This window comes from Streptomyces djakartensis (assembly GCF_014651075.1).
GTDB classification, from domain to species: Bacteria; Actinomycetota; Actinomycetes; order Streptomycetales; family Streptomycetaceae; genus Streptomyces; species Streptomyces djakartensis.
The window spans coordinates 230,687-288,357 of the sequence record NZ_BMWE01000004.1 but is presented as its reverse complement, the minus strand read 5'-3'; the positions used below and the strand labels follow the sequence as shown (position 1 = coordinate 288,357).

Annotated in this window: 56 protein-coding genes and 1 pseudogene (2 of these 57 running past the window's edge); 20 read left to right on the top strand and 37 right to left on the bottom strand. The window is 68.2% G+C overall.

Features of this window, described 5'->3' with window-relative positions:
* A protein-coding gene (locus IE212_RS09210) for an acetoacetate--CoA ligase (protein WP_190197236.1) crosses the window boundary here: on the top strand, positions 1–879 show its 3' end. It extends 1,122 nt beyond the left edge of the window; 879 of the gene's 2,001 nt are visible here — the last part of the coding sequence; its start codon lies beyond the left edge, outside the window; its stop codon occupies positions 877–879.
* 347 nt (positions 880–1,226) lie between these two features.
* The gene (locus tag IE212_RS09205) at positions 1,227–3,377 is read left to right on the top strand and encodes an MMPL family transporter (protein ID WP_190197235.1); all 2,151 of its coding nucleotides are present in this window, start codon (positions 1,227–1,229) and stop codon (positions 3,375–3,377) included.
* A 202-nt stretch (positions 3,378–3,579) separates the two neighbouring features.
* Here the strand turns inward: IE212_RS09205 and IE212_RS09200 are convergent, their stop codons facing one another.
* The 3 genes from IE212_RS09200 to IE212_RS09190 all read right to left on the bottom strand — a co-directional run bounded on the left by IE212_RS09200 (position 3,580) and on the right by IE212_RS09190 (position 6,876).
* A complete protein-coding gene (locus tag IE212_RS09200) occupies positions 3,580–5,031 on the bottom strand; it encodes a HAMP domain-containing sensor histidine kinase (protein WP_190197234.1) in 1,452 nt (483 codons plus the stop codon).
* Positions 5,028–5,720, bottom strand: a complete 693-nt coding sequence (locus IE212_RS09195) for a response regulator transcription factor (protein WP_190197233.1) — start codon at positions 5,718–5,720, stop codon at positions 5,028–5,030. The genes IE212_RS09200 and IE212_RS09195 overlap by 4 nt, the downstream gene beginning before the upstream one ends.
* Before the next feature lie 157 nt (positions 5,721–5,877).
* Entirely contained in the window at positions 5,878–6,876 is a 999-nt protein-coding gene (locus IE212_RS09190) for an STM4015 family protein (protein WP_190197232.1), read from the bottom strand.
* 680 nt (positions 6,877–7,556) lie between these two features.
* Here IE212_RS09190 and IE212_RS09185 point away from each other — a divergent pair.
* From IE212_RS09185 to IE212_RS09125, 13 genes are all read left to right on the top strand, one after another.
* A complete protein-coding gene (locus IE212_RS09185) occupies positions 7,557–8,393 on the top strand; it encodes a 2-amino-3,7-dideoxy-D-threo-hept-6-ulosonate synthase (RefSeq protein WP_190197231.1) in 837 nt (278 codons plus the stop codon).
* Positions 8,390–9,565: a 3-dehydroquinate synthase II family protein gene (locus tag IE212_RS09180; RefSeq protein WP_190197230.1), complete on the top strand. Its 1,176-nt coding sequence runs from the start codon at positions 8,390–8,392 to the stop codon at positions 9,563–9,565. The genes IE212_RS09185 and IE212_RS09180 overlap by 4 nt, the downstream gene beginning before the upstream one ends.
* A 5-nt stretch (positions 9,566–9,570) precedes the next feature.
* Entirely contained in the window at positions 9,571–10,992 is a 1,422-nt protein-coding gene (locus tag IE212_RS09175; protein WP_229864159.1) for a class I adenylate-forming enzyme family protein, read from the top strand.
* A gap of 75 nt (positions 10,993–11,067) precedes the next feature.
* Positions 11,068–11,343 carry an acyl carrier protein gene (locus IE212_RS09170; protein ID WP_190197229.1) on the top strand — a complete coding sequence of 92 codons (276 nt, stop codon included), beginning with the start codon at positions 11,068–11,070 and terminating at the stop codon, positions 11,341–11,343.
* A gap of 8 nt (positions 11,344–11,351) precedes the next feature.
* Positions 11,352–11,615 carry an acyl carrier protein gene (locus tag IE212_RS09165; RefSeq protein WP_190197228.1) on the top strand — a complete coding sequence of 88 codons (264 nt, stop codon included), beginning with the start codon at positions 11,352–11,354 and terminating at the stop codon, positions 11,613–11,615.
* Complete coding sequence (locus IE212_RS09160) at positions 11,605–12,810, top strand: beta-ketoacyl-[acyl-carrier-protein] synthase family protein (protein WP_190197227.1); 1,206 nt, start codon at positions 11,605–11,607, stop codon at positions 12,808–12,810. Before IE212_RS09165 ends, IE212_RS09160 begins: the two co-directional genes overlap by 11 nt.
* A complete protein-coding gene (locus tag IE212_RS09155) occupies positions 12,807–13,643 on the top strand; it encodes a hypothetical protein (protein WP_190197226.1) in 837 nt (278 codons plus the stop codon). Before IE212_RS09160 ends, IE212_RS09155 begins: the two co-directional genes overlap by 4 nt.
* Positions 13,630–15,291 (top strand): 3-aminoavenalumate diazotase, encoded by a 1,662-nt coding sequence (gene avaA6 / locus IE212_RS09150; protein WP_190197225.1) that lies wholly within the window; start codon positions 13,630–13,632, stop codon positions 15,289–15,291. Before IE212_RS09155 ends, avaA6 begins: the two co-directional genes overlap by 14 nt.
* Positions 15,288–15,845, top strand: a complete 558-nt coding sequence (locus IE212_RS09145; RefSeq protein ID WP_190197224.1) for a hypothetical protein — start codon at positions 15,288–15,290, stop codon at positions 15,843–15,845. Before avaA6 ends, IE212_RS09145 begins: the two co-directional genes overlap by 4 nt.
* A gap of 3 nt (positions 15,846–15,848) precedes the next feature.
* Complete coding sequence (gene avaA7, locus IE212_RS09140; protein ID WP_190197223.1) at positions 15,849–16,769, top strand: 3-diazoavenalumate denitrifying reductase; 921 nt, start codon at positions 15,849–15,851, stop codon at positions 16,767–16,769.
* Entirely contained in the window at positions 16,766–17,500 is a 735-nt protein-coding gene (locus IE212_RS35400; RefSeq protein WP_190197222.1) for an FAD/NAD(P)-binding protein, read from the top strand. The genes avaA7 and IE212_RS35400 overlap by 4 nt, the downstream gene beginning before the upstream one ends.
* Positions 17,501–17,614: 114 nt before the next feature.
* Positions 17,615–18,343 carry a 3-oxoacyl-ACP reductase FabG gene (gene fabG / locus IE212_RS09130; protein ID WP_190197221.1) on the top strand — a complete coding sequence of 243 codons (729 nt, stop codon included), beginning with the start codon at positions 17,615–17,617 and terminating at the stop codon, positions 18,341–18,343.
* A 63-nt stretch (positions 18,344–18,406) separates the two neighbouring features.
* Positions 18,407–20,047: an AMP-binding protein gene (locus tag IE212_RS09125; protein ID WP_190197220.1), complete on the top strand. Its 1,641-nt coding sequence runs from the start codon at positions 18,407–18,409 to the stop codon at positions 20,045–20,047.
* Between the two features lie 23 nt (positions 20,048–20,070).
* Here the strand turns inward: IE212_RS09125 and IE212_RS35735 are convergent.
* From IE212_RS35735 to IE212_RS09115, 3 genes and pseudogenes are all read right to left on the bottom strand, one after another.
* A pseudogene (locus tag IE212_RS35735) lies at positions 20,071–20,235 on the bottom strand (IS701 family transposase); the annotation flags it as partial.
* A gap of 393 nt (positions 20,236–20,628) precedes the next feature.
* The gene (locus tag IE212_RS09120) at positions 20,629–21,441 is read right to left on the bottom strand and encodes a methyltransferase domain-containing protein (protein ID WP_190197219.1); all 813 of its coding nucleotides are present in this window, start codon (positions 21,439–21,441) and stop codon (positions 20,629–20,631) included.
* Between the two features lie 278 nt (positions 21,442–21,719).
* Entirely contained in the window at positions 21,720–21,986 is a 267-nt protein-coding gene (locus IE212_RS09115) for a transposase (RefSeq protein ID WP_229864157.1), read from the bottom strand.
* A gap of 1,174 nt (positions 21,987–23,160) precedes the next feature.
* On the opposite strand from IE212_RS09115, the gene IE212_RS09110 reads away from it, so the two are divergent.
* Positions 23,161–23,664 carry a hypothetical protein gene (locus IE212_RS09110; RefSeq protein WP_190197217.1) on the top strand — a complete coding sequence of 168 codons (504 nt, stop codon included), beginning with the start codon at positions 23,161–23,163 and terminating at the stop codon, positions 23,662–23,664.
* A 110-nt stretch (positions 23,665–23,774) separates the two neighbouring features.
* Here the strand turns inward: IE212_RS09110 and IE212_RS09105 are convergent, their stop codons facing one another.
* A complete protein-coding gene (locus IE212_RS09105; protein ID WP_190197216.1) occupies positions 23,775–23,972 on the bottom strand; it encodes a helix-turn-helix domain-containing protein in 198 nt (65 codons plus the stop codon).
* Positions 23,973–24,093: 121 nt separating this feature from the next.
* Here IE212_RS09105 and IE212_RS09100 point away from each other — a divergent pair, with 121 nt between their 5' ends.
* From IE212_RS09100 to IE212_RS35595, 4 genes are all read left to right on the top strand, one after another.
* Positions 24,094–24,774 (top strand): site-specific integrase, encoded by a 681-nt coding sequence (locus IE212_RS09100; RefSeq protein ID WP_229864155.1) that lies wholly within the window; start codon positions 24,094–24,096, stop codon positions 24,772–24,774.
* Between the two features lie 577 nt (positions 24,775–25,351).
* Positions 25,352–28,786, top strand: a complete 3,435-nt coding sequence (locus tag IE212_RS09095; protein WP_229864154.1) for a serine/threonine-protein kinase — start codon at positions 25,352–25,354, stop codon at positions 28,784–28,786.
* Entirely contained in the window at positions 28,773–30,170 is a 1,398-nt protein-coding gene (locus IE212_RS09090; RefSeq protein ID WP_190197214.1) for a phospholipase D-like domain-containing protein, read from the top strand. The genes IE212_RS09095 and IE212_RS09090 overlap by 14 nt, the downstream gene beginning before the upstream one ends.
* A gap of 66 nt (positions 30,171–30,236) precedes the next feature.
* Entirely contained in the window at positions 30,237–31,454 is a 1,218-nt protein-coding gene (locus IE212_RS35595; RefSeq protein ID WP_190197213.1) for a competence protein CoiA family protein, read from the top strand.
* A 228-nt stretch (positions 31,455–31,682) separates the two neighbouring features.
* Here the strand turns inward: IE212_RS35595 and IE212_RS09080 are convergent, their stop codons facing one another.
* The 30 genes from IE212_RS09080 to IE212_RS08935 form a co-directional block, all read right to left on the bottom strand.
* Positions 31,683–31,871 (bottom strand): hypothetical protein, encoded by a 189-nt coding sequence (locus IE212_RS09080; RefSeq protein ID WP_190197212.1) that lies wholly within the window; start codon positions 31,869–31,871, stop codon positions 31,683–31,685.
* A 137-nt stretch (positions 31,872–32,008) separates the two neighbouring features.
* A complete protein-coding gene (locus IE212_RS09075) occupies positions 32,009–32,689 on the bottom strand; it encodes a hypothetical protein (protein ID WP_190197211.1) in 681 nt (226 codons plus the stop codon).
* 69 nt (positions 32,690–32,758) lie between these two features.
* Positions 32,759–32,947 carry a DUF4314 domain-containing protein gene (locus tag IE212_RS09070; protein WP_055717851.1) on the bottom strand — a complete coding sequence of 63 codons (189 nt, stop codon included), beginning with the start codon at positions 32,945–32,947 and terminating at the stop codon, positions 32,759–32,761.
* 63 nt (positions 32,948–33,010) lie between these two features.
* Positions 33,011–33,169, bottom strand: a complete 159-nt coding sequence (locus tag IE212_RS09065) for a hypothetical protein (RefSeq protein WP_190197210.1) — start codon at positions 33,167–33,169, stop codon at positions 33,011–33,013.
* Positions 33,170–33,239: 70 nt separating this feature from the next.
* A complete protein-coding gene (locus IE212_RS09060; protein ID WP_190197209.1) occupies positions 33,240–34,298 on the bottom strand; it encodes an N-6 DNA methylase in 1,059 nt (352 codons plus the stop codon).
* A 79-nt stretch (positions 34,299–34,377) separates the two neighbouring features.
* The gene (locus tag IE212_RS09055; protein WP_190197208.1) at positions 34,378–34,974 is read right to left on the bottom strand and encodes a hypothetical protein; all 597 of its coding nucleotides are present in this window, start codon (positions 34,972–34,974) and stop codon (positions 34,378–34,380) included.
* 37 nt (positions 34,975–35,011) lie between these two features.
* Entirely contained in the window at positions 35,012–35,371 is a 360-nt protein-coding gene (locus IE212_RS09050) for a hypothetical protein (protein WP_190197207.1), read from the bottom strand.
* A gap of 165 nt (positions 35,372–35,536) precedes the next feature.
* Positions 35,537–35,839, bottom strand: coding sequence for a hypothetical protein (locus IE212_RS09045; protein ID WP_190197206.1), 303 nt, complete (start codon positions 35,837–35,839; stop codon positions 35,537–35,539).
* Positions 35,840–35,951: 112 nt separating this feature from the next.
* Positions 35,952–36,191 (bottom strand): hypothetical protein, encoded by a 240-nt coding sequence (locus IE212_RS09040; protein WP_190197205.1) that lies wholly within the window; start codon positions 36,189–36,191, stop codon positions 35,952–35,954.
* Between the two features lie 529 nt (positions 36,192–36,720).
* Positions 36,721–37,425 (bottom strand): hypothetical protein, encoded by a 705-nt coding sequence (locus IE212_RS09035; RefSeq protein ID WP_190197204.1) that lies wholly within the window; start codon positions 37,423–37,425, stop codon positions 36,721–36,723.
* A gap of 20 nt (positions 37,426–37,445) precedes the next feature.
* Positions 37,446–37,904, bottom strand: a complete 459-nt coding sequence (locus IE212_RS09030; RefSeq protein ID WP_190197203.1) for a hypothetical protein — start codon at positions 37,902–37,904, stop codon at positions 37,446–37,448.
* Entirely contained in the window at positions 37,901–39,403 is a 1,503-nt protein-coding gene (locus IE212_RS09025) for a DNA cytosine methyltransferase (protein WP_190197202.1), read from the bottom strand. The genes IE212_RS09030 and IE212_RS09025 overlap by 4 nt, the downstream gene beginning before the upstream one ends.
* Before the next feature lie 71 nt (positions 39,404–39,474).
* Entirely contained in the window at positions 39,475–39,957 is a 483-nt protein-coding gene (locus tag IE212_RS09020) for a hypothetical protein (protein ID WP_190197201.1), read from the bottom strand.
* A gap of 58 nt (positions 39,958–40,015) precedes the next feature.
* Positions 40,016–40,180: a hypothetical protein gene (locus IE212_RS09015; protein ID WP_190197200.1), complete on the bottom strand. Its 165-nt coding sequence runs from the start codon at positions 40,178–40,180 to the stop codon at positions 40,016–40,018.
* The gene (locus IE212_RS09010) at positions 40,177–40,389 is read right to left on the bottom strand and encodes a hypothetical protein (protein WP_190197199.1); all 213 of its coding nucleotides are present in this window, start codon (positions 40,387–40,389) and stop codon (positions 40,177–40,179) included. The genes IE212_RS09015 and IE212_RS09010 overlap by 4 nt, the downstream gene beginning before the upstream one ends.
* Positions 40,389–41,042, bottom strand: a complete 654-nt coding sequence (locus tag IE212_RS09005) for a hypothetical protein (protein WP_190197198.1) — start codon at positions 41,040–41,042, stop codon at positions 40,389–40,391. The genes IE212_RS09010 and IE212_RS09005 overlap by 1 nt, the downstream gene beginning before the upstream one ends.
* 50 nt (positions 41,043–41,092) lie before the next feature.
* Positions 41,093–41,560: a hypothetical protein gene (locus IE212_RS09000; protein ID WP_190197197.1), complete on the bottom strand. Its 468-nt coding sequence runs from the start codon at positions 41,558–41,560 to the stop codon at positions 41,093–41,095.
* Positions 41,561–41,665: 105 nt separating this feature from the next.
* On the bottom strand, positions 41,666–42,649 hold the full coding sequence (locus tag IE212_RS08995) for a helix-turn-helix domain-containing protein (RefSeq protein ID WP_190197196.1): 984 nt from the start codon (positions 42,647–42,649) through the stop codon (positions 41,666–41,668).
* Positions 42,650–42,737: 88 nt separating this feature from the next.
* Positions 42,738–43,868, bottom strand: coding sequence for a PD-(D/E)XK nuclease family protein (locus IE212_RS08990; protein ID WP_190197195.1), 1,131 nt, complete (start codon positions 43,866–43,868; stop codon positions 42,738–42,740).
* A gap of 30 nt (positions 43,869–43,898) precedes the next feature.
* Positions 43,899–44,990, bottom strand: coding sequence for an AAA family ATPase (locus IE212_RS08985; RefSeq protein WP_190197194.1), 1,092 nt, complete (start codon positions 44,988–44,990; stop codon positions 43,899–43,901).
* A 23-nt stretch (positions 44,991–45,013) separates the two neighbouring features.
* The gene (locus IE212_RS08980) at positions 45,014–45,358 is read right to left on the bottom strand and encodes a hypothetical protein (RefSeq protein WP_190197193.1); all 345 of its coding nucleotides are present in this window, start codon (positions 45,356–45,358) and stop codon (positions 45,014–45,016) included.
* Positions 45,359–45,576: 218 nt separating this feature from the next.
* Positions 45,577–46,164: a hypothetical protein gene (locus IE212_RS08975; protein WP_190197192.1), complete on the bottom strand. Its 588-nt coding sequence runs from the start codon at positions 46,162–46,164 to the stop codon at positions 45,577–45,579.
* A 565-nt stretch (positions 46,165–46,729) separates the two neighbouring features.
* On the bottom strand, positions 46,730–46,984 hold the full coding sequence (locus IE212_RS08970) for a hypothetical protein (RefSeq protein ID WP_229864152.1): 255 nt from the start codon (positions 46,982–46,984) through the stop codon (positions 46,730–46,732).
* 37 nt (positions 46,985–47,021) lie between these two features.
* Positions 47,022–47,867 carry a peptidoglycan-binding protein gene (locus IE212_RS08965; RefSeq protein WP_190197191.1) on the bottom strand — a complete coding sequence of 282 codons (846 nt, stop codon included), beginning with the start codon at positions 47,865–47,867 and terminating at the stop codon, positions 47,022–47,024.
* Between the two features lie 40 nt (positions 47,868–47,907).
* Entirely contained in the window at positions 47,908–48,231 is a 324-nt protein-coding gene (locus IE212_RS08960) for a hypothetical protein (protein WP_190197190.1), read from the bottom strand.
* Between the two features lie 82 nt (positions 48,232–48,313).
* Positions 48,314–51,472 (bottom strand): hypothetical protein, encoded by a 3,159-nt coding sequence (locus IE212_RS08955; RefSeq protein ID WP_190197189.1) that lies wholly within the window; start codon positions 51,470–51,472, stop codon positions 48,314–48,316.
* Complete coding sequence (locus IE212_RS08950; protein ID WP_190197188.1) at positions 51,469–52,572, bottom strand: hypothetical protein; 1,104 nt, start codon at positions 52,570–52,572, stop codon at positions 51,469–51,471. Before IE212_RS08950 ends, IE212_RS08955 begins: the two co-directional genes overlap by 4 nt.
* 58 nt (positions 52,573–52,630) lie before the next feature.
* Positions 52,631–53,560 carry a hypothetical protein gene (locus tag IE212_RS08945; protein WP_190197187.1) on the bottom strand — a complete coding sequence of 310 codons (930 nt, stop codon included), beginning with the start codon at positions 53,558–53,560 and terminating at the stop codon, positions 52,631–52,633.
* Between the two features lie 15 nt (positions 53,561–53,575).
* On the bottom strand, positions 53,576–54,475 hold the full coding sequence (locus IE212_RS08940; protein WP_190197186.1) for a phage distal tail protein: 900 nt from the start codon (positions 54,473–54,475) through the stop codon (positions 53,576–53,578).
* Positions 54,475–57,671, bottom strand: partial view of a phage tail tape measure protein gene (locus IE212_RS08935; RefSeq protein ID WP_190197185.1) — the 3' portion only. It continues 1,627 nt past the right edge of the window; only the last 3,197 of its 4,824 coding nucleotides appear in the window; its start codon lies beyond the right edge, outside the window; the stop codon is at positions 54,475–54,477. The genes IE212_RS08940 and IE212_RS08935 overlap by 1 nt, the downstream gene beginning before the upstream one ends.

The following is a 57,671-nucleotide window of genomic DNA, read 5'->3' as shown; positions in this document are numbered from 1 at the left end:
TCGGCGCACGACCTGTCCTCGATCCGCGTGGTCGGCTGCACCGGCTCCGCCCTGCCGGCCTCCGCGTACCCCTGGGTCCGCGACCACGTCGGCGACCACGTCCTGCTCGCGTCCATCAGCGGCGGCACGGACGTCGTCTCCGGCTTCGCCGGCAGCGCTCCCAACACCCCCGTCTGGGCAGGAGAGTTGTCGGCACCCCACCTGGGCGTGGCGCTGGCCGCGTACGACGCTGAGGGCTTCCCGGTCGTGGACCAGGTCGGCGAACTGGTCGTCACCCGCCCGATGCCGTCCATGCCGCTGTACTTCTGGAACGACCCGGACGGCACCCGCTACCGCGACGCCTACTTCTCCCCCTACCCGGGCGTGTGGCGGCACGGCGACTGGATCACGGTGACGGGCCACGGCTCGGTGATCGTCCACGGCCGCTCCGACAGCACCTTGAACCGCAACGGCGTACGCCTGGGCAGCGCCGACATCCACGACGTCGTCGAACGCCTCCCCGAGATCACCGAGGCCCTCGTCATCGGCGCGGAGGAACCCGACGGCGGCTACTGGATGCCGCTGTTCGTCGTCCTCGCCGCCGGGGAGACCCTGGACGACCCGCTGCGCGAGAAGATCAACGAGACGATCCGGACCGGGGCCTCACCACGCCACGTCCCCGACGAGATCGTCGAAGTGCCGGGCATCCCGCACACCCGCACCGGCAAGAAACTCGAAGTCCCCGTCAAACGCCTCCTCCAGGGCGCCCCGGTCGAGCAGGTCGTCAACCCCGCAGCCGTGGACGCCCCCGACCTCATCGATCACTTCACCCGCCTGGGCGCCGAACGCCGAGACCGGCCGACGGGAGCACCGCACAGATCACCCTCGCGGTCGTCCTGACCCTGGTATTCCTGCCACTGGGAGCGGCGAAGATCGCCGCGTTGCCGTTCATGGGGCAGGCGGCAGGGCGGCAGCGCACACCGGCATGTCGCCGGGACTCTACTGCGTCGTCGGCACCCTGGATGTGGCCGGAGCCTCCGCGCTGCCGCTCGGACTGGCTGCCGCCCCGCTCGGAGTGGCCGCCGCGATCGGTTCGGCACCGCTGATGACCGCGGCCGGCTGGTGCGTGCGCTGGGCACATGGTTCGGCCAACCGGCCTGAGCACCGCTTTAACAGTCGTCCAAGGTTCGCTCGGTACGAAGTGGGCGTCCAGACAAGCGATGCAACCCGTATGTAGGAGGCTAGTGATGGCAGTCAACGCAGCGCCGTCCGGGGAAGCGCCGGCCGGCCGGTTGGCAGGCCGGTGGGTGCCGTGGTTGGTGATTGGCTTATGGCTGGTGCTGGCGGCGGGCATGGTGCCGCTGAGCGGAAAGTTGAGCTCGGTCACCACCGACAGCGCCGTGGACACCCTGCCGGCCGGTGCCGAGTCCACCAAGGTGGCGGTGCTGGAGGACCGTCTCCCCGATGGTGACAGCAACACGTTCGTCTTCGTGTACCACCGTGCCGGAGGCATGACCGACGCCGACCGCGCGACGGTCGAGCGCCACTACAACACCCTTGCCAAGCGGTACCCGCCGAAGGGGACCGGGGCGGCCGGCGAGGACGACGAGGGCTCACCGACGAGCCCCTCCACCGACCGCGAGGCGATGATGTTCACCCTCGAGGTGAGCACGGCCTACGGCGCACCGGAGGACATCGTCGGCCCGTTGCGTGACGCCGCGAAGGACCGCCCCTCCGGCCTGGAACTCGACGTGACCGGCCCGGGCGCGATCGACGGCGACATGGACGCCGTCTTCGACGGCATCGACGTGCAGGTCCTCCTCACCACCATCGTCGTCGTCACGCTCCTGCTCATCCTCACCTACCGCAGCCCGGTGTTGTGGATCATCCCGCTGGTGGCCGTCGGCGCGGCCGCGCTGACCGCGATGGGGACCGTCTACCTGCTCGTCAAGGGCTTCGGCATCGTGGTCAACGACCAGAACTCGGCGCTGCTGACGATCCTGGTATTCGGTGTCGGCACGGACTACGCGCTGTTGCTCATCGCTCGATATCGGGAGGCACTGCACCACCATGAGAACGTCCGGGTCGCGATGGTCCACGCGCTACGCGGCGCGGCGCCGGCCATCGTCGCGTCCGCGGCCACCGTGGTCGCCGGCCTGCTCTGCCTGCTCGTCGCGGACCTGAACAGCACCAGCGGGTTGGGCCCGATCGGTGCGGCCGGCATCCTGTGCGCGCTGGTGGCCATGCTGACACTGTTCCCGGCGGTGCTCGTGGTGCTCGGCAGGCGGATCTTCTGGCCGGCCGTCCCGCGGTTCAGCACGGCCGTGGAGGAGAAGCCGGGACTGTGGGGACGGCTCGGCACCGCCATCAGCCGCCGCCGGTGGGTGGCGACGCTCGGCTCGCTCGGAGTCCTCGGCGTGCTCGCCCTCGGGCTGGCGGGCAACACCGGCGCCCTGCGGGAGCAGGACCAGTTCCTGTCGGCGCCGGAGTCGGTCACCGGCTTCACCGTTCTCCGCCGGCACTTCCCGGAGCTCGGCGGCCAGCCGATGACGGTCTTCACGCGGCCGGCGCACCAGGAGCGGGTGCTCGACATCGTCAAGGACACGCGCGGTGTGGCCCTGGCCATCCCGGAGCAGACCAGCGGTGGCTGGGCCAACATCTCGGTGTTCCCGAAGGACGCGCCGGACACCGTCGCGGAGTACGACACGATTGTGCGGGTGCGCACCGCCGTGCACGCGGTGAGCGGGGCGGAGGCGATCGTCGGCGGGCCGAGTGCGGAGAACCTCGACACCGAGGTGACCACCAGCCGCGACGAGAAGCTGGTGATCCCGCTGGTGCTCGCCGTCGTCCTGATCGTCCTCGGGCTGCTGCTGCGCGCGATCCTGGCCCCGCTGGTCCTGATGGCCACCGTGATCGTCTCGTTCGCCGCAGCCTTCGGCGGCAGCGTGTTCGTCTTCGACACGATCCTCGGGTTCGAGGGCGTCGACTATTCGGTGCCGCTGCTGGCATTCCTGTTCCTGGTGGCGCTCGGCGTCGACTACAACATCTTCCTGGCCAGCCGGGCCCGGGAGGAGACCGTGCGTCTGGGCACCAGAGAGGGCATGCTCAAAGCCCTCTCGGCCACCGGCGGCGTCATCACCTCGGCAGGCCTGGTCCTGGCGGCCACCTTCGCGGTCCTCGCCACACTTCCGCTGGTGATGCTGATCGAGGTCGGGTTCCTGGTGGCCTTCGGCGTGCTGCTCGACGCCCTGCTGGTGCGGTCGGTCCTGGTGCCCGCCCTCACCTTGCTGATCGGCCGGCGGATGTGGTGGCCGAGCCGGCTGTCCCGTCCGGCGGCGGAGCTGCCGGACGGTCGACAGCCGCTCGCCGACGACGAGGAGCCCGCGCTGCAACGGTGAGCGCGGCGGCACAGACGAGATCCGGGACGGGCCCCAGGCCCGTCCCGGATTTCTTCATGGGTCCGACGGTCGCCGCCCAGTGGTCCTGCGCCACACGCCGGGCTGGGGTCGGCGCATCGCGGTGTCCTGCCCCGACGGTGAGCCGCGCGGGGCCATGCCCGAGGGCCGCCGTCCCTTGTCCTGCGCCGCGCCGCAGCGCGGGTCAGCACGCCGCGGTGTCCTCCCCGGCGGTGAGCCGCGGGATCGGGTCGGGCGGGGCCGCGGCCGGAAGGTCGACCCGAAGCAGCGCGCCACCGCGTGCGGAGCGGGTGACGGTGGCCCGGCCGCCGTGGGCGTCGACGACCCGCTGCACGATCGACAGCCCCAGACCGGATCCCGGCAACGCCCGGGCGCTGTCGGCACGGTAGAACCGGTCGAACACCCGCGGTACGTCGGCGACGTCGATGCCCGGCCCGGCGTCGTCGACCTCGAGCACCGCCGACGCGCTCTCGGCACGGAGCCGGACCTGGACCGGCTGATCCTCGGGGGACCACTTGCCGGCGTTGTCGATGAGGTTGAGCACCGCCCGCTGGAGCGCAGCGGGACGCCCGCTCACCCACACGGAGGTCACGTCGAGCGCGACCTCGATGTCGGGCACGCGGGAACGCGCGCGGGTCGCGGCGGCCACCACCACGTCGGCGAGGTCGAGCACCTCGGTGGTCTCGTCGCTGACGTCACCACGCGCCAGGTCGGTCAGCTCGGCGGCAAGGGTGCTCAACTCGGCCACCTGGGCGCCGAGATCGTTGAGCAGCCGGGTCCGGCTCTCCGCCGGCAGTGCGCTGTCCAGGGTGCCGCGCCGATCGAGCCGAATCAGCAGCTCGACGTTGAGGCGCAGGCTGGTGAGCGGGGTCTTGAGCTCGTGGGCGGCGTCCTCGGCGAGCAGCCGCTGGGCCCGCCGGGAGTCCCGGAGTGCGGCGAGCATGTCGTTGATCGACTGGATCAGCCGCCGGATCTCCCCACCGCCCTCATCCGGGATGTCAGCGTCGAGATCCCGAGTGTGCGCGACACGTACCGCGGCGGCGGTCAGCCGGTCGATCGGTGCCAGCCCGGTCCGCGCCACGGTCCGCCCGACAAGGGCGCCGCCGACCACGCAGAGCAGCCCGATCAGCAGCATGCCGAACCCGAACTGGTTGATCGGGCTGTCGTCGGCGACCTGGGCCACCTGGACCGCGCCGTCGCCTGCCCGCAGCGTGTAGATGAGGTAGCCGTCCTCGTCACTGTCGTTCGACTCCATCAGGTCGTCCGACGCGCCCCGCGCCACGCGCCCGGCGTGCTCGCTGACGGGGGGCAGCGCGGGTTGGCCGGCCGGCGTCCGGATCGAGCCGTCGGGCAGGATGACCCGCACCAGCCGACCGGATCCGGGATACGGCGGTAGCTGGACCTGCGCCAGACCGGCGCGCTGCGCGTTCGTCGCCAGGACCCGGGAGTCGGCGCGCAGCTGATTCTCGGCGGTGTCCCGCAGCTCCCGGTCCAGTAGTTCGCTGGCCACCTGGAAGGCCACGAACACGCTGACCGCGATGGCCGTCGCCGCGATCACCGTCAGCCTGGCCCGCAGGGACCGCCGGCGCCACCATCGGGTCAGCCGGCGCGGCTCCCGGCCGGCGGTCCTGCTCACGGAGGAGTCTCCCGCAGCACGTAACCCAGGCCGCGCAGCGTGTAGATCAATCGCGGCTCACCCTCGGCCTCCATCTTGCGGCGCAGGTAGCTCACGTATACCTGGAGGTTGTTGGCGGTGGCGCTCATGTCGAAGCCCCAGATCGCCTCGAACAGCGCGTCGCGGGTCAGGACCCGGGTCGCGTTGCTCATGAGGACCTGCAGGAGGGAGAACTCGGTCCGGGTCAGGCGCAGCGGCCGCTCGCCCCGCCAGGCCTCGAACCTGTCGGGATCGAGCCGGACGTCGGCGAACGACAGGATCTGCGACTCCCCGTCGGTCGGCGTGCGCCGGCGTAGCAGGGCCCGCACCCGGGCCAGTAACTCCTCGGTGGCGAAGGGCTTGGGCAGGTAGTCGTCGGCGCCCGCGTCCAGCCCCGTGACCCGGTCGGAGACCTGGTCACGGGCGGTCAGCATCAGCACCGGCAGATCCCGGCCCGCGGCCCGCAACCGCCGGCAGGTCTCCAACCCGCCGAGGCGGGGCATCATCACGTCGAGGATCAGCAGATCCAGCGTGTCGCCGTCGGCCCCACCGAACCCGTCGAGCACGGCGAGACCGTTGGCGACGGTGCTGGTGTCGTAACCCTCGACCTGGAGTACCCGCTCCAGCGACTCACGGATGGCCGCTTCATCATCCGCGATCATGATCCGCACGCGGGCCCGCCCCCTTCCGGTCGATGTTTTTTGCCGCTCATTGTCCCCGGCCAACCTGAGGCCAGGATTAGAGCGTCGTTGGGGACCGCGCTCTTACGGATACCTGAGAGGGGCGGTACTGGACGGATCCGGGCCGGTAGCGCGCCCGGCAGGATGGTCAGTAAGTGAGCGGGCCCACACTGATGCTGGGCACCGGCACGCCGTTCTCGTCCTCGTCCGCATCGGCGTCGGACGGGTCGAGGTCGACTTCGACGCCGGCCGGTTCGAGCGCGTCCCGGACACGCCGTCTCATCGGCTCGCTCAGGTAGTTGTGGTGCAGGTCGAGCTTCCTGAGATGGGTCAGCGGCTGCCCGCCGAGCAGCGCCTCGGCGCCGGTATCGGTCAGTGTGCCGAGCGACAGGTCGAGCACGTCGAGGCCGGCGACGATGGGCGCGGCCCCCACGGCCGCCGCGACCTCGTCTTGCATCTCGCTGTTACGCAGGGCGAGGCTCCGCAGCCGCGGCAGCCGGTTTCCGGACAGGATCCCCGCGAGGTCGGCGATCTCGCCGTCGCCCCCGTCCTCGCGCGCCCCCAGCCACAGTTCGAGATGCTCCAGCGCGGGCAGCTCGCTCTCGCCCACCCCGCGCAGGACGTGGCCGCGCAGCCCCGCGCTCTCGACGACGAGCCTGCGTAGCGCGTCGTGGCGTATGCGGGGGAACCTCAGCGGGTGCAGCCCTTCCATGTCGTAGGACTCGCCGGCCCGGACCGAGAAGTCCTCCAGGGCCGGATAGCTCGCGAGCAGCGGCGTGACGTCGGTCTGGCCGATCCGGGAGATCCGGCACTCCTCGTCGGTGATGTCTCCGAAATAGAGGGATCGCAGCCCGGTCAGCCGGTCCCGCGCGCCCAGGAACGCCTCCATGACCTCGTCGGGTTCGGTGTCCTCCGGGTCTCCCCAGATGCCGACGATCAGCGCGCGGACGCGCGCGCTGTCCACGGCGGCGCACAGCCGCTCGAAGGTGTCCTTCCACCCCTCGCCGGAAGTCACTCGCTCGTATCCGATCCGCCAGGCCACGGCGTCGGCCTCGGGCAGCACGACGCCGGCCGCGTCCCGCTCCTCGGGGAACGTGAAGGCGGGGAGCCCGTAGAGCTCGGTGAGGTGGTCGTCCTTGGTTCGCATGTGCCTGCCCGCGAGTAGCGATGCCTCTGCAGTGCGGCCTTGAGGAGTCCAGCGTGCTGTCGGAAGGATGACGCACTGCAGGAGGCAGCACGAAGGGCGGTGATGTTCCCCTCTGGTACCGCTCGAACCCGGATCTTGCCGCACCCACCCCGCAGCTGTCACATCGTCAGGAGACGGACGCACCACCGACCTTCTGAACGCTTACTGAACAATCGAGGCAGGGACGGCAATTCGGGCATGGGGAATCCATTCCGATACGCCCGGCCCGTGTGGTCCGGGTTCTGGTGGGGAGCGGGAAGCACCCTAAGCCCAGGAATTCGATTTCGACAAGGAATTCGACAGGCGAGCCACGCTGTCCGAAAAGCCGGACGACGGGATCATCTATTTACACGCGTTACCAGCCACGAAACACCTAATGTGGTCATGAGTTCGGGCAGATCGATCCAATGCATAGAAGTGCCCCGAACATGCATCCTCCAGGGCGTCAACCCCTGCTACCCGTCAACCCGCCGTCAATGATCTATGCATTTCCTGGCATGAATATTCACCCTTCGCTACACCTTGCCAACGGCTGATCGCGCGCGGAATGCTGAGATCGAAGGATGTTGAAAGTTCTACGACCATCGACTTTCGGACACCGGACATTGGAAGGATCCACGGAGGGGGGAGGCGTATTACCCATGCTGAAAAACGGCAAGCTATTTCGCTTGAGGAGACTTTCGCTGGCCGGAGACGGCCGGCATCTCCTCGTGCCGCTCGACCACAGCGTTTCGGACGGCCCGATCGTTCCCGCCGACCGGTGGGACGACCTGGTGCGCGCGCTGGTGGACGGCGGTGCCGACGGGATCATCGTCCACAAGGGGCGTGCCCGCGGCTTCGCCCCTGACATCCTCAAGAGCTGCGCCTTGGTGGTGCACCTGAGCGCCAGCACCGCCCACTCCGCCGACGTGCACGCGAAGGTGCTGGTCGCCGACGTCGAGGAGGCGCTGCGGCTCGGTGCGGACGCGGTGAGCGTCCACGTCAACATCGGCTCGGACACCGAGGCCCAGCAGCTGGCCGATCTTGGGGCGGTGGCACGTTCCTGCGACGCGTGGGGCATGCCGCTGATCGCGATGGTCTACCCCCGCGGCCCTCGGATCGCGGACCCGCACGACCCGGCCCTTCTCGCGCATCTGGCCAATGTGGCCGCGGACCTGGGCGCGGACATGGTGAAGACCTCCGTCGCGCTGCCGCTGGAGCGGATGGCCGAGGTGGTGGCGGGCAGCCCCATCCCGATCCTCGCGGCCGGCGGTCCGCCGGACGGCTCCGACCTCGTGGCGTACGGCGCCGCGGTGATGGGCGCCGGCTGCCGGGGGCTGGCCATCGGCCGCCGGATCTTCTCGGCCCCCTCCCCCTGTGCGCTGGTGTCCCGGCTCGCCGCCGTCGTGCACGGCCGGTCCCAGGACGCGGGCAGCGCCACGGACATGAGCACGAACTCCCCCACCGACTACTCGACGATCGTGGCAGGTGTCGCATGAGGTTCGCTTGGATCGATCTCCGTGAAGTCCCCCGACAGCAGGTCCAAGCCGTCGTGGACGCGGCCGTGCACGCCAGGATGACCGGCGTGGTTTCCGCCGACGCGGAGCTGCTCGGAACCCTGCCACCGACGGTCACGCGGGTGCTGGTGCCCGCAAACCCCGCGGCGAAGAAGACCGCCCCCGGCAAGGACAAGGACACGGGGGACAAGGCAGCCGAGGAGCCCTCGAAGGAGACCAAGCCCGCCACCGGACACGACGTCCTCCTGCGGAAGTTCACCACCCAGGACGAGCTGGACGCCCTCGCCGCCGACCATCGCACCGGCACCCCCGTGGCCGGCTTCGTCGACGTACGGGACGACCGCACCCTGCAGCTGTCCTGCTCGGGGGCCATGGTGCTGCCGTACACCGTCATCCACTTCGCCGACCCGACCAAGATCCCGCTGGAGATCGTGCTCGCCGCGGCCGAGTCGGCCGAGGGCAAACTGGTGACCGTCGTGGACGGCCTGGAGGAGGCGGCGATCGTCTTCGACGTGCTCGAACGCGGCTCCGACGGCATTCTCTTCACGCCCCGCAGTGCGGACGAGGTGTTCGCGCTGGCGCGGCTGCTGGAGGCCACCACCCCCCAGCTGGAGCTGTCCACGCTGACCGTGGAGAGCATCCGGCACGTGGGGCTCGGCGACCGGGTCTGCGTGGACACCTGCTCGCACTTCGAGGAGGACGAGGGCATCCTCGTCGGCTCCTACTCCTCCGGGTTCGTGCTGTGCTGCAGCGAGACCCACCCGCTGCCGTACATGCCGACCAGGCCGTTCCGGGTCAACGCCGGTGCCCTGCACTCGTACACGCTCGGACCCGACAACCGCACCAACTACCTCAGCGAGGTCGGCTCCGGCACCACCCTGCTGGCCGTCGGAGCCAACGGGCGCACCCGGCGGGTGGTGGTCGGCCGCGCCAAGCTGGAGTCCCGGCCGCTGCTGGAGATCCGCACCCACGCCGAGGACGGCCGTCTGGTCAGCCTGACCGTGCAGGACGACTGGCACGTACGGGTGCTCGGCCCGGGCGGCAAGGTCCTCAACGTCACCGAACTCCAGCCGGGTGACGAGCTGCTCGGCTATCTGGCCACCGACAAGCGCCATGTCGGCCTGCCCATCGGCGAGTTCTGCAAGGAGGTCTGAGCCCCATGCGCGAACTCGCGGCGCAGCTCACGGCGGACGGGCCCGACGACGGCATGACCGGCCTCGTCCGACGACTCTTCGACGCGCACGACCACGCACTCCCCTACCTGGCCCACCGCCAGGAGCTTCTCACCCGGGGCGAGTTGCGGGAACGGGTGGCCAAGCAGGCCGCGGTCTTCGCCGGGTACGGCATCGGCGCGGGCAGCACCGTGGGACTGCGGACACCGCCGAGCTTCACCCAGGTCGAGGTGCTGCTCGCGCTGTGGCAGCTCGGCGCCCAGGTGCTGCTCTTCGACTTCCGGCTCAAACCGGCCGAGGTGAAGGCGCTCTGTGCCACCTGCCGACCGCAGTTCATGGTCAGCGCGGGCGTCAACGTCCAGGCGACATTCGGTTTCCGGTCCGAGTACGAGGTCGTCACCGAGTGCCTCGGCGGTGGCCGCCCGGCCGGCACCGGCCACCGGCTGGTCCAGTTCAGCTCGGGCTCCACCGGGCGGCCGAAAGTGATCGGCAGAACCGCCCGCTCCCTCGCCGCCGAGGTGGACCGGTTCACCCGCGTTCCGGGCATGCCCGCGGCGGGCGACCGGCTGCTGCTGCTCAGCTCGACGGCGCACAGCTTCGGTCTGATCGCCGGGCTGCTGCACTCGCTCGCGGCCGGTGTCCAGATCGTCTTCGCCCCGCGGATCTCCGCCCGCGACATCCTGCGGACCGCCGTGGAGCACCGCGTCACCACCCTGTTCGGGGTGCCCATGCACTACGAACTGCTCGCCGCCGCCTCCGATCCCCCCGCGCTGCCCGAGCTTCGCGTCGCGGTGTCGGGCGGCGAGCTGATGCCCCCGCAGGTCGCGGCGCGGTTCGCGCAGCGGTACGGGATCGCGGTCGGCGAGTCCTACGGCACCACGGAGACCGGCGTCGTCGCCATGGACGCCGGCGGCACCCTGCGGCCGGCGGTCGGCCCGGCCGCACCGGGTGTGGTGGTACGGGAGCACCGGGGCGAACTGGACGTCGCCCTCGACGAGTCGCCGTACCTCTTCGACTCCGGCGGCACCCAGTACGAGGACGGCTGGCTGCACACCCGGGACCGGGCCACGGTCGACGCCTCGGGGACGGTGCTGGTGCACGGCCGCGCCGACTCCCTCGTCGTGATCGGCGGCCTCAAGGTGGACCTGTCCGAGGTCGAGAACGTGCTCCGCGAGCATCCGGCGGTCCAGCAGGCGGTCCTGGTCCACGAGGGCGTGACCGAGGCGTACGTCGCGGTGGCCGACGAGGCCGAGCAGCCGTCCGAGGCCGAACTGCTGCGGTGGTGCCGGGAACGGCTGGCCGACTACAAGCTGCCACGGCTGATCCGGGTGCTGGAGACCCTGCCCCGCACGTCCAACGGGAAGTTGCTGCGCCAGGCGGCGGTGCTGCGTACGCACTCCGCTGTGTGAGCCGGGTACCGCGCGGTTCCCCCACCCCTGGTCGCTCGACCCCCTCACCGAAATCATTCTCTGGAGACACCGATCATGAGCACGTCGACCCTGGAAGACGAGATCCGCGAGTTCGTCCTGACCGCGGTCATCGACGAGATGAACGTCCTGCTGAGCCGCGACGGCATCACGGACGACAGCCCGATGACCGTCGGCGGGCTGGAAGTGGACTCACTGAGCCTGATCGAGCTGACGATGCGGCTGGAGTCGCGGTTCGGCGTGGAGATACCGGACACCGACATCGAGCCGCTGGCCTCCCTGACCCTCGGCGGACTCGTCGCCGAGGTGATCCGTCGCGGTGCGAAGGCGTGAGTGAAGGCATGAGCACGGCCACCTTCACCACCGACTCCGTCCGCGAACTGCTGTCGGACCGCAACATCTTCCCCGGCCTGCCCGACGACCTCGACGAGGACGCCGAACTGGTCCTGGACTCGCTCGGGCTGGTGTGGCTCCTGCATGTGATCGAGGAGCGCCACGGCCTGGTCGTGGAGCCCAGCGACGAGGAGATCTCCGGGCTCACCTCACTGCGGCGGCTCACCGCGTACCTGCGTTCCGTCGAGGAGGGCGGCCGCGATGAGCGGTAGCGGTGAGGTCACGGTGACCGGATTCGGGGTACGCACCGCGTTCGGCAGCGGCGCCGACGCGGTGCGGCGCGGGGTCTTCGAGGGAGTCCCCGCGTTCGCGCCCACCTCCCGGTTCGACACCGGTCCGTACCGTACGCCGATGGCGGCCGCCGCCCCCGAGGGCCCCGACGCGGTCGAGGACTGGGCACTGCGCCACGCGCTCGCCGAGTGCGGTACGCAGGCCCTCGACATGGCGGGGCTCGGCCCGGGCACCCGGGCAGCCGTCCTGCTGGGCGTCGCGGGCGACCACACGAGCGTCACGCGGTACTGGCGCGGTGACGGCGAGGCCGGCACGGACGCGGGCGGTACCGGCGCGGGCGCCGCGGCCGACCGGGCCGCCGATGCCGTACCCGCCCAGCTCGCCGAACTGCTCGCCGCATGGCTCGGGTTGACCGGGCCGCGGCTGACCTTCACCAACGCCTGCGTCGCCTCCGCCGCCGCGATCATCCACGGCTGCCGGCTGATCTCCTCCGGGCGGGCCGACGTGGCGGTCTGCGGCGGCGGCTACCTGGTGGAGGAGGAGACCTTCGGGAAGTTCGACTCCGGGCGGGCGCTGTCCAAGGACGGCATGGTGCGCCCGTTCAGCGCCGACCGCAGCGGGCTGCTGCTGGGCGACGGGGTGGCGGTCGTCGTGCTGGAGTCCGCCGAGCACAGCCGGCGCCGGGGTGCCCGGCCGCTGGCGTCGGTGGTGGGCTGGGGCGCGGCCACGGACGCCCACCACATCGCCCAGCCGCACCCCGAGGGGGCGGGGCTGGCGCGGGCGGCGCGGCAGGCGATGCGGCTGGCCGGCGATCCGCACGGGGCGGCCCTCGACTACGTCAACGCCCATGGCACCGGCACCAAGTACAACGACGGCGCCGAGACCCGCGGACTGCGCGCCGCCTTCCCGGACCGGGCGGAGTCGATACCGGTCAGCTCCACCAAGAGCACCACCGGCCACCTCCTGGAGGCGGCCGGCGTCGTGGAGTTCGTGATCACACTGCTGGCCCTGACGGACGGCGTCCTGCCGCCGACCGCCGGGTTCACCGCGCCGGACCCGGAGTGCGACCTCGACTACGTGCCGAACCGGCCACGCCGGGCCGACCTGCGCCGGGCACTCACCCTCAACGCCGCGTTCGGCGGCGCCAACACCGCACTCGTCCTGGAGCGGCCATGACGACCAGCGACAAGTCCCCGCTCCGGGCCCCTCTCGGCATCCTCGCCACGGCGACGGCCACCCATGGCACCGGCCGGGACGACGACATCCCGCTGCCGAGGCTGCCCGGCTTCGTGGAGTCCGCGTTCAGCCCGCTGGCGTACGAGGTGAGCAGCCGGTGCCTGACCGAACGGCCCGGTGACTGCTCACGCACCGCCGTGGCACTGGCCAGTCTGCTGGGCGACACCACCACCGCCGACCTGGCCAGCCGGCGGATGGTCTCCGGCAAGGTCCACAACCCGCTGTTGTTCATGCAGGCCACGCCCAACTCCGTACTGGGCCACACCAGCCGGGAGTTCGGCATCACCGGGCAGATGTTCAGCATCTCCACCTTCGACGACCCGGTGACCGAGCTGCTGGCCATGGCGGATCTCCTGCTGGAGGATCCGGAGCTGGACCGCGTCCTGGTGCTGGGCGTGGAGTTGGGCGGCAGCGAACGGCTGGCCGCCATCCACCGGGAACTGACCGCCGACGACGGCAGCCCGGTACCTGACCTCCCCGCGTCCGCCGGTCTGGCGGCCGCGGCGCTGCTGTGCCGCCCGGGCGCCGGGGCACCGGCGACGATCCGGTCAGCCGAAACTCCCGGCACCGACAGCGACACCGGCACCGACGTAGAGGCCGTCGACCGCCCCGGCGGCATCCAGGGCCTGTTCGACCTGGCCGCCGCCCACCGACGGCTGCTGCGGGACGGCGGGAGCCTGCTCCTGCCGGGCCCCGCCGCGTATCTCCTCACCACTGATACCGCTGACACCGCCGACACCGCCGACGAGACGGAGACCCATGCTCATCAGTAAGCAGGAGCGGGCGCGGATCTGCTCCGACACCGAACTGGGCGCCGGCAACATCCTGGCGCGCCTGAGGGCGTACGGCCGCCCGCTCGACGAACCCGCACTGCGCACGGACGGCACCTGGCGGGCTCCCGACGGCAGCCACCCCGAGGTGCTGACCTTCGGCGAGCTGTGCGAGGCGGTCGAGACGTACGTGGGCTGGTACGCCGCCCACGGTGTACGGCCCCGCGACCCGGTCGCCCTCCACTCGTACTCCAGCGCCGAGTTCGCGGTGAACTTCCTGGCGCTGACGTCCCTCGGCGCGATCCCGTCGTTCGTGAACGGCAATCTGGCCCCCGAGACCGCCCGGGAGTACGTACGCCGTCAGGGCGCGGTCGGCGCGTTCACGGACGAGGCTCATCGCGAGGTGCTCGCGGACGCCGGGCTCGGCTTCCACGTCACCGCGGCCGACATCCGGCCGGAGCACCGCGCGTCGCTACCGCCGTCGTACCCGTACCGGCACGACCCGACCGACCCGGTGCTCATCTCGCACTCCTCCGGCACCACCGGCATGCCCAAGGGTGTACCGCACACCCACCGGACCCTGATGTACGCCCAGTTGCACCGGCTGCGCTACTCCACCGGGACCGACATGGAGCGCACCCTGGTGGGGTTGCCGGGCGCGCACAACGCCATGGTGGCGACGCTGCTGTACTGCCTGCTGTTGCGCACCGACATCAAGCTCCTGTCCAGCCAGCGCGGCACCGATGTGCTGGACGCCATCGAGGAGTTCCGGCCGACCACGGTGCTGGCCTTCGCCGGGACGTTCGGCGAGATGGCCGCCGAGGACCTGACGAGACGTGATCTGTCGAGCGTGCAGGTGTGGTTCAACACCGGGGACGCGGCGCACGAGGCGCACATCCGCGCCCTGGTGGCGCACGGCAGCCACCAGAAGATCGGCCCCGACCTGCGCCGCGTACGGGTCGACGGCTCGGTCTTCGTGGACGGGCTCGGCTCGTCGGAGGCCGGCTACTCCGTCTTCCACAACCGGCACACCAAGGACACCGACGCCTACTCGCGCTGCATCGGCAGACCGATCAGCTTCGCCGAGGCCGCCGTACTCTCGGAGGACGGCATCCCGCTGCCGCCCGGGCAGATCGGCCGCCTCGGTCTGAAGTCCCCGACGCTCACGCCCGGTTATTGGAACGACTCGCTGACCTGGAACCGGATGCGGCTCGGCGGCTACTGGCTCACCGGGGACCTCGCCCACCAGGACGAGGACGGCTACTTCTACCACCTCGACCGCGCGCCGGACGCCGTCCGCACCCGGGCCGGCATCGTCTTCAGTACCCGCACCGAGGAACTCCTGCTCGCCGAGCTGCCCGAGCTGGCCGACTGCACGGTCGTCGGCATCGCCCCGGACGGCGTACGGGCGGACTGGGACGGCGACGGAGAGGGCGAGGCGTACGCGCTGCTCCAGGTCACCGACGAAGAGGGTGCCGGCGACGACGAGGCGTGGACCGAACGCGTCAACTCCGTGCTGACGGCAGCCGGACACCCCCCGGTGCACCGGGCCCTGCGCATGAAGCCCGACGACGTGGCCAAGGGCGCCACCGGCAAGGTTCTCAAACGAGTGATGCGCGACAGGTTCGCCGCCGAGGAGCAGCACGCATGAGCACGAGTACAGCGGATGGCGACGGCGTGAACCACCGCGCCCGGGCGAGTGAGGCGTACCGGCTGTGGTGGCAGCACGACGCCAACTGGTACCAGGGAGTGGTCGCGCGGTTCGGGCAGGATGCCGCCAACGAGATCAACGCCGAGGCACTGCGCAAGATCGCCCTGCACGTCGCGCAGCGCGTCGGCCGCCTGGCCGGTCCGCTCCCCGACACCGGTGACACCCGCAAGGACCTGGAGGAACTGCGCCGCCGCTACGACGACTGCGGCGACCGGATGTTCCCGCCGGAGCTGCGCAACGCCTCCACCGAGGTCGAGGACGACGACCTGATCGTGCTCACCCTGAAGCGCAGCTTCGCCGTCACGATGGTGCGGATGGCCGGCTCGCTGGAGGGCTACCGCTGCCCCTGCACGGACATCCACGAGGGCTGGTCGGAGGGGCTCGGCGTGACCCTCACGGAGAACAGGGCCGAGAGCTGCCTGCGGGACGGCGACAAGGCGTGCCGTCTGCTGATGCGGGTCGCCACGCCGCTGACCGCCGGTGGGGAGGGCTGACGTATGCGTGTGCTGGTCGCCGGGGCAACCGGCGTGATCGGACATCCGCTGGTGGGCGCGCTGCGGGCGCGGGGCCACGAGGTGAGCGCGCTGGTACGCCAGGAGTCGCGGCAGCGGGTCCCGGAGGCGGTCGAGGTCGTGGTCGCCGACGCCCTCGACCGTGAGGCAGTGCTGGCGGCGGTGTCGGCCGCCCGGCCCGAGGTGGTCGTCCACCAGATGACGGCGCTGCGGCTGCTGGGCGAGGACCCTGTGGCGGCCTTCGCCCTGACCGCGCGGCTGCGTACCGAGGGCACCGCCCACCTCATCGAGGCGGCCCGCGCGGCCGGCGCGCGGCGGCTGGTCGCGCAGTCCATCGCCTTCGCCGCCGCCCCGGCCGGGCAGCCGGTCCTCGACGAGGACGCCCCGCTGTACGTGGACGCCCCCGACCCCGGCTGGGCGGCCACCGTGGGGGCCGTCGCCGAGCTGGAGCGGCTGGTGTCGGACAGCGGCCTGGCGGGGGCGGTCCTGCGGTACGGCACGCTGTACGGCCCCGGCACCTCGTACGCCCGGGACGGCGGGGGCGCCCAGGCGGTGCTGGCCGGACAGCTCCCGCTGCCCGGGGACGGCGCCGGGATCACGTCGTTCCTGCACGTGGACGACGCGGTGCAGGCGGCCGTAGCGGCCGTGGAGTCCGAGGCGACCGGCGTCTTCCACGTGACGGACGACGACCCGGCCCCGGCCGCCCAGTGGCTGCCGCACTACGCCCACACGCTCGGCGCCCCGCCCCCGCGCACGATCCCGGCGGACCTCGCACCCCGGCTGCTCGGCTGGTTCATGGCCCATCAGCTCACCGCGGCGCACGGCGCGGCCAACGACCGGGCCCGCACGGCACTGGGCTGGAAGCCGCTGCACCCGAGCTGGCGCGACGGGCTGGGCGAGGAATGACCGCACCCGGCGACACCCTCGCCGTCTGTGTGATCGGCGTCGGTCCGCGCGGGCTGTCCGTCCTGGAGCGGATCTGCGCCAACGCCGCGGGCACCGCCCGGCCGGTCGCGGTCCACCTCGTCGACCCGTACCCGCCCGGTCCGGGCGCGGTGTGGCGCACCGGCCAGCCGGGCGAGCTGCTGATGAACACGGTCGCCTCCCAGGTGACCCTGTTCACCGATGACAGCGTGGACTGCGCGGGGCCGTCGGTGCCGGGGCCCAGCCTGTACCCATGGGCGCGCATGATCGAGCGGGACAACACCGGCCGCTACCCGCTCCAGGTCCTGGACGAGGCACGCCGGCTCGGCCCGGACTCCTACCCGACCCGTGCGTTACACGGCCACTACCTGGAGTGGGTGTTCCGGCATCTGCTGCGCACCGCGCCCGAGGAGGTGACGGTCCACCAGCACCGGTCGACCGAACGGCTGACGGTGGCGCTCGCCCCGGCGCTCGGCAAGGCACGGGCGAAGACGCTGCTGACCGCCGCCACGGCCGAGGCGTCCGCCACCGGACGCCCGCTCGCCGAGGTGCTCCGCGAACACCCCGAACTCTCGGCCCGGTTCACCCCCGTCCGGTTGGCGCAGCTCCTCGACCCGGCCGGCTACACGGGCGCGGCCGACGCACTCGTCGACCGGGCCCTGCGCGCATACGGCGGCCCCGGCGTCACCCCGGACGACGAAAGCATGCGATGACCACCGTGAGCAGGACCGGGAAACAGGCGTCGGCGGCCGCCTTCGCCGGGGCGGTCACAGCCGTCGTGGGGCTGTGCGCACGGGGCGTCGACAGTGAACGGGAAAGGGACTGCAATGGCAGGCACGAGGGAACAGGAAGCAGCCCGCTCGGTCTTCGTGACCGGCGGGAACAGGGGCATCGGGCTGGCCATAGCCCGCCGTTTCGCGGCGGCGGGAGACCGGGTCGCGGTGACCTACCGCGGGGATGGGCCACCCGCCGACGCGAACCTCCTCGCCGTACGGTGCGACGTGACGGACGCCGGACAGGTGGAGCAGGCCTTCAAGGAGGCCGAGGCGGCCCACGGCCCGGTCACCGTCCTGGTCGCGAACGCGGGTATCACCCTGGACCGACTGCTCCTGCGGATGAGCGAGGAGGACTTCACCTCCGTCGTCGACACCAACCTCACGGGCGCCTTCCGGGTGGCCCGGCGCGCGATGCGCGGAATGCTCGGGCAGGGCCACGGCCGTATCGTGCTGATCTCCTCCACGGCGGCACTGCACGGCGCCGCCGGGCAGACCAACTACGCGGCGGCGAAGGCGGGGCTGGTCGGTTTCGCACGGTCCCTGACCCACGAACTCGGCCCTCGCGACATCACCTGCAACGTGGTGGCCCCCGGCCTGACCGAGACCGACATGAGCCACGCCCTCACCGATGAGCAGCGCCAGAGGCTGCTCGACCTGACCCCGGCCGGACGTCCGGCCCATCCCGACGAGGTAGCGGACGCGGTGGTGTTCCTTGTCGGCGCGGGTTACGTGCGCGGCGCGGTGATCCCGGTCGACGGAGGCGCCGGACTGGGGCACTAGGGGCTGCCCCGGCGGAACAAAACGGGACAAGAATACAAATTCATCCTATTAGAAGGGGAAATTGTGAACCCGATTCCCACGTTGCGCCCATCCGCCACCACCGTGGAGCGGTACCGCAAGGAGGACCTCTGGCGCGCCGACAGCATCCTGGACGACCTGGCGCGGTGGCGTGCCGAGACCCCCGACGCCCCCGCCGTTATCGCGTCGGAGGCCGGCCGGGGCATCGTGCGGCTGAGCTACGCGCAGTACGCCGAGTACGTGGACCGCTTCGCCGGCGCGCTGCACGCGCTTGGGGTGCGTAGCGGTCAGGTCGTCGCGATGCAGTTGCCGAACGTCTGGCAGGCCGGACCGCTGGTACTGGCCTGCGCCCGGCTCGGGGCCGTCGCCGCGCCGATCATGTGCGCGTTCCGCCCCCGTGAGCTGGAGCGGATGCTCCGTCGGCTGGATGCCGTCGTCTGCGTGACCATCGATCGGTGGGACAACTTCGAGCACGCCGCGGCGCTGGCCGAGATGGCTCCCCGGCTGCCCGCACTGCGCCACCGTGTGGTGCTCGGCGAGAAGACCGCGGACGAGGAACTCGACTTCCGCGAGTACTTCGAGCACACGGAGCACGGCACCCTGCCGGATGCGTCCGTCGTGGGCCCGGACCGGGTCTCCCTGGTGCTGTTCACCTCCGGCACCTCGGGCGAACCGAAGGCCGTGCTGCACACCATGAACACCTGCTACGCCTGGTACGCCCCCGTCGCAACCGCCGACGGCATCGGCCCCGACAGCCGCGTCTACTCACCGAACGCGGCGACGCACATCGTCGGCCTCACCATGGGGCTCTTCATGCCGCTGCACCGCGGGGCCTGCGTGGTCATCACGGACCTCTGGGATCCGGAGGCCGTCATTCCCTTCCTGGCCGAGGCCCACGTCAGCTGGATGGTCATCGTCCCCGTCTTCCTCTCCGCCCTGATCGACGCGATGGAACGCACCTCGCTGCGGCTGCCCACCGTGCGGATCATCCGCGCGGGAGGCACGACGGTCCCGCAGCCCCTGTTCAGGCGGGTGACCGAGACCTTCGGAATCCCGCTGGACGTGGGGTGGGGCATGACCGAGGGCGCCAATGTCTTCACCCGCTCCGGAGAACACCCGGACCTGGCTGGACGCACCGTCGGGCGCCCCGCCCCCGGCCACGAGATCGACCTGCGGGCCGACCACCCGATCAGCGACGACCAGCCCGGGCGTCTCTTCGTCCGCAGCCCTTCGCTGTGCCTGGCCACCTGGGGCCGGGACGACGGTCGACTGACCGTGCTGGCCGAGCACGACGACGGCTGGTACGACACCGGTGACCTCGCGGCACCGGACGGCCACGGTGGCATCCGGCTGCACGGCCGTGCCGAGGACCGGATCGGCGTCATCATGATCCCGGTCAGTGACGTCGAGTCGGCACTGCTGGACCACCCCGACGTACGGGATGTCGCCCTGGTTGGCTACCCGGACGGCCACGGCGGCGAGCTCGCCTGCGCGGTCGTCGTCGCGGGGGAGCGGACGCCCACCCTCGAAGGCCTGCGCGACTGGCTCGGCGGGCTCGGCATGAGCGCATGGTGCATGCCGTCCCGCCTGGAACTCCTGCCCGAACTGCCGCGCAACGAGACCGGCAAGGTGCGCAAGAACCTGCTCCGGGAGCGGCTTCAGCTCCACTCAGCTGACCACCGGTAGTTCGCTGAATTCGGCGGTATAGGTCAATGCCGTGTCCGGTGGTGACCGCGTCGATCAGGGCCTCGAGCTCGAAGGGTGGGTCCTTGTCCGTCCAGGCTTGCCATTGCCGGTGATGGCGCGTAAGGCCCTGGGCCAGCAGGGCTGGTGGGGAGGGGGCTGGTCCCCCTCTCCGGCCCGCCGTCGGGGCAGCAGAGACGCAAGGTGGGCTGCCATACGGCGATTCGGTGCCGGGTGGTTCCCGGCCTCGGCCAGTTTCTCGCAGGCCGCGCTGACCCGGTCGTGGTGCTGAGCGGGGTGAGTCCGTTCAGCGGCGCGCCCCGAACGGTCTTGGCGAGCTGGTCACCGGCGTACTCGACCCCGAGGCAGCGACACGCATCCTGTGCGTGGTCAGGGCCCGGGAGGTCCTGAACCATCCTCTGGTGGAGCAGGGGCCCCGCACACTGACGCCATACCCGGTGTCCCAGGTCGCACGACCACGCCAACCCGAACGGGGGCCCATGCCACCGCAAGCCCAGGAGCCGACCATCCCACGATCGAGCTAAACCGGCCTCGCATGCACTCCCGACCGAACAGCTCCGACCCTACGACGCCAGGCGGGCCGTGGTGACGAAGAAGGCCGCCGTCGCGGTGAAGGCGTTCCGGCGAGAGAGATCGCTCAGGTCGTCCTTCCACCGCGCAGCCGCCTCCTCGCTGACGGCCCCTTGGGTGAGAGCCGCCGTCAGGGCCGGCTCCAGTACCACGTCGAACGCGGACGCATGGTCGTTCAGGGCAGCCATGACGGGAACGACCTCGATGCCGGTGAATCCCGCGTCGGCGAGGTGGTAGGCGTTGCGGGTGCCGGCGTGGGGATTCGGGACGGCTGAGCAGAACGCGTCCTTGACCGCGTCGGTCGTCTCCGGGATCCGTGAACTCACCACCATCGACCCGAGATCAGGGTCCGCGAGAACGATTGTCCCGCCCGGCCTCAGCACCCTGCGGGCCTCGGACAGCGCCTCGGCGGGATCGCCAAAGTGGAGGAAGGTCCGCTCGGACCGGTACCACGACAGTTCACCATCCTCGAACGGCAGCTCGAAGGCGCTGCCCCTGACGACGCGACAGTGCGGGAACCTGGCAAGGGCCGCGTCGACCATGGCCTGGCTGCTGTCGACCCCCACGGCGTCCTTTCCGAGCCGTACGAGATCCGCGACAGCGCGGCCGGCGCCGCACCCGATGTCCGTTCCCTTGCCCTCGGCAGTCTCCAGGGCGCGGTAGGTGGCCTCCCGCACTGCGCGGCCGCTCTCGCTCTCCTCCATCTTCCGCAGATAGGCGATGAAGTCCTCGGGGACGCCGGACGAGTCGACGTCGTGGAAGCGTGCGGCAAGGCTTTCGGCCGTGCGTGGTCCGGTGGTGTCCACGTGCTGCTGTCTCCCGTCAGGGGGTGCCTGATGCTTCAGTGCGGCTGACGCTTGTCGATAAGTCGAATCAGCCTAGCAGTACGGGAGTTGACGATGAGTCAGGAGGGCGGGCCCTATCGTCTGGGGACGCCGTAGGTGCCGCCTGAATCGTGGTGCACGGCCCGTATCCGGGTGGCGAGGCGGGCTTCGGCCCGCCTGCCGGGCGGCCCGGTCTGCGGCCGTCCCGCACCAGTAGTAGAAGCTGGAGCGGGCGATGCCCAGGATGGTGCACAGCCGCTTCACGCCGTAGCGGCGACGCGTTCCTCCTTCAGCTCGCGGACCTTCTGGCGCAGAGCGGCGTTCTCCACCTCCAGTGGTGTCGGCGGCTCGGCGGATGCCTCTGCCCGGCGTCCCCGTGGCCGGCTCGCGCCGGCTGCCCGGATCCAGTTCCGCAAGGTCTCGGGGTTGATTCCCAGATCGGCAGCGATCTGCCGGATCGTCGCCTCGGGCCGCGACTGGTACAGCGCGACCGCGTCCGCCTTGAACTGCGGCGGATAGTTCTTCATGACCACGAGATGTCCGTTCCCAGATCCTCAGGATCCAGTGTCTCGTGTGTCCAAGATCAGGAATCAAGGCCCCGCCAGGTCCGGTTGCACGGCTGCAGGCACTCCCCATGTCCGACGATCCCGGCCGGATCGCCCGCCTCCTGCTCTCCACGAGTACCGGCTGAGGCAGGGGTGGCTTTTGTTCCTGCTGCACCGCTGCGGATTTGGGCTGCGCCAGCCGTCTTACCAGAGATGGCCGTTGCAACACACACGCCTGTTCCGGCGCTGCGCGAAGTCCGCCATGCCGAAGCCGCGCTTGCCGACCGATTCAAAGCCCATCTCGCGGTCGGGCGCCGCAGGAAAAGCCCTTAGCCGGAAGGTGGAGCACCACGCGTCGGCCCGGTTCTGGGCCGTCGGGCCTGTTGATGTCGTGCGCGGTGATGATCCCGCGCAGCTGACCGCCGTCCATGACCAGGATGGGCAATCCGCCTCCGGACCCGAGGCGCTGGCACCAGGCCGGACGCGTCCGACTTCATCAGGCCACCCCGGCCCGAACCGCGCCAGAATCCCCGGCAGCCCCGCGGAGGCGCACGCAGTGGGGTGGTCCGGGCGTCAACGAGCAGACTCCGACCGCGGTCCTGAACGCACGGCGGCCCTGGTTACCGACCGCCTGGGATGGGAGCGGGAAACCAGGGCCGCTGACACAGTGCACAAGCGTCGTGTCACAGCTTTCCAACGCAAGTGGCGCACGCCAAGACACGGCCGGATTAATAGCGTTCCTCCCGCTGGTACGGGAGGAACCAAAGGGAGCTGAGGGGGTAGATGATGCCGGTCGGCGTCCGGCGAGGCCCGAATCGCGCTGACACCGAGCCCTCCCCCGCGTCCGCAGGGTCTGCTCGCAGTATGGGTGTGCTCGTAGGTACGCGGCCCTTGTGCGGGCCCATAGTGCGTCGTAGCCCTTGGCGGCCACGCTGGTGCGCTGACGGCCGGCCTCGCGTTGGCAGGCATCGCAGCGTCCGCCTGGGGACCGTGAGTTCCTCTGGTGCTTGCTGCGGTCCCTTGAGAGGCTGATCGCCTACATGTCGCAGGGGGTGCGGTGCACACGGATTGGCAGCATCTATGGCACGAAGTGCAGGCGAGGGACGCAACTGCGCACCGGGCAAGGCGGCGGCTCCAGCTCGTATTGTTCTGGGGCATGCCACTCCTGACCGGCTTTGCTCTGCTCGTTGTGACTGATGCGCAGCGGCAGAACGTGCGGGTTCTGGCTGCTGCGGCCCCACTGCTCTTAGTTGGCGTTGCCTTCTTGGTGCGCAAATTCACCGGGGGTGGTCCGTTCACCGGGCTCGCTGGCGTTGCGTGGCTTGCAGCGGTCATTGGAGGATTTGCGGCCACATCCGTGTTCGGTGTGCACTCGATCCTGAACCAAGATGCTTCGTCTGCTCGGGTTGTCGACCCAGGGCATGCGCCAGTGGTTGTGATCTCCATCGTCAGCCTGGGGACGATGATCGGGGTTGCTACGAAGGCTGTACTGACGGGGCTTGCTGAGTACAAGAAGTCCCAGACTCAGGCTTACTCGGAGCGCACTCGGGCTCAGGCGGACCTGATCAGGGCTCTTGCAGACGCGGAGCGCGCGCGTCGCGGCCTCCCGCCAGTGGGTGTTGATCCAACATCTTCAGACGGCGCAAATCCAGGCATCTAGTCGCGTGCCCCAGGTGCGGCGAAGCCCCGGCCGGGGCTTCAGCGTGCGCCTGTGGTGCCGTCTGTGGGCACAGTTGTACACCGGGACCGTGACACGCCTCTGACCTGCGGTCAAGCGGCCTTGCTGGGGACGCGTCCAGCGACGAGCGCGGCGACATCTGCGACGCGGTACCAGGGCTGCCGTGGGGTGCTTCCGGACCGCTTGAGACGGCCCCGGTGGACGAGCTGCCGCACCGCGTCGGGCTGGACGCCGAGGACGCGGGCCACATCGCGTGTGCAGTAGTAACCGGGTGGGACCTGCTCACTCATCTGTCCATTGTGAAGCAGCGCTGGGCAGGTTGTAGCGCCTGCGGTGTGCCTCGATCTCGTCCTGGATGCGGTCGAGGACCTCCCGGCACGACTCTTCGAAGGAGCGGCTGATCTCGTCGGCTTGCTCTTCGCTGTAGCGGCCGCTGTTGATGTCTTCCTCGACCACGCCGAACAGGACCGCCTGTACGCCCTCTTCCACCTGATCGCGTTCCGGGGGCTGCGCCGCGGCGAAGCTGTTGGCCAGGACTGGTCCGGCATCAACTTCGCCAAGGCTCAGCTGACCGTCTCCAAGACGATCATTCAGGACGGTTGGACGCCGGTGGAGAGCGACCCGAAGACGGAGGGCAGCGCGGCGACCATCGCTCTGGGGCCGGCCACTCTGCAGGTTCTGGCCGAGCACCGCATCCGGCAGCAGGCGGAGCGTCAGGCCTACCTCGACAAGGGCCTCCCGTGGCAGGAGACGGGGAAGGTGTTCGCCGACGAGGACGGCGGATGGCTGCACCCGGAGAAGGTCTCGGACGTCTTCCGCCGGTCGTGCCGGGAAGCCGGACTGCCGCCGATCAATCTTCGTGACCTGCGCCACGTGGCCGCGACTCTGATCCACGCTGGCGGGGGCGATCTCCACGCCATCAAGGAGACGCTGCGGCACGGGACGATCCAGCTCGCGTCCGACACGTACACCAGCCTCCTCCCCCAGGTCGATCAGGAGGTGGCGAGGAACGCCGAGAGCATCGTTCCGCGCGCCCGCCGTCCACTGCCGTCTGACACTGCCGCTCACGCATCGCTCACGCAGGACGCCTGAAACGACTGAGCGCCCCATCTGGTCTAAACCTGTTGGGGCGCTCGGATTGCTGGTGACAACGGTTCTTCGAACGGGTGTCCAGGTGGGGCGGGTGGGACTCGAACCCACGGCCGACGGATTATGAGTCCTTTGAGGATCTTGGCGGTCCTCGCCGATCAGTGCCCGTTCGCGACGTTTTTGCTGGTCAGACGGAGTGCGCTATGCCTCCGCCCCTCAGTCTTTGTCGGTCTGTTCCTATCCTTGCGTCCCAACTGCGTCCCAACCTCGCCCCGGACGGCCGGAAACACCGGACTTTCGGGCAATAACGCCAGCTCGGAAGTGGGTCTGGAACTCGTCCGCAGCGGATAGCCCTTCCAACGGGTTGAGGTTCCGCTCCGGCTAGCGGGAGCGGAACCTCAACGGCACTTCTGACAGGCCAGGACATCTGCGTGCTACAGCAGGCGAGCAGCGGCCCTCAACGGCAGTTCAGGCAAGACGGGTCTTCTCAGATCAAACCGCTGATCGGCGGCGTAATCCACTGGCAGGATAGGTGCTCAGGGCGGGGACACCAGCAGGGTGGCTGAGCAGGGAGCAATGGGTGGGGAAGACGATCAAGGGCCGGTTCGCGCTGCTTCCTCAGGAAGCACGTTTGGGTGGTCTGTCTGAAGTCCGCAAGGCCGTCGACATGGTGAGCACAGGTGGCGACTATGTGGCCGTCAAACTGCTCAAGCAACGTGACGATTCGATCAGTGAGATATTCCTGGAGCGGGAGACCTCGGCGCTGAAGGCGCTGGATCACCCGAACATCGTGCGGATGCTCGACTCCGGGTGGGACGCCGAGTTGGAGCGGTACTTCATCGCCCTGGAGTGGATCGACCGCAGCCTCAAGGAGGAGATGACGCAGGGCCGTCCGCTTGACTGGCCGGCCTACTTCACGCGGATCGGCGGCCCCTTGGTGTCCGCGCTGGCCTACGCGCACGAGAAGCGGATCGAGCACCGGGACCTGAAGCCGGCGAATGTGCTGCTGACCGGCGACGGCACAGTCAAGCTCGCGGACTTCGGCATCGCCAAGATCCTGTCCAAGGCCGCAGTCGTGACTGACGAGACAGTGGCCGACTTCAGGTCCAGCTTGTATGCACCACCGGATCTAAGCGACGCGATCCCGTATGTCCGTGACGTCTACGCCTTTGCGGTTCTGGCTATTCAGGTCCTGTCCCGCAACAAGGCTCGTGACTACGCCGACCTTCAGACCGTCCTGGACGAGCTGGACCTCGAACCGGACATCCGCAGCATCCTGACGTCCTGCATCGACTACGACCCGCAGAACAGGCCCGCGAACGCCAGTGTCCTGGAAGCGAAGCTCCTGGCCGCACAGCAGGTCCACGACGACCGCGACGGACGCCGCCGCCACGCCGTCTGGCTGAAGATGACCCGCCCCGCGGCGACAGCCGTGACCGGGCCACCACCTGGTCAGGAACCCGACTGGGAGGCTGCGAAGGCCAAGGTGCTGGCCGACATTTCCGGCACGGTCCACGTCGACTACGGCTACAACGCCCAAGCCCGCGAGACGGACACAGAAACGATCCGAGTGTTCGGCCGCACCCTGTTCCTGCGTTTGAAGAGCGACCGGGACAACCCCAGGGACCGTTCCGCTGTTGTCTCGGCGGAGGAGCGGCCGGAGGAGTGGATGGCCCGACGCCGCGAAGCGGCTCTCAAGCTCGGCCCGGCCCTCAACTGGACCTTCGACGACCCCGGAGAGGATCCCGCCTACGACGGGCTCGACCTTCTGCTGGAAAAGCTTGATGAGCACCTGGACGAGCGCGAGGCTCAGGAGAAGGCAGACAAGATCCACAGCCTGGGTGATCTGTTCGAGGGCTGGCGCCGGGTACTCGAGGCTCGCGAGGAAGCCGCGGCAGAAGGCCGGAAGCCCATCGCCTACGAACGGATGGAAGGCGGCGGCCAGACTCGCGTCTTCCACCTCACCGATGCTGGTGGCGCGGCGGAGATCGGGGAGGAGTGGTCGGTCGCGGAATACCCCTACAGCCGTCCCCTGGACCGTGGTGAGGTGACCAATCTGACCGACGGAACCCTGGTGCTACGGATGACGCGCCCCAAAGCAGTCTTGCCCTCCCGGGGTGTACTGCTGCCATCGATCGGCCAGAGCCAGGGCGCCATCAACCGTCAGCGCGACGCGCTCAGCGCCGTCGCCGCCGGCCAGAGCGCCAACCCCATGCTGCGGCAGTACATTGACAATCCAGCGACCATCCCGGTCGGCCCGCCCACGGGCGTCACCAGTTGGGTCCGTGCCGACCTCGATAAGAGCAAGCGGGACGTCGTCGCGCACGCACTGGGGGCCCAGGACCTCCTGCTCGTCGAGGGGCCGCCCGGCACCGGCAAGACCACGGTGATCGCCGAGATCGTTGAGCAGACCCTCAAACGCAATCCCCACGCGCGGATTCTCATCGTCAGCCAGACCCATATCGCCATCGACAACGCTCTAGCACGGCTGGAGAACGCCGGTGTCACCGGCCTGGTCCGCCTGGGCCGCGCGGATGACCCGCGGGTCGCGGCCAGTGCCCAGCCGCTGCTCCTGGACCGGCAGGTCAAGAAGTGGACCCAGAGTGTGCGCGTACGGGCGGAGAAGTACCTGGATGAGGTAGCCGCCGATAACGGTCTGGAAGCACACCACCTCCGGGCTTCCTTGCTGCTGGAGGAACTCGCCGCCGTGGCCGCAGACCTCGCCCACGTGACGGCGCGCCTACAGGAACTTTCGACCCGGCCCGCACCCGAACGCACCAGCTCCGCCCGGGAACTGGGCGAGGAAATCGTCACTGCTCGCGCCCGCCAGGAGCAGCTGATCGGCCAGCGCGCCGAGCTCTTCGCACAGATTCAGGTCACGCTCGCGGGCGATCTGACCCTGCGGGAAGACCTCAGCGCCTCCGACGCACGCGACGCGGTCGCTGTTCTCCTTGGTTCGTCGGGCCCTGGTCGAAACTTGATGGACCTGCTGCGCCTGCAGGGCGAGTGGCTCCAGCGCATCGGAACGGACCAAGACCTGATCACCGCCTTCCTGCGCACCCGGCAGGTCGTCGGAGGCACCGCGATCGGCTTCCTCGGCCACCGGGCGGTCAGGGACCTGGAATTCGACCTGTGCATCTTCGACGAGGCGTCGAAGGCAACTGCGACCGAGGCCCTGGTCCCGCTGGCCCGGGCCAAGCGGTGGGTTCTGGTCGGCGATACCAATCAGCTGCCGCCCATCGACGAGGACCTGCTCCGCAACGAGCAGATCATGGCCGACCACCAGCTCATCCCCGAACTGGTGAAGACCACCCTGTTCCAGTACTTCGCCAACTGCGCCGACGCCCCGGTCAAGCACCTGCTTCGCGAGCAGTACCGGATGACCCCAGCGATCGGCAACATGATCAGCAGCTGCTTCTACGGTGGGAAGCTGATCTCTCCCAACGACCACGCGCTACCTGGCTATGACGGGATCAACAAGCCGGTCCTGTGGCTGGACACCAGTGCGTTGGAGAGCCGACGCGAATCCGACCGCACCGGCACCGAGACCAGCATCTCCAACCGGCTTGAGGCCAAGCTCGCGATGAATCGGCTGAAGGTCATCGACCAGGCCATCGAGAAGAAGGTCATCCAAGTCCCGTACGGTCGGCCCCTTGATGTCCTGGTGATCGCCCCCTACGGCCGCCAGGTCGACGAGCTCACTCGGGAACTGGCCTTCCTCAAGACCCACCTCAAGCACATCGCGCCCGAAGTGCTGTCAGTCGACGCCGTCCAGGGCCGCGAATGCGACCTAGCCGTGTTCAGCGTCACCCGCAGCAACACTCGCGGCCACTTCGGGTTCCTCGGCGAGCCCTACTGGCGCCGTATCAACGTCGCCCTCAGCCGCGCCCGCTTCGGCTTGATCGTCATCGGTGACGCCGGGTTCTGCCGGAGCAAACCCGGAGCCCTGCGCACCGTCCTCGACTATATGAGCGGCCACCCGGAAGACTGTGAGATCCGCGATGCCTACCTTTAGCCCGAACAGCCTCCTGGCCGTCCGCTTTCACAACGCACGCCCTGGCCTCGATCTGGTCACCATCGTCGACGCCGGGCTGCCGGTGGCTCAGATCACCGCTGAGGTCCTCGCCCAGGACAGCAAGGGCCTCCCATTGATGGACGAGTTCGTCCTGCGGCTGGTCGACCACCAGGTGACCCGAGGGCACAGCATCGCCGGCATGCTCGGCCTTCCCGAGCGCATGGTCGACCAGACCGTCGCCGCTCTCTTCAGCTCGGACGACCTGCGCTGGTCCCGCCCGTCCTCCGGCGACGACTCCGCCGTACGCGGCCTGCAACTGACCGACAAGGGCCGGATCACCGCCCGCGAGGCGGCGCAGAACGTCCCGGTCCGCGTCAATCAGCCACTCGTCTACGACCAGATGCTGTGGAAGATAGCCCCCTACAACCGCAACACCACCATCCCCCGCGGCCAAGCCGAACAGGCCGGCATGATTATGCTGCCCGCAGCCCGCTCCGGACCGGTCGAGGACAGCGACATCACCGCCGCCGCCATCACGGCCCTGCTGCGCGACAACGGCACCACCGACCGTGAGGTGCTGCAGGTCAAGAGCATCCAACAGTCCCCATCCCGCCGGGTCCTGCCAGTCAAGCTGCTCGTCTACGCCGACACGGACCGCACTGACGTCCAACTGGGGGTCGTCGTCGACGGGGAACTCAGCCACCCCCACGAGCTCGCCCTGATCGGTCTCGGCGGGGCCAAGGCCCTCGGCATCACCGTCGAACCACCAGCCGAGCGACCCGTCCTGGACTCCGAGCTGGAAAAGGCCCGTGTACCTCTGGCCGAGGTCACCCAGCACCGCGCCGAACAGGCCGCCTTCCAGCTTGGAGCCCAGACCCCCACCCCGAAGGCCCCGGCCGAACCTCAGCCGCAGACGGACGAAATCCGTGCCATCGGGGTTTTCGAGCACCCCGAGATCCTCGAAGACGCGCTCACCCACGCCCGCCGCCGGCTGCTGCTTATCTCTCCGTGGATCAAGAAGACCATCATCACAACTGAGTTCATCAGCCGACTCGAAGCCCGTCTCACCCGAGGTGTGAAGGTGGACATCGCCTACGGCTACGAGGACAACGACCGCAAGACCGACCCCGACGCCGTCCGCAGACTCACCAATCTCGCCGCACGCTACCCCGACAAGTTCACCTTCACCCGCCTGAAAAGCACCCATGCCAAGGTTCTTGTCTACGACAACGTTTGGGTGACCACCTCCTTCAACTGGCTGTCCTTCGCAGGCGACCCCGACCGCACCTACCGAATGGAAGAAGGAAGCCTCATCCGCAACCGCGCGGTCGCTGACACCCAATACGACAGGTACCTTCAACTGATCGATGAACAGCGCCGCTGACCTTTACCTACGATGATCTTCACCCCGACAGCCGCGTTCTGTTGATTGTGGGACGGGGAGAGAGAAATGAGCCTTACCGCAATTGACCCCGACCTCGGGATCCTGGACGCAACGCAGTCGGATCTGGGGTGTGGGCGGGACTGGGCAACCGTGCACCGCGTGCGGCCTCGACCGGTCCTGTTATGTCCGGCCTGCCACCACCGCGTTCACGCCAAGCTCTCCCCAGGCAGCGTCCGGTTCTTTGCACATGATGCGCGAACGTCTCGGCAGTGTGCCCTGGCGGGCGAGTCGGTGGCACACCACCGGCTGAAGCTGGCGCTGGCTAGTGCCATTCGCGCTGCGGGTCATCATGCGTCCGTGGAAGCGGCCGGGCCCGAGGGACGATGGCGGGCGGATGTGTTGTCGGCCAGTCCCAATGGCACCAATCGCTGGGCCTGGGAGGTTCAGCTAGCCGCGACCACCAACGCGGACATAGAAGAGCGCACTGCTCGCTACGCTGCCGACGACATTGGGGTGTGCTGGGTATCCGACCGATCCAGGAATTGGCTGGGATCCGCCCCGTCGCTGCTCGTGAAAACCGCAGACGGCGGAGGCTATGCCGTGGAGGCCGGTCCAGCACAGTTCGTCACCGAGGAATGCACCTGCAGCCACGGCCACCGTACGTGCCCGGCTGGTCGGCACGGACACTGGGAGGGCGACGGTGAGGCCCCTCTGAGGGAGGTAGTGGTCCGTGTTCTCAATGCCGCCCTTCTGCCCCATGCCCCGGCAGGTCCAGTGAGTCTGGGGAGCACGGGCGTCTGGCGATGGCTGTGGGCGACAGCAGGTGCACTTGCGGAGGCCGAGGCCTATGCAGAGGAGGAGCGTGTCGGCAGGGAGCGTTGGCGCACCCAGCAGATTGAGTACGCAGCTCGCCGGTTCCCCGAGGCCAATGCCCCCCTTGTCAGCGAGTGGCAGGAGACGCTAGCTCCCGCCGCCCGGCAGCGACTGGAGGACACCGCGTTGGCACAGGCTCGTGCCGAGACCGGCAAGCCAGCATTCGTTCATCTGACAGCGACTGCTTATCACTTCGGCTGCGGTGTCCTAGTCACGATCGGCTCGGCCGTGCCCAGGTCGACCAGGGGCTGGTACGGCTTGATCCGTCCCGATCCCGCCAGGCTCGACATGAAATTAGTGGAGCAACTCGACTTGGTGCTATTCACCATCCCTGACGAGGCCGCAGCCCTAAGACAGGCAGCCCCGCCCGGAACACGAGTCGTCACCGTCGAAACAGGACAGAACTTTTGAAGCCTTGGCGACCCTTGCCAGTGTCCGTTCAAGACGCTTGGGTGCGTAGCATCTTCAGCTCTCCGTTTGTTCCAACGCATAGAGGCTCCGCTGCTCTGCGTAGGGGCGGAGCCTCTATGGCAATCACCACAAGCCGAACGCGTTCGTAGAAGAAGATAACCCGTTCAGGCAGCCAGCCGGAGCTACAACGGGGGGCTTTCGGCTATTGCCGGGGCCAGCCCGAACCGGTCAACGAGCGTGACGAACCATGCGCTGGGTACGGGGATCCCAGTGGCAGTCGCGGTACAGCCGGTTGAGATCCGGAATCGCATCCGGGGCGTCGGCGGCACACTCCTGCCAGCCCGCGCCGGGGACCAGACGCGCGAAGTACCCGTACTCGATGGCCTCGGCGAACCCGGGGTATTGACCGGTCCACATGGTGTTGCAGCCGTCCCCGTGGTGGCAGCCGCTCCGCTGCCTTCCCGTGGCGGCGCATCGGGCCACGTCGCACCGTTTCTCGTGAAGGTTCCCGGGGGCGACGCCGCAGGAGGGGCACAGCTGGTCGGCGTCCGCGGTCACTTCGCCGCCTTCCCAGAGGTCCGTCGGGGGCGTTTCCGTCGAGTCGGTGAGCTTGCCTGAACCGGTGGGCTCGCGGGCTCGTGTGGAGCTTCTTCGGCCGCGGCCGGCTGTGGGTCCCTCTCTACGGCGGGGCCGGGTTCGGCGTCAGCGGACTTCTCGGTGGATCCGACGATGTCGTCCGACTCGGGGTCGCGGTCCCGGAGGGTCGTGTCCGTTGCCGGCCCGGCTTCATCCATCACTTCAGACAGCGCGTTGTCGAACAGGTCGACCCAGGGTCGGTGGCCGACGTACCCGGGTTTGTATTCGAAAGCTGGGATGAGGTCGTCTTCGAGGGTGCGCATGATGATGGTCTCGGGTTCCTCGTCGTTCTCGGTGACGAGGGTTGCCGCTTTGTTGTATCTGTGCCCCTGGGGAAGGCGTACGGCGTTCTGGGCCTCGTAGGTGCTTTGTTCGGTGGGGGTGGCGTCGATCGGGGGCGGCGGCGGGGCACTTCCGGTGATCCAGAGTTGGACGGTGGTTCCGCCGAAGATGGGGCGGAAGCTGATTCCTTTTCCGTCGGTGCTTATGAGGTGGGCGGCGCCGTCGGTGGGTGCTTCCGGGTCGATCACCCAGTCTCCGCCGAGGCTTTGGGCGATGGTGGCCGCGGTTTCCCGGACCGCGGCGTCGGTGATGAGCATGTGCGCTTCTCCAAGAGGTCTGTTGGTTGAGCGGCGGGGCCGCCTCCAAGGAGGCGGCCCCGGGGGCTGCTATGCAGGGCGCACTTCGTCGCCGTCGTCGAGGAGCATCGAGAGCCTCGAACCGCTGTCCCAGTTCACGGAGAGCTGGGCGAGTGCGGCGTCGAACCGGTAGACGGTGCCTTCGTCTCCGGGCTTGAGGTCGGTATGCGGGTCGGTGGTGTGGACGAGGGCGATGCGATCGCCCTGCTTGTAGGTCATCTACTCTCCGTCCGTTTCGTGTTGCGGAGTTGTGGCTGGGCTGCCGGTCTGCGTTTCAGGTCGCTAGGCGTCGTGGTCGCAGATCTGGGTGGGGCAGGCGCCACAGTCGAAGCAGTGGTCGCAGGCACAGGCTTCGCAGCCGGGTTCCTGGCAGCGGATTTCATGGCTGCGGCAGTACGGGAAGGTGAACGGCAGCTCTTCCATGGCTCCCCCTTTCATCATGGTTCTATTCTATATGCATTTAGGAGGAACTCAAGATCTCCCGTGAGAGATTTCGAAGAGTTTCCGCAGGTCAGGCGGCCACGTGGCGTATGAGGGCTTCCACCTTCTGAATCGCCGCCAGGAAGACCGCCTGCGAGTGCAGCCGATCGCGACGCTCCAGAGAGTCGCGCGCCTCCCGGGCGGCCCTCGCGGGGACGTTGCCCTCGTGCAGGGTGTCACCGCACCCGATGAGCACGTGCGGACCGAGATCCCAGAGGATCGCGTTGACGGCGGCCCCCGCGGCCGCAAGCGGGTCGACGTCCGTCAGCGACCAGCCGAACTCGTGTGGGTCGATGCCGCGTTCACGCATGACCTGCGCGGCGGCACGGTACATGCCGCCGGTCCCGCCGGCGGGTTCGTCGAACGTCATGCCTGGTTTGAGCGACATGCCGTCGAGCAGCATCCTGGCCATCAGGTAGGCCACCTCCGGCGGCGTATGTATCTCCGCGAGTGCGTCGTGGGCGCCCTCGGAGCGCATGACGGCCAACACGGTCCCCATCACGTCCGTCGTGGAGCGGAGGTCGGCGTCGTCACTGCTGGTCAAGTGCAGCAGCCCGTTGGTGAGCGAGGCTTCTACGGCAGCGCGGACGGCTCCGGCCCGACGCGGGTCGGGATTCTCGTCGTCGATCCATTTATGCAGTGGGGTGGCGCGGTCAATGAGGTCAGGCCGCATGATCCACCAGCGGGCCCAGCATTCACGGAATGCGGCGAACAGGTCGGTGTCGTCGAGGCTGAGCCACCAGTCGGCGGCGAGGTAGGCGTCCGGGCCACGAAGGGGCCAGAGAGCGAGCGTGGCGACCACGCCGATCGGGACCTCGATGGCGCTGCCTCCGTGTGCGTGGTGCCAGGCGTAGCTGACGGCTTCAGCGATCTCGAAGGCGTGGGCATGTGGGTTGCGCTGGGTCGGCCGATAGTGGCCCAGCTTGCGCTCGACGACAGTGAGGGCGCGTGCGGGTTGGGCGGAGATGGTTACGGGGGTGGGAGCGGGCGGCAGGTCGGTGAGGTATCGGCGGGGTGGCGCCACCGGGGCGGGCGGGGTGGTTGGCTCGTCGGGCTTGTCAGCGTCGGCGAACAGGTCGAGCTGATCCATGCGGTCTCCTGGCCGTTCGGTTCTCAAGGTGAAGGCGGCCCGTGTCGGCCAGAGGAGGATGGTCGACACGGGCCGCGGGTCAGTGGGATCCCTGTTGGAAGCGGCGCAGCGCGTCGGCGGCGTCGTCGGTTCGGCCTGCGGCCGAGAGCGAGGCGTGTCTGAGCATTTCGGTCAGCTCGTCGGCGGCGACTCGGGAGAGGGCCTCGGTCAGAGTGAGGTGCCGGTCGCCGGCGGGGCGGTAGTAGTAGCCCATGGCCAGCGTGAGCACGATGCCGGGGATGAGTTGGTCAGTCTGGTCGTCGTCCATACCGAGTCCGCGACCGATTCGGCGTACGGCCTCGACGTCGCCGAGGAGCGCCGATTCCGGCAGCGCCTCATGGGCGCGCGTCGCAGTCGCGATCTCGCGTTGTACGTACGCCTCCCAGGCCAGACGGGCGTCAGCCTCTCGCCCTTCGATCTTGAGGGCGATGGACGCCAGCATGGCGTGGAAGCGGGGGGTCGTGAGCGACGTGTCGAGGTACTGGGCCGGTGTGCGTCCGGTGAGCGTGACGATGGGGTTGCGTGATTCCGCGGTGAAGTGCTGAAGGGTTGTCACGAGCGCGCTCTCTACAGCTGCGTCGCTGACTCCCAGGCGGCACACCAGATCCGTCAGCACGGTCTGCGTCACGAAGTTCATGCGGTTCTCCAGTCGGTCGGGAGGAGCAAGGGGGTTGTCAGGACTGGTCGTTGGTCCAAGGGCGTGGCGTGGGGTAGCGCGCTTGGACGTCCGCCATCACGCCGGTGATGAAGTCCATGAGGGTGCGGATCTGCTTCCTGTCGCCGCCCAGGTACAGGGCCAGGTCGAGGACCTGCGGGGCGGCTGCGTAGTCGAGGAGCTGCCGGTACTGCTCGACGGTGAGGTTCGCGAGGTCCTCCGGGCGGAGCGCCCAGGCGGCGATGGCGGCGTTTTCTGCCAGGTGCAGGGCTGCACGGAGGGCCTCTTCGTCGGGTGCGAAGGTCAGGAGGATGAGGATCATGGCGCCCCGGTGGTGCTCTGGGGTGTTGATGGCCGCTATCGAGGGATGGGCGGGCATGTATGTCTCCCGGGTGTGAATGAGAGCGCCCGATGCTCCTTTTCTATATGCATTTGGGGCGCAAGGCGGCCCTGCCGTCGAAGAGCAGGGGTATGGGTCGGGACCGCAGGTCCGTCCGGCGGCCGGGGCATGATGGCCGCCGACCGCCGGGTGGGGTCTGCAGCGTCAGCCAGCAGGCACAGAGAAGGACTTCAGTTCGGTGAGGATGTGACCCACGGCCGCCGCGGGCAGGCGATCCACCACGATCCGACCACCCTCACTCCAGGTCAGCAGCTGGATGATGACGTCGAGCAGCGGCTCCGGGAGCGACTCACACCAGTCGTCGTAGTCGACCCCGGGAAACCACTGCTCCCAGACCCCCTGAAGGAGGTCCGAGATCGTCCGGGCCAGCCGCCTGGCTTGTTCAGGGCCGATCGGTTCGGAGATCAGGCGCCGGAGGATGCTTTCGAGACCGAAGGGGTTACTCACGAACACTCCTGAAGGGCAACGGAAGGAGGCTCCCCCTTCCTGATGGTTCTATTCTATATGCATTAGGGAGGGGGGCAAGATTTTCGAGCGGAAATCTCGTCGGTGAGGGGCCCTATTTATGCAGGTCAGCGAGCTCTTCCACATCGCTGAGGTCGCGGATGTGGAGTACGAGCCGCCCGCCGTCGACCACGTCACCGATACGCATGTCCGGGCCGACGACACGGGTGTGGTCGTCGTCGTCCAGGACTCCCTGATCCACGAGCCCGTCGACGCACGCCTTGAACGAGGGGTACCAGTTGGCCGGATCCCTCCTCTGCCTGCTGTCGGGGTGCAGAACGCCGATGATGTGCACACGCTCCAGGTGTGGGAGCCCACGTGACGCAGCCCACGCGGCACGTCGCAGCACTCTGGTGATCTCGGCACGCCGGTGGAAGTGCGGTCGCTGGTTGGCGTTCAGAAGCTCCAGTCGCGGGGGCAGAGCGACCCTGAATCGACGGCCAGGCAGCCCTTCGAACCAGTCATGTTCCACACGGGTCATGAGCGGTCCGCCTCTCCGCTGTCCACTGGGACCCATACGATTCGAAGAACTCGTGCTCGGGCGAGGCGCAGGGCAAGGGAGCGCGCGCTGCCGTTCCGGTGGGCGGCGAAACCGGCGCAGATAGCCGGGGCCCTGGTGCCGAGCGTGGCGTGGCAGACGATGTGCCCCTCCTCCGCGATGGCACTCGCGATCATCTCCGCCACGCGCCCGGGTTCCAGGCGCATGAGGTTGCCGGGCCTGAAGATGCATGTCCCACATCGCCCCGCGCAGATACGAACGCTCCACGTCACGGGGTCAGCGACGTCGTGACGCAGTCCATCAGAGGTGTATGTGGCTGAGCTGGTCATCGGTCGGCTCCCGGCGTTGCCGCGCGCACCGCTTCTCCGGTGGCTGCCAGCAGCATGTCCATGCAGGCGGGCAGCAGTTCGGGGTCCGGTGCCGTGAACGCGGCCCCGTAGAGGGCGAGCGTGGCCTTGGTGTCTCCGTTGGCGTGCGCGGTGATAAAGCGGGCTGCGAACAGGTGCGGAGGCGGGAGAATGTCCTCGGGGCTGCTGCCGTCAGGGGTCAGCAGAATCCACGACGCCGCCCCACCGCTCAGTCCTTGCAGCTTCTCCAGCGCGGCCTTTGCCATGACCGCGAGACCGGTGGCCACGCCGTACATCAGCGACGGTGTTCCGGTCCGCGCGAGATCGGCCAGGATCTGGCGGGCCTCGTCGTGGCGCCCGTCCGTCCAGTGAGCAACGGCTTCAGCGAGACGTCCGGCGACCATCGTGCCCGTCGCTGGTCTGCCGTGTTCCGTCGGTATGACGGGCGCGGACCAGGTGCCGGGCTGACCTGGTACCTGTCGCCAGCCGTTCACTGCCTCGGGCGTTCGGGCATCGGGACGAATCATGTAGCCGTGCTCGATCAGCCGGTGGCCGGCGCTGGCCGGGCGGAAACTGTCCCATGCAAAGGGGAGGTCCAATATCGGCTCGTCGTTGCCCTGGGCCAGGACTCGAAGCCGGTATCCCTCCGGCACGGTGGTGCATGTTGCGGTCAAGTGCAGCACTGAGATTTCCTTTCTACTGGTCAGGGGACTTCGGGGAGTTCGAGCTGCTGTGCGACCTCCTGGTCCTCGTCCTCCAGCGGGTTGGGGCCGGGACGGTAGAAGGGCTGGCAGCGGGGGCACTGCTGCTCGACAGCTCTGCGGTGGGCGCGCGATCCGGCGGCGGTGCCGCACGACTTTCGGATGACCGGGCGCGGCAGCTCGCTGGAATCGGCCTCCGGCAGGGCGTGAACGATCGCGCCGTTGAGCCAGATTCGGCCGCCGCAGATCCCGGTGAAACCGCTCTTCGCTGGGAGGACCTGCCTGATGCACGCAGCTCGGTAGAGGCAGCCGCCGCAGACGTAGAGGAGTGGTTCACAGATGGCGACCAGTTCCTGACCGGTCTTCCACCGGTCGTCAGCGACAGCGAAGTCCGGGTCACCGAAGCATGGGGCGTGGCCGATGACGTGGGTGCCGGGCAGACTGCTTCTCGGTCCGGTCACAGGACGAGCTCCAATCGCTGGCCTATCCACTGGGCGACGTTCACGGAAACCGCGTTACCTGCCTGCATGGTCTGTTCGGCCTGGTTGCCGTAGACGACGTACTTCGCCGGGAACCGCTGCCCTTCGAGCTGTTCGCGGGGCTTGAGCATCCGGAAGTAGCAGTCGTTGATGTCCGGGGCGCTGCGCACCAGCGCGGCCGAGTCGCGGGTGGAGAGGGTGTGGACGGGTTCGGCGGCCGTCTTCACTGCGGCCTTGCGGTACGGCACGACAAGCGTGTTCCGCGCCTGCTCAGGGACGGTGCCCGCGTGCGTCACCAGACCGTGGTGGTTGCCCTGGGCGGTGACCACGCTGAGCGGGTCGCTCGCGGGGCTGGCGGTGGCGTGGTTGCGGTATTCGATGAGGAACGGGTCCACCGTCAGGAGGGCTTCGCTCTCGCGAGTGGTTCGGGTGCGAAGCGGCACATCGACGGGGACGGCGTCGGTGTTCCAGGATCCGCCAGTCGGCACCAGGAGCGCGTCTCCCTGTTTGGCCGTCCGGGTCGGCAGGGGGCGGTCTTCGACGGCGTACGCCCGGTCTCCGCCGTCTTTGCCGTGGGTGAGGGTGATCGAGCTGGGGCGGTAGGGGAACTTGATGAGGCCCGCGCGAATGCGGTTCATCGTGGTCTCCGCAAGCGGCTTCTTGCGTTTGCCGATCTGGGTCCCGAGGTCGTTCCAGTTGATGATGTCGCTGGCCGGTCGCACGTACGGCTCGACCATGGCGTGACGGCAACGTGCGTTCGGGCAGCGGTAGATGTAGTCACGCCGGTACTTGCCGATGCGGACGCCGTCGACGTTCCAGGACTGAACGGCGTGCACGTCCTCCCCGCAGTCCATGCACGGGGCCAGGGGTCGGGGCTCCAAGTCGGGCTTGCGCATCGTCTTGAGCGTGAAGACCACGTACATCCGGTCGCGCCACTGCGGGGCGCGGAGGTTGGTGTCGTCACCGATGTGGGCGCTGCTGACGCACACGATCTGGTAGCGGTAGCCCAGCAGTTCCATGGCTTCGAGCCACTTCTGGAACAGGATCCAGTCGAGGCCGAATTCGACGACGTTCTCTACGACGACGGCCTTGAACCGTTTCGCCTCGGCAGCGCGCACGACGCACCAGGCGGTGACTCGGGTCGCCTCGAAGGCGTCCTTGGTCAGGGACTCCCACTCGTCACGCTCCTCCTGGAGCAGGTCGAGCAGGTCGAGTTGGTTCGTTTCTCGGGGGCGTCCTCCCGCGGGGCTGATCTCGGTGCAGATGACCGATGCCCATAGGGCGTCGGCCTTGGGCAGGTAGCGCATGGGGAAGCCGTCGCTGAGGGTCATGACGGCGTGCTCGCAGTTGGGATGGTTGGCGGCGTGCGTCTCGATCGCCAGGTCCCAGTGGTTGATCCCGAGGAGCAGTTCGTGTCCTGCTTCTACGAGTCCGGTGCTACTGCCGCCCGCGCCGCACAGCAGGTCGATCCATGTGGCCATGCTGGTTGTCGTCTTCTCCAAGAGGTCTTGCGTGCCCGGCCCCGCAGCGCGGGGCCGGGCAGCGCCCGAGTTCAGTGAGCGCGCAGGCCGCCGTGCTCTTTGGCGCGGCGCAGGAAGGCGATCCAGTGCGGCCATATCGGGTCGCCCAGCGGCATCTCGGAGACGTCGATGTTCGGGTGGGCTTCGTACGCGGCCAGGGCTGCGGTGATCTCGGCGACCGTGACGAGGGCGCCATCGTTGTAAGCCAGCTTGTACGTCGGGATCCCGGTGGGCTCGGGCTCCGCAGCGTCCATGACGGCTCGGTAGGCGCTCCGGTACTCCGCCACGAGGTTGGCCTTGTCCAAGGCGTGCCGGACCCCGGCCTTGAGGTCGCCGTCCGTCAATCCATAGGCAGACAGGAGGGGTATGGCGGGGTAGGGCAGCTCGGCGAGCATTCCGAAGTTACGCATCGTGCCCAACGCGCGGATTCTTGCGATGAGTTCGAAACGGAAGTAGTTCTCCTCGCCGTCGGCGCGTCTGCCGTCTGCGGTCTGGATGTAGATGTCGTATCCCACGGGGTGTTCTCCAAGAGGTCTGCGGCTGCCCGGCCCGAAGCCGGGCCGGGCAGCGTGTTCAGCGGTGGGCGGCGTGACGGTGGTGGTGCTCACCGCAGGTCGTGCAGCGCGGGAGTCGGTTGCGGGCCTCCCACCGGAGCTCGCCGATCACGAGCACGACCAGGCCGGCGCCGACTCCGAGCGCGAGTGCGAGCAGCGCGTACATCACGGTCGGCTCGCTCATCGCGCGGCCTGCTCGTCACGGGTCGGGCAGGGCTGCATGAGCTGCATGCAGGCGAGCAGCACCCCTTGGGCGTCGTTGGTCGCCAGTGCGTTGTCGAGCGCGGCCTGGGCCCTCGCCCACTCGTTCTCGTCCTGCGGGTGGGCGATCACGCAGTGGCAGCGGCGCGTCTTCGGCTCCGCGTTCGGCGGAGTCACATCGGTGCCCGGCATCACCCGATCGCCTGCCCGGCGTGCCCGACGAAGACGGTGACGATCGCGTTGTCCTGCCTCCAGATCGTCAGCGGCCAGTTCGTTCCGCCCTGCTCATGGATGCACTCCCAGCCCTTCTTCATGAGGTCGTGGGTGGTGTAGCCGTACTCCTTGACGGCGGCCCGACGGTCGGTGAAGGGGCCCTGTACCTCGGCGGATGCCGGAGTGTGCGCGGCGGTGACGCCCTGCATCTGCACCTGGAAGATGTCGACGATGGGCAGCGCGAGCTTGCGCGCGGTGACGAAGGCGGTGATCGCCTGGATGAGGGGCACGACGTTGTTGCCGTGCTTGGCCTGGTCTTCGCCCTCGGTGGAGTCGTAGACCCGCTCGTCGATGGTGGGGTTGTCGTGATGAGCGCGCCGGACGTGGAAGCCCTCCAGCGCGGCCGGGTCGACGGGCAGGCAGTGGGTCGAGGTGATCCACAAATGCGAACCGTCGGTGAGCTGGGCGTGGATCGCGAACTCGCCGCCGCTGATCTCCACATCGGTGATGAGCGGGATGCGACGCAGAGCAGTGATCACGGGCTCGTAGGCGTTCCACAGGGTCCGCCACAGCGGGTCGTCGGTGTTGCCGTGCTCGGGCATCGGGGCCATGGGCGCGGTGTTGGTGCTCACGGTTCTGTCTCCAAGAGGTCTTATGCCGGTCAACAGTACAGAGTTGGGATCTATCTGGAGAGAGAGATGAGCAGAGCGAGGGTGCAGGCGGGGCACCTGCGCCCCACCTCGCGCCCCCCGCGGGCGATGGCGGTGGCGGTCTCCAGCTCCGCCACACGCTGCAGGGCCGCCTCATAGAGGCCGCGCGCCTCCTCCGCGAGGCTCCGAGCCTGCATCAGAGCGCGGTGGTTCACACGATGGTCGAGGTGGATCTCCGCGCCGCCGATGTCGTCGATGAGTTCACCGACGAGTTCATCCCGCACGACGGCGGCGTTCCCGATCCCGCCGAGCTCGCGCTCGCGGTCGACCCGCTCCTTGAGGTGGGCGATCTCAACGAGCGCGCCGCCGACACCCTCGGCGTCATGGCGGTAGAGGTCGGCGAGCACCTGGAGCTGCTCGCGGGCGGCGAGCGAGCCGTCAAGCACGATCCCGCCCTTGCGCTCATAACGAAGGGTGGGCAGATACCTGCTGTCGTTCATGTCGTCCTTCCGGTCCCGAGGAGGCTCCAACCCCCCCCTTTCTGGTTCTATTCTATATGCATTGGTGGGGATGTCTAGATTTCCGCCGAATTTTCTTTCGGTGGCCTAAGTTTTCTGCTGTCTGCGGCTCTTAGCGGCGCGCACGGCTTCCCGTGTCGCCCGGCGTGCGGCCTCTGTCTCCTCCGGACGCTCCTCGACCCTGCGCCGACGGCTGGCCGCGTCCTGGCGCCACTGATCCCAAAACTGTCCGTGCGCCCGGCGCTCCTCCTCCTTGGCCTCCTCCTGCTCTCGTTGGCGGCCCGCACGCGGATTGGTACCGCATCCACGGCAGTTGGCAGAAGGACGCTTGCTGTGCCTCGCACAGCCCTCCTTCGGTTCCGCACGGTCCGCCGGGGCAGGAGTGTCCGTCGGCGCGGGCGCGGGCTCCCCTGCGGCGTCAGCCGTGGGGGTAGGGGGGAAAGGAAGGACAGAGGAAGAACCAGGCAAGGAAGGGGTTTCATCGTTGGAACCCAGTGGGTTCCCCGCGTGAAACTCGTCGGGTTCCACGAGTGGAACCCGCTTCTCTGAAGCGCCCGGGTTCCACCCGTGGAACCCTGCTCCCTCCTCTGGGTTCCCCGCATGGAACCCAGCCTCCACCTGCGGTGATTCGTCGGAGTGTTGACGTGCGGCCTCCCGCGCTTCGACGTCTTGATAGGTCATGGCTGGTTTCGCTGGCGCTGAACGAACCACGCCGGGACGGGCCTTCCGGGGATTCTTCGGAGCGGCCTTGCGAACCTCAGCGGCCTCCTTGAGTTCCGCTGTGGTCGGCGTGGGCGGTACGCCCAGGGGGAAGACCCGGTACACCGCCGCGCGTCCGGCCTTGCCGGTCTCCACACGCTCGACGAGGCCTTTGGCGATCAGCTCCGTGACGATGGTGATGGCCCGCTTGTCGGTCACGCCGACCCACGCCGCGAGGCGGGTCAGACCTGGCCGGGCGAGACGGGTCTCGTCGTCGGCGCTGTCCGCGATCTTCATGAGAGCGAGTTTCTGGCTCTGGGTGAGCACATCGGGCGGCAAGTACGCTGCTGCGATCATCAGTTGGATGGACACGGTTCCTCTTGGGCAGTGCAGCACGGCGGCAGGACGGGTTGCCCCGCCCGGTCGTCGCCGGGCGGGGCTGCGGTTGCATGGGCTCGGGTCAGGCCGGCGCGATGTTGATGACCGTGGGCGTCTTCTTGCCGGTCTTCTTTCTGGGGATGGCCAGTCCTGCCGCCTTGAGGTTCTTGACCATGCGGTTGGTGTCCGGCGTCATCGGAACCGGGATGCCAGCGACTTCGTGAAGGTCGACCATCGCCTCCACGTCGTCCTTCTCCTCGTCGTTGCCGCCACGCCAAGACAGCTTGTTGGGGCCATAGATCCCGGCTGGGGACAGGTCGAGCTTCTTGCGCGCGAACTTCTTGATCCGCTCGCCCTCACTGGCGAGTTCGTGTCCTCTGACGTAGTCGATGAGCGCCTGCTCACGGCCGGCGTCGTTGTGGATGAGTGCAGCCTGCTCGGGAACGCCCGGAGCCGTTCCCGGCCAGCACAGGGACCGGAACGGGCAGTAGTCGCAGATGGCGTCCAGACCGGGTCCGTGGAAGTCCCGGGGCATCTCCTCGGGGGTCTTCGTCTCGCGTACGCGCTCCACCCACCACTGTGCTTCTGCCGCGCGCTGGGGATCGAACTCGATCTCCTGGAGGTGCTCGGCGCCGCTGTCGCGGTTGATGAAGCGGAAGCGGATGCGCCCGACTTCCAACGGTCCCAGGCGGGCCAGATATCGCTGACCTGGAACGTCCTCGAACCCGACCTCGAACAACGCGCCTGCGTACAGGTGGACCTGCCGAAGCTCGGCGGCCGTGGCACCGTAGCGAAGCACCCGGTCCCACAGGTATGTGGACTTGGTCTTCACGTCTTCGACGGTGAGCACTTCGGCGGGTATCGCCGGTCTGTGGCGGGTCGGTACTCGAGCAGCGGTCGCCGCGTCGAGCTGAACGACGTCGACGTGCCCCCGGATCAAGTCGTCCTTGACACTGCGCTCCACCAGCCATCGGTACTCCGTGCGCGCGGACTCCAGCAGGCCGTGGTGGATGAACGTGCCGAGGATCGCCGCCCGCTTGTCAGGGCGGTCGGTTGGTGTGACGCCGTGCAGGATGTAGGCGGCCCGACGACCGCACACTGTGTCGGACGCTCCGAGCTGTGTCTGAAGGGAGCGGGGGCGGCGGGCGTCGACGTCGTGCGCCGCGTCCCAGAGGGAGGGGGCGATGCCGTCAACGATGGTGGCTACGGACATGGGAGTTCTCCAAGAGGTCGTTGGGCCTGGTCACTGCTCGGCGTCGGCGTCCTGCTCGGCGGCCTTCCGGTCGGCGGCGGCGCGGAGCTTCTCGGCGTCCGACAGCGGGCCCTCTCCCATCTCCCGGCGAGGGTTGTCGAGTTCAGCGGCTCTCTGCTCGGCAGCGGCCCGTACGGTGGCGATCTCCTCGCGGCTGAGCCGGTTAGCAGGGTCCGGAACACTGCGCCAAAGCGCAGCCAACTGCTCCTTGTCGTTGAGCCCCGCGATCCGATTGAGCCAGGGCTGAACGAGGTCACCGACGAGTGCGGGCATGATGCGCGGCTGGGACTGGACCGAGCAGCCCAGCTTGTTGAAGACCAGGTCCTCGATGCTGAAGTCCCGCAGCGTCAGGGGCTTGCGCTCCTCGACGCGTATCCGTAGCGAGCGGACCTTGATGACCTGCGGGTCAGCGTTGCGCTTCATGCGGATCCAGCACGTCGAGTCGAAGCCCAGGTCCTTCTGGGCTGACACCTTCCACTCGTTCCGATTCGGGATCGGCTGGCCGTTGTCGTCAGTCGCGCTGACCTGCTTGCCGCGGGCGAGCACGATGGCGATGCCGGGCAAGGTCCGGAGCAGGTAGATGATCCTGTTCCACCGCTCGTTGGCGTCGTTCCACAGGTTCCGGCCGATGTCGTATGCAGCGTCCGGATCTTCCTGGAGCAGGGCCCGGTTCTTCCGGCTCCGGCGTCCTCGCTCGTACGTCCAATTGGTGAGCATCCGCCACAGTGCCGACCCCGAGTCAATGGTCAGAACGACCGGCGGCTCACCGGCGGCGGCTGCGCGCCGGGCCTCGGCGTGTACGGCTTCGACCTGTTCGAGGATGTCTCGGTAGGTGCCGTCATGGTCGATGATCTCGTAGTTCGCGCCCTCGATCGCCGCGTACTCGTCGGCGGATCCCTCGTCGAGGTCAATCCAGTACATCTGCCCGATGAGCTCACTGCCGGAGAACTGGGCAGCCGAGTACGTCTTGCCGGCACCCTCCTCTCCCTCGATCAGCAGGAGGGGCCAGGGGACGACCCCTGTAGGTTTGCGGGTTTTGAGCTTGACGGCGGGCGGCTTTGCATTGCCCGCTGGTGCGTTCACGATCTGGCTCCAAGAGGTCGTGGTCAGTCCGTGCGCAGGGCCCGGACCTCGAAAAGGGATGTCCACTCCGGGTGTTCGGCCAGCAAGAGCCGCACGTACCGGGAGCGGTAGTCGTTGTTCAGCGCGAACTCGTCACCCTTGGTCGCCGCGCCGTACTGGTAGCGCAGGAGCTCGAAGAGCATCCCGATGCCGATGCGGGTGAACCCCTTCTCCGCGCAGTCGGCGGTCATCCGGGCCAGCGCCCTGAGGACCCAGGGGTTGAGTGCGTGGAACGCCTCGAATCGCTGCTGGATGGTCAGGTTGCCGACGACGGTGGGGTGGCGAACGGGCTGGATGGTGCCGAACAACGGCGGCTGCTCGATCAGCAAGGCTCCCCTTCAGAGATAGTACGAACACCCTGGAGTGTTGGAATCTATCTTTACGAGGAGGGGATGTCGATCGACAACGCCACCGACCACCTCCCCAGGAGGCCCCCTGGAGTACCGCACGACACCCCCAAACAGAAAGAAGCATGCCCCCTTCGAGCATGCTTCTATTCTATATGCATAATGGGATTGGATCAAGAATTTAAGCCCCTGAACTGGGCCTACGTGGCTGGCTTGTTCGCCGCCCGACCGCGGGGAATGATCTTCGACCCCGGCCCGTCGTACGTCCCGTTGCGCAGAGCGGCGAGGACTTGCTGATCGATGGCCCACTCCACTCCCCGCGCACTGGCTTGCAGGGCGGGCGCATCTTCGACGACCGGCTCCAGCAACCAGATCGGGGACCCAGACAGCGTGTAGTCGGCGGGCCGGAACCTGCCGGTGCTCATCGCCTTGCGCACCAGGGCACCGTCGGCCAGCTGAAACAGGGCCGCCAGCTCGGCTTGCCCCACCAGCGGCGGGAGCTGCTCGACTTCACCGACCCAGTACCCGGGAGACTGCTCCTTGACGAGGCGGTCAAGCTCGGCCGCGTTGAGCTGTCGTGGGCGCGGGGTCGTCTCCCCGAATCGCTTGACGAACTGGAGCAGCCAGTACGGCGATCCACTGATGATCTTCGCGTACCGGTAGTCGAGAGTGTGGTCACGACTGATCCACTGGCTGACCTGAAGGCGCTTCACGCCGTAGAGGGCTGCGAACTCCGCCCCGCCGGCCAAGTACGGCTTCCTCGCCGTCGCCTTCTCCTCGCTTGCCACTTCATCGCCTCTCCGTCACGCTATGTGCATATAGATTGTAACCGGAGGTTGAAAGGGGACTCGACCCTCTTGAGATCGTTGCTAGGGTGGATGCTTCCAAGAGGTCGAAGGCCCCGCCGCGAGGCGAGGGCCTTCTTCCTTGTCACGAGGTCACAGAGGCAGCTGGCCAGCGTACGGATAACTGCCGCCGTCGGCCCCGCGACGAGCAATAGTCAAGAGTTGTGGATGGGGCCTTCCGGCGCGGTGATCTCGGCTGCTGCAGGCCGGGCGTCTTCCCGCGACCAGTCAAGCAACGCTGGAGCAGCTCTGGGGCCGTTTCCTATTGGGGCCATTATCGTCCGTGCTTGCCATTGATGGTCGGGCCGCACGGGGGCCATTTGCGCAGTTAGAAGGTCAAGCCCAACCCCTCATGACGGCGGACAGCCCTGTGCCTGCAAGGCCGCCTGCCCTGTCGACCTCTCGTGATCCTGTGGAACGCTGCGTTGTCGAAGGCCCCTAGAAACCGCCCGTCGTCGCTTTCTAGGGGCCTTCTTTGCTGGCTCGCGGGCCGTTGCTCCTACGCGGGTCAGGTGCGCGGCACTGTGAGCGGAGCGTTCTCGTACTTCGGCGGGCGGGCGTATCCCAGCAGCCAGCCGAACCGCGGCGACAGGTGCTCCTCGGCGAGGCGGAGGACGCCGTAGTAGGTGAAGGTGGCGACCGGGGTCAGCACTCCGGTGACGGCGGTAGCGTCCAGGTCGAGGCCGTGACGCAAGGCCACAGCGACGAGCCAGCCGGCCGCAGCCGGGACACCGGTGCGCAGTAGCGAGGTGTGCAGATTCATGGAGTTGTGTTCGTTCCTCGGAGGGGGTGGGACGGGGTCAGGAGAACAGTCGGCGCCAGGTCTCGGGGCCGGGGTAGCCGTCGGCATCGCCGCCGCTCCAGCCCTGGGCGCGCTGGAAGTCGGCGACGTTGAGGCGGTCCGCCTCGCCCCAGTCGCGGGACGGCCCGACGCGGTAGTGCTTGTCGAAGCCCCGACGAACGAGCTGCTGGCCCAGCAGGAGGATCGATGCGTGCGACTTGCCGGGGCCGAACGCGCTCCGGCCGGGGAATGCCGGCGGCCCCGGCTTGGGCGTCGACGTGGTACCGGGCCACTTCGGCATCGGACCGGGGTCCGTGTGCCGGTTCTCGGGAGTCTGGCCGTGGCCGTAGTGCCCGCCCTGTGTCTCCCAGATGTGCTCGTTGCGGTTCGCCTTCCAAGTCGGGGTGCCCATCGGCCAGACGTCGGGCACACCCCAGCTCCGTGCCCAGGTGAGGATCTTGTCGAGACCCTTGGCAGGGGTGTCCCGGACAGTGGCGTACGTTTTCGAGTTCACCCGGCAGTAGGGGAAGAAGAGCGTCTCGACCTGCAGGCAGACCCGCCCGGTCCGGTTGGTACGGGTACCGCCGGCGGCGTCGACGAGCGCCTTGGCCCGGCTGTTCGCCGGATAGAACTGGGCGATCCGCCCCGTGAACGGATCCCACAGGAGGTGCGGGGCGACTCCCTTGCCCCCGCCAGTGAAGTACGCAACCAGCTTGTCGAACGGTACGAGGGCGGCGGGCTTGGAGGCGGAGGCGTTCTTGTCCCACGTGATGTGCCAAATCACGCGGGGGTCGTACTGGGTGTCGGTGGGTGCGGTGTCGCTGAGCGGGTGCCGTTCGGCTCCCGGCAGCCACAGATCAGGCATGGCGCGTTCCTAGTTCTCCCCCGCGCCTGCTGTGCTGAGCCTACAGTCCGAGCTTGCCGGTCACGGCCGCGACGATCACCCCCACCACGACAGGGGCGATCAGAGCGGTCAGCGCCAACCGTCGTACCCCGCGGGCGTCTTGGCGCTCGGATTCCCGCTCGCGCTGAATCTGAGCGATGTCATCCTCAACGGCCTTGATCCGCAACTCATCTGTCCTGCGATCGGCCTCGTACTGGATCTTCGTCACCATCTCGGCGAGCCGCGCACCGAGGGCAGCGAAATCAGAGCGCAAGTCGTCGCGCATCTGCTGCATGGCCCGCAGCAGTTCCCACGGCGTGGGGTCCTGCCCTTGCGGCTCGGACACGGTGCTCCCTTCGGCAGCCCCGCGCCGCTGGAGATCAGTCTATGAGACGCGGGGCACACCCGGATCGCCGTGCTCGGGCCGGTCAGGTAATGGCCTGGCCGGTGTAGTCGTCGGCAGAGCCACAGTCCTCCACCAGGAGGTAGGCCGTGTTGCTGCTGCTGGCGGCAACCGTCCACGTCTGCGCGACTCCTCCCTGAACTCCCGTCCAGCACAGAGCGGCTGTGACATCACTGCCGGTGGTGTTGGTCAGGATGGTCTGGATGGAAATAGCGGCGTTCGCTGAGGATCCTTGCAGATTGTTGACCCGTATCTGGTCCTTGTAGATCGTTCCCGACACGGTGTTCTTCCGGATCCGGTACAGCGCATAGCTGGCACTCGCCGCACTGTGCAAAGCCCAAATGGATATCCGGTATGCGCGGCCAGCCTTGAATGTGACGCTGCCTGTGGTGATGACGGCCGTCTCCGCGCTGGAGAAGGTGACGTTCGTGGTCAGGGTCCGCTGGGTGACAAACCCTCGGCCCTGCGCTCTCCCGTAGACGCTGAGATCACGGTCGACGGCGAATCCGCTGGATGTGAGCCTGGCGGAGGACCGGGCCGAGTCCGGTGGTGCGTCGCGGACATACAGCTCGATGGATGACCCGACAGCGGACGTGTCGGCTCCGTAACCATTGATGTACGCAACTCCGTTGCCACTCAACTCGTTGGCGTAGAGGTTGAAGACGGACCCCGAGTAGCTCGGTACGAGCCCTTGCAGGAACAGCCCCGTCTCCTGGCTGGTGCCGCTCACCCTGGGGGCGCTGAGGGAGACGCTGGGAATTTCGTACGAAACGGAGCCTTCTGAGCCGTAGGCAATGGCCGTGTTGAGCTCAGCGGGAGCTGCTTCATTCGCGCTGCCCGAATAGAACTCGACAGATCCAGTCTCCGCGTTGGTGTTTCCCGGACTGATGACAACGCGCTGTCCGCTTGCTGCGGTTTGCAGGGTACTGCCGGTGATGACAGCGCCGCTGATCCTCTTGCCGTTGATTGCGTCGGCATCGAGCTTGTCCGCCGTGATCGCCCCAGCCTTGATGTGGGTGGCCTCGATCGCCCCTGCGGCAATCTTCGTTGCCGTGACAGCGTTGACCGCTATCTTGTCTGCGGTCACGGCCAGCGCGTTCAGCTTGTCGGTAGTGACGGCAAGGGCCGCGATCTTCTCGGCCGTGACAGCCAAGGCCGTGATCTTCTCTGCTGTCACTGCTCCAGCGAGGAGCTTGGGCGTGCTGATCGCGCCATCGGCGATCTGTACTCCCGGTACGACGGGGCGAACGACCGCGTTATCCCAGAGCACTGTGCCAGCCGTCGACTGGTACGACTCCACCCAGACGGTGGCCGCGGTGGTGTTCGCCGGCGCAGTGACCATCGCCGCAAGTCGCTGCCATGAGCCGCGGGTTGGAATGTCGACCTGCGCGACGCCGAAGCCGACTGTGGCACCCGTGCCATCCAACCACCGGGCGTAGAACTTGAGCGCCGCTCCAGCCCAGTCGGCGGACGCGTTGACGTCGATAGCGAGGTAGAGCTGTTCTCCGCTCAAGATCGGCAGGGAGGTGAGGGCGAGGGACCGTGTGGTGGTAGTCGCAGCCGTCGCGTCGACGCGGAGGGCTTTCGCGGAGCCGTTGCCGCTGGAGACCACAGACCATTCGTTCTTGGCGATCGCCGCGGTGTAGGCGCCTTCGAACGACGGATCGCTCAACGCGTTCGTGCCACCTGCGACGACCAGCTTGTCTGTGGAGATCGATGCGGCCGCAATTTCGGACGCCGTGACCGAGTTCGCCGCTATCTCGCGGCCTGTGATGGCGTCGGCCGCGACCTTTCCAGCGATCACCGAATCAGCAGCAAGCGCAGCGGCGGTGACTGAGCCGCTCACCAGGTTGGTGGCATCGACTACGCCGGTCTTGAGCACCTCGATGGCGACGGCGTCGACCTGCATCACCGCCGCCGAGCCGGAGACATTCATCGAGCTGTAGTTCAGCCACAGGTAGGGCGTGATGTAGCGGACGGCTTCGTGGACGTATCCAGGTGAGCGGGCGTCGTTGTTGGGACCGGCTGACCCGCTGGCGCCGGAAGCCGCCCGATCCTTGAGGTAGCCGACGATCGTCACCCAGCCGTCCGCCGTCGGAATCGAACGTGCGGAGGCCGCCACGTAGTAGTGGCTGTTGGACGAGTCGGCGCCAGTGCGGTTGACGAGGGTGGTCTTGTCCGCACCGATGCCAAGCACGCCGACGTACACCGAGTCAGGGCCGGAGGCAGGTTGGGCGGTAGCGCGAATGCGGGCGCTGATCCGGTACAGGACACCGGGTTCGTACGGCACGAGAGTCGTGCCGCGCAGCCTGATGAACCCGCGGGCCTCGCCGACGGTCTGGCCGGTGGGTGCGTCTGGGACGCCAGAGAGATGCGCCCAGGCTGCTCCGGTGCTCTGGTCAGTGGTCTGCCAGGCCGCGGCCTCGCCCATCCCGTCGACCAGGCGCTGACTGGCACTGTCCGCCAGTGCGCCACCCAACGCGCCAAGCGTGACCGCGCCGTTGGCGAGCTTCCCCAGCGTGACGGAGTTGGCGGCGAGTTTCTCGGCGAGGACGGCACCGTCAGCGAGGGCGGTTGAGTTGACGGCCCCCAGCGCGAGCGCCGCGTCAGTCACCGCGCCACGCGCGAGCTTGGTTTCGTCGATGATCGCGTTGCCCAGGTCATCCGGTACTGCCTTGCGGGCCTGTCCCTGTGCGGCGTTCGAGGGTTCACCGGCCGCGCCGGAAGTGTTGACCGCGATCAGGCGCACCCACATCGTGTCGTAGGTGTCGGTGGCGATGGTGACGGTGCCGCCGACCGCCGTGTAGAAAGCGGCCACTGGGCGACGCGTGTCCGGCTCGGCGTCTGCGGTCGCCGAAATGTGGATCTGAACTTCGGCCAGGTCCAGAGGTGCGGTCTCTGCGTCCGTCCAGGTCCCCGGCCAGGTGATGGTGAACCCGGACAGGGCTGCCTCGACCGTCGGCGCCGTGGGCGTGGGAGGCGGCGGGCCGTTATGGGCGATGAAGCCGACGCTGCCGTCGTCCTGCATGCCGATGCTGCCGCGCAGGTTGCTGTCCTGGTCGTAGACCTCGATCGCACCGTCCTCGATCGACGAGTACGCCATGCGCGCAGTGCGAGTCGTGCGGGCAAGCTGCCGTTCTAGAGCGGCGACGCGGGCGGCCAGGCGGGCGATTTCGCTGCTCACGCGGTGCCTCCCCCGTAGGTGAAGCGGTCTGCTCTCTGCAGCTGGATGACGGCCTGCTCAGGGTCCTCGCCAGAGGCCGGCCGGATCTGCCAGCCGACGATCCGACACCAGGCGTCGAAGTCGGTCCACTGGTCGTGGATCCGTGCCCGCACGTCGTCCCCGATCTGCCAGGCGCCGAAGCGGGCGGAGGGGTGATCCCGGATGGTGATCTCGGTGACCTCACCGATGACCTGGCGGGAGATACGTTCCTTGCGGGCGCGGGCGGCCAGCCGGTCATTGGCCTTCTCCGCCGGTACCTCGAGGAGATGCTCCAGTCGCAGCCGTCCGTCGCGCACGGCGTCCACGGCGCGGCGCCGGTTCCGGCCTTCACCGGCGCCGAGGGCAATGACGACCTGGGCGAGATTGTCGGCGTCGTACTCGACCGGGACGGCCTTGATGATGTTGATGCCGGACTCGAAGTGGATGTCCGTGCGGCGGCGGCCGAGACGCGGCCAGCCGATACGGACGCGGCCCTGCGGGGTTCCGTTCTCCCAGGTGACCTCCTCGGTCCACTCGGGGCCGCCTTCGACGGCGACCATGTCCTCGATGACGGCGCCGAGAGAGGGGGTGTCCCACCAGTCGATTCGGTAGGGGTCCTCCGGTGTGCCGATGGTGGCCTTGGAGGTCGTGTCGTCGACCTGGATGCCGAGCTGACCGTCCGGCTGTTCCTGGCAGTACGCCCACACGTCGCGGATGACCTTGCAGGGGTCGGCGTAGGTGTAGGGCCCGCGGCCGTTGAGCTGGCCATGGAGGTCGTAGCGCCGGTAGGGGTAGGAGCCCCAGCCGGAGGCCTCGATGTTCAGCTGCTGGCCTTCGGGGTCGGCTCTCCAGATCAGACCGCCCCACAGCAGTCGTCCGTCACGCTCGACGTAGATCTTGGTGTTGCCGGGGTCAAGCTGGGAGCGGACCAAGTGGGCGAGGCGGGGTTCGACGGCTCCGGTGAGGCTGCCGGTCGCGGAGAGTGCGGGGCCGAACTCGACACCGGTAAGGGGGAGATCCCAGGCGAGGACCTTGTTGGTAAGTGCGTCAGTGGTGAGATAGCGGTACGACGGCGACGCCATCGGGCGCTTCCTAACTCTCCCCCGCGCCGTGACGGGCTTTGTGGTGGTGCGCGTCGTGTCAGAGAACGCCTTCGGTGAACTCGACATCAGCGATGATCGAGGTCGATCCGTCGACCGACAGGTCGCCGGTCTCGATCTTGGACATGTAGGTCTGCAGCGACAGTGTCTGAGTGGTGCCGCGCTGTGCTGCGCTGATCGTGATGTTGTCTGCGATGACAACGGTCTGACGTCGGACGACCGAGCCCTGGTTGTCGTCGATGACCGTGTTCTCGCCCAGGTCGGAGCCGAGCCTGGTCTGCATGGAGGCGAACACGTTGGCCCTGGACATCCGCAGCCCGGCGATGGTCACCACGACCTTGCCTGAGACAGCCCAGGACGGAATCGGGACCGACCAGCTTGCCGCGGTCGGCCAGTTGTGCCACTTGTTGTCCTGGTACTTCAGCTCACTGAACGCGGCCGGGTATGCCGTGTAGAGCTTCCGGTCACGCCGCGGGTTAGCGATCTGCCGCAGGTCCGTGACCATGGCGCTGGTTACCGTGGCCGTGTTCGCCGGGAGGTCGAGCCGGGCCAGCGGGATCGCCGTCATGCCGGAAGGGACCGTCTTCGTCGAGGCGGAGACGCCCGACACGATGTGGAAGTAGCCGATGTCATCCGCAGCCGGGTCCCGGTTGCCTTCGTACTCCGGATCCTCGACGCGCAGGCAGATCAGGTCCGATCGGCCAGCGGAGCCGGTGGGTGCGATCGGCACCACGGCGTCGCCCACGTTGTACTGGGTGTAGGAGCCCTGTCCCCAGGCCGCTCCTCGCACCACGGCGGAGCCATCGCCGACACGGACACCGGCGCCGGGCGTGGACAACTCTCTGACCTTCAGGTCGTTTCCTTCAGTCACGCCCTGGTTGCCGCGCGCGAGGTCGCGGACCATCATCCTGAAGGCTCGCGCAGGGTGGGTGCCACCGTGGGTCAGCATGGGTGGCTGGATCAGTGCCATCTGGCGGTGCTCTCCTTACAGGGCGGTGTAGGCGTCGCGCCACGACACCGTGAGTCGGGTGGAGTTGGTGTAGTCCGCACCGGTCCACCGGACTTCGCTGGTTCCGGGCGGGATCTGGAACAGGTCCAGGCGGGATGCAGCGGACAGGGCTGTTGCGACGTTGCCGCCGTTGCGCAGGACCCAGCGTGTTCCGGGGCGCGTGTCGATCTGGAGGGTGTCGCTCTCGCCGAGCGTCAGCGCGAGGTCAAGGACGCGGCCTGTCTCCGTGATCCATATGCGGGGGTTCACGACCGGGCCCTTGATCCTCAGGGAGGGCCAAGCGGGCAAGTCGCCCGCATTGGTCGCCCACCCAGGACGCTCCGCAGGATTGGATACGCCGGTCGTGATCGGCGCGGTCACCGGAGCGGTGAACCCTCCGTCGTCGTCGCCGCGTGCGAGGGGAAGGGTGACCTGCTGCTCGGGCTCTCCCTGCCATACCGGGTCGGTGACTTCGAACACCAGGTTCAACGGAATCCAACCGAAGACGGCCTGCGCCATGGACACCGGCTCAACATCGCGAATCCTTCCCAGCACGCGCTTGGGCCCGTCACGGCCCGGCCAGAACACACGAAGCGTCTGCAAAGCCCCAGCGGTCTTGCGCGTCGCGGGGTCCGACGCAGCACGCTTCAGCTCAGCCAGGGCATCGGCAGCGGCGGCCGGATCGCCGGGTGTCCGGATGCCGGCCTCGATGGTCACCGTCTGCGTGCCGTAGTAGTCCACACCGGGGAACGCACCGTCCTCGGTCGGCAACTCAACGTCCTGGGAGCGGACTTTGGGCGTTCCGAAGCCCGTGATGTCACCGATGGGGTATCGCGTTCCGGGGCCCAGGAGGACACCGGCGTAGTCGACTTGCCACTCTTGGGTGATCCTCGCCATCAGAGACGGCCTCCTCGCTGGGCGTTCCGAAGACGCCGCATGATCTCTGTGCCGACACGGTCGGCCGCTTTGGCGTCGGCGCCGCCGTTGACGGTCACGCGCATGGACCCGACGAGCGCGGCGGGCCGCTCTTCTCGGACGACGACGACTTGGACCGGGGCGGGCCGGGCATCGACGAGTCGTACGAGGCTGCTGTCGCCCGCGGGGGTGAGCTGGTAGCCGAACCTGTTCGCCACGTCCGCCAGGACGGCAGTCGCCGATCGCCGCTTGTTCACGCCGAGCGGCACGTACGCCTCTCCCCCGGTGGACGGCTCGGCGAAGCGGATAATCCCGTTGCTGGTGGCGTACAGGCCGGTACGGAGGCCGCCGTCCTCGTACGCGAGTTGCTTGTTGGCCTTGTCCAGGTCGGACAGGAAGCGCGTGGCCTTCTTCCCCAGCGCGTCCTTGATGCGAGTCCGGCCGAGGGTGGCGACCTCGATGATGCGGTCCTCGTCCAGCTGCGTCTTATCGGCGACGTCGTGGATGCCGGTCTTGCTGGAGATGATGGCGGAGATGATCGCCACGAGGTCGGGCAGGTCCTCGTCAGGGACAGCCTTAGAGGCGGCCTTGGCCTGAGTGTTGGCCTTCTTGGCCTTGCTCGGGGACATTGCGGCTTCTGCAGCGATATCTTCCGCGTCCTCGTCGCCCTGTTCGGCGAGCATCTTCGCCAGGTCGCCGTAGCCCATGGCTGCGAGCTTGGACAGGTTCTTCTCGAAGGCGGCCTGGTCCTTGATGGCCTGCTTGAGCTGGGCCGTGTAGTCGGACAGGGTGGCGCGTACGACGACGCCCAGCTTCTCCAGGTCCTTGGTCATCTCCTCCACGTACTTGGAGGTGCCGGTGGCCATCTTGTGGGTCAGCTCGACGCCGTCCTCGCCCATGGCCTCCAAGGCGTCGGCGACGTCCTGTCCGGCGCGCCTGGCGACGGTGGCGAGGTCCTTGCGCCACCGCTGGGCTCGCTTCACCGCCTTGTCGAGGTTCTTCTCGAACAGCTTCAGGTCGAAGACCTCGGTCTCCTTCTTGCCCTTCTTCACGGTGCGCATGGACTCCGAGCGGATCGACGAGATGGAGACCAGTTCTGTGGAGCCGGAAGGGCCGTAGGAGAAGCCGGTCAAGCCCCCGTCGGCGTACCACTCGACGCCCTTGCCACCGAGGCGCCGTACGACCTCCTCAGTGATCGCGCGTGATCGGCGCCGCTTGTTGTGGGCGAGAGGTATGTACGCCTCGGGCCCTGCCGCCTCTTCGGCCCACACTCGCCACGTCCCTTGCCGGGCGATCTGCGCGACGTGGTTCTCGCGGAGGCCTCCGCCGGCATAAAACTCCAGGATGGAGCCGTTGGCCTGTTGGCTCGGCGCCTGGATCGAGTCCGGAACACCGTTGGCATCACGGTCCCAGGACGTGGCCTGCCGCTTGATCAACAGGGGGACCACCACGGGCGGCGGTTGATTCGCGGTCACGTTGACGGTGACCGACTTGGTGCCCGGGATGTTCTGGACCGACAGACCGATGGCGTCGAGCTGTGCCTGTACCGCGGCCATGTCGCCGGACAGCAGAGCGGATGTCAGCGCGGCGGCAGCCTCGGTGCCCTTCGTGGCAGCGACCTGCCGGATGAGGTCGAGAGCACCGGACCATTCGGCGTTCGCGTCCTTCCCGGCCTTGGAGAACGCGGCCACCACCTTCGACAGGTCGGGGGCATCGATCGGTACGTCCGCTCCCCAGATGCTCTTCAGGGAGTCCATCGCACGCTCGGTGTCACCCGACAGAAGGGCGTCCTGGAAGGCACCGGCGGCGTCCTTCCCCTTCCGCTTGGCGACTGCAGCGAGGAGGTCCATGCCGCGGTCGAACTCACCGCGTGCGTCGCCGACGGACTTCTTCACGGCCTTCCGCAGGTCGATCATGGCCATCTGCTCGGTGACTTTCTGGAATGCGGCAGGATCGTTCCGCTCTGATGCTTCGGCCCAAGCGCGGCCGATCTCCTTGCCGTACTTCTCAGTGATCTCGGCTGTCTTCTCCAGGCCGAGCCGGTACGCCTCTGTGGATCGCTCGGCGTCCTCGGTGACGATGTCGCGCAGCTCGTCGGCGACCCTCGTCTTGCCCTTCTTCAGCTGACCGACAAGTTCGTCGAGCATGGGCGCGGCGTCCACCCCGAGTTCGGCGAAGTGGTCAGCGAGGTCGTCGTAGCCGAATACGGCCAGTTCAGACAAGTTGCTCTGGAAGTCCCGCTGGGCCTGGAGCTGTTCGCGCAGCTCCTTCATGTAGTCAGACAGCTTCACCTTCGCGGTGTCGGCGTCCTTTCCCGCCTTCCGCATCGCCTCGGCTGCGTCGTTCTGCGCGTCCTTGAAGGCGCGGGACGGGTCGACCGCATCGCCGACGGCCTCGGCGAGTGCCTTCATCTCGTCGGTGATCTGCGGGGCGCCTGTGCGGTCGATGTCCGCGAGGGAGAACAGGTCGAAGATGCCGCCGCTGGACTTGGCCTGCTGCTTGATCTTCGCTTCTACGATCGCCTTCTGCTCCGCGATCTCCGCTTCCTTCTTGACCGCGTTGGACCACATCTTGTGGCGCTCTTCGAGGACCTTCTTCGCCGTCGAGAACTGGGTGATGCTCTCGTAGTCGCCGGGCGCCTCACCTGCCCTGGCCTTCCGGGCGTACTCGTAGGAGTCCTGCTGGAGCCGGGCTTGGAGTGCGGCCAGCTTCGCTCCGCCGGATGTGATCGCGTCGATGGCCTCAGTGGTGCCGATGCCGACCTTCTCGAGGTCTTTCAACGCACCGTCGGAGGTGAGCTGGTCGTACAGCTTGTTGATGCTGACGCCGGTCGCCGCCTCCTCGCGTTCCTGCTGCAGCGCCTGGACCAGTTCGTTGGTGGCGTCCTTCGCTTTCTGCTTGGAGGCGGTGTAGGCGGCGTAGCCGGCGATGCCGAGGGTGAGGACGGTGGCGAGGCCGGTGACGGCGAGACTCGTACCGGCCAGCACGGCAGGCATTACAGCGCCTCCCGTCTGGGCGGCGGCCAGGGCCGACCGGAACGCGGCAACTTGCGCAGTGACCTTCATGTAAGCGCCGCGAAGCAGCAGCAGTCCCGCAACGGACGCAGCAACGATCGCGAGGACGGACTTCATCGGACCGGGCAGGTCCTCGATGGTGCCGACGAAGGTGTGGACTGCGG

Coding starts and splice junctions, on each gene's coding strand:
- IE212_RS09205 (WP_190197235.1), top strand. CDS start 1,227: ATGGCAGTCAACGCAGCGCCGTCCGGGGAAGCGCCGGCCGGCCGGTTG.
- IE212_RS09190 (WP_190197232.1), bottom strand. CDS start 6,876: ATGCGAACCAAGGACGACCACCTCACCGAGCTCTACGGGCTCCCCGCC.
- IE212_RS09185 (WP_190197231.1), top strand. CDS start 7,557: ATGCTGAAAAACGGCAAGCTATTTCGCTTGAGGAGACTTTCGCTGGCC.
- IE212_RS09180 (WP_190197230.1), top strand. CDS start 8,390: ATGAGGTTCGCTTGGATCGATCTCCGTGAAGTCCCCCGACAGCAGGTC.
- IE212_RS09175 (WP_229864159.1), top strand. CDS start 9,571: ATGCGCGAACTCGCGGCGCAGCTCACGGCGGACGGGCCCGACGACGGC.
- IE212_RS09170 (WP_190197229.1), top strand. CDS start 11,068: ATGAGCACGTCGACCCTGGAAGACGAGATCCGCGAGTTCGTCCTGACC.
- IE212_RS09165 (WP_190197228.1), top strand. CDS start 11,352: ATGAGCACGGCCACCTTCACCACCGACTCCGTCCGCGAACTGCTGTCG.
- IE212_RS09160 (WP_190197227.1), top strand. CDS start 11,605: ATGAGCGGTAGCGGTGAGGTCACGGTGACCGGATTCGGGGTACGCACC.
- IE212_RS09155 (WP_190197226.1), top strand. CDS start 12,807: ATGACGACCAGCGACAAGTCCCCGCTCCGGGCCCCTCTCGGCATCCTC.
- avaA6 (WP_190197225.1), top strand. CDS start 13,630: ATGCTCATCAGTAAGCAGGAGCGGGCGCGGATCTGCTCCGACACCGAA.
- IE212_RS09145 (WP_190197224.1), top strand. CDS start 15,288: ATGAGCACGAGTACAGCGGATGGCGACGGCGTGAACCACCGCGCCCGG.
- avaA7 (WP_190197223.1), top strand. CDS start 15,849: ATGCGTGTGCTGGTCGCCGGGGCAACCGGCGTGATCGGACATCCGCTG.
- IE212_RS35400 (WP_190197222.1), top strand. CDS start 16,766: ATGACCGCACCCGGCGACACCCTCGCCGTCTGTGTGATCGGCGTCGGT.
- fabG (WP_190197221.1), top strand. CDS start 17,615: ATGGCAGGCACGAGGGAACAGGAAGCAGCCCGCTCGGTCTTCGTGACC.
- IE212_RS09115 (WP_229864157.1), bottom strand. CDS start 21,986: ATGAAGAACTATCCGCCGCAGTTCAAGGCGGACGCGGTCGCGCTGTAC.
- IE212_RS09110 (WP_190197217.1), top strand. CDS start 23,161: ATGCCACTCCTGACCGGCTTTGCTCTGCTCGTTGTGACTGATGCGCAG.
- IE212_RS09105 (WP_190197216.1), bottom strand. CDS start 23,972: ATGAGTGAGCAGGTCCCACCCGGTTACTACTGCACACGCGATGTGGCC.
- IE212_RS09090 (WP_190197214.1), top strand. CDS start 28,773: ATGCCTACCTTTAGCCCGAACAGCCTCCTGGCCGTCCGCTTTCACAAC.
- IE212_RS35595 (WP_190197213.1), top strand. CDS start 30,237: ATGAGCCTTACCGCAATTGACCCCGACCTCGGGATCCTGGACGCAACG.
- IE212_RS09080 (WP_190197212.1), bottom strand. CDS start 31,871: ATGTGGACCGGTCAATACCCCGGGTTCGCCGAGGCCATCGAGTACGGG.
- IE212_RS09075 (WP_190197211.1), bottom strand. CDS start 32,689: ATGCTCATCACCGACGCCGCGGTCCGGGAAACCGCGGCCACCATCGCC.
- IE212_RS09070 (WP_055717851.1), bottom strand. CDS start 32,947: ATGACCTACAAGCAGGGCGATCGCATCGCCCTCGTCCACACCACCGAC.
- IE212_RS09065 (WP_190197210.1), bottom strand. CDS start 33,169: ATGATGAAAGGGGGAGCCATGGAAGAGCTGCCGTTCACCTTCCCGTAC.
- IE212_RS09060 (WP_190197209.1), bottom strand. CDS start 34,298: ATGGATCAGCTCGACCTGTTCGCCGACGCTGACAAGCCCGACGAGCCA.
- IE212_RS09055 (WP_190197208.1), bottom strand. CDS start 34,974: ATGAACTTCGTGACGCAGACCGTGCTGACGGATCTGGTGTGCCGCCTG.
- IE212_RS09050 (WP_190197207.1), bottom strand. CDS start 35,371: ATGCCCGCCCATCCCTCGATAGCGGCCATCAACACCCCAGAGCACCAC.
- IE212_RS09025 (WP_190197202.1), bottom strand. CDS start 39,403: ATGGCCACATGGATCGACCTGCTGTGCGGCGCGGGCGGCAGTAGCACC.
- IE212_RS09015 (WP_190197200.1), bottom strand. CDS start 40,180: ATGAGCGAGCCGACCGTGATGTACGCGCTGCTCGCACTCGCGCTCGGA.
- IE212_RS09010 (WP_190197199.1), bottom strand. CDS start 40,389: ATGCCGGGCACCGATGTGACTCCGCCGAACGCGGAGCCGAAGACGCGC.
- IE212_RS09000 (WP_190197197.1), bottom strand. CDS start 41,560: ATGAACGACAGCAGGTATCTGCCCACCCTTCGTTATGAGCGCAAGGGC.
- IE212_RS08990 (WP_190197195.1), bottom strand. CDS start 43,868: ATGTCCGTAGCCACCATCGTTGACGGCATCGCCCCCTCCCTCTGGGAC.
- IE212_RS08970 (WP_229864152.1), bottom strand. CDS start 46,984: ATGAATCTGCACACCTCGCTACTGCGCACCGGTGTCCCGGCTGCGGCC.
- IE212_RS08965 (WP_190197191.1), bottom strand. CDS start 47,867: ATGCCTGATCTGTGGCTGCCGGGAGCCGAACGGCACCCGCTCAGCGAC.
- IE212_RS08950 (WP_190197188.1), bottom strand. CDS start 52,572: ATGGCGTCGCCGTCGTACCGCTATCTCACCACTGACGCACTTACCAAC.
- IE212_RS08945 (WP_190197187.1), bottom strand. CDS start 53,560: ATGGCACTGATCCAGCCACCCATGCTGACCCACGGTGGCACCCACCCT.
- IE212_RS08940 (WP_190197186.1), bottom strand. CDS start 54,475: ATGGCGAGGATCACCCAAGAGTGGCAAGTCGACTACGCCGGTGTCCTC.